The organism is Nostoc sp. ChiVER01, assembly GCF_034531155.1.
In the GTDB taxonomy this organism is placed as follows: domain Bacteria; phylum Cyanobacteriota; class Cyanobacteriia; order Cyanobacteriales; family Nostocaceae; genus Nostoc.
In genome coordinates this window covers 1-40576 of the sequence record NZ_JAVRBS010000047.1, presented here as the reverse complement: position 1 = coordinate 40576, position 40576 = coordinate 1, and the positions used below count along the sequence as shown (strand labels likewise).

The following is a 40576-nucleotide window of genomic DNA, read 5'->3' as shown; positions in this document are numbered from 1 at the left end:
ATGTACAATGCCATTTACTCCCCTTTGATGAAGTTGGCTAAGGATGATATCCGTGTAGCGCAAAAGAAAACTGTTATCGCTGAAGAAAATAGTAAACTTGGGGAGAGTGAAGTAGAAGAATCCAAATCTTTTGATATTACATCAACCAAACCTATCGCAGTACTTGAAAGTTCAAAAATTGATACTCAGCCATTTCTACTACCTGCTGATAAACCATTACATCGGGAGAGCGAAGTAGAACAATCCAAATCTTTTGATATTACATCAACCAAAGCTATCGCAGGATTTGAAAGTTCAAAAATTAATACTCAACCATTGCTAATATCTGAAAATCAACCCTTACCTAAGTGGCAGCAAGTTGGTGGTAACTTCTCTGCGTTTTTGGAGCAATTGCCTAAATACTTAGGTAGTTTTTCCACTGAATACCAGATGCCAATTATTTGTTTTGCTACAATTATTACAGCGACTCTTACAATTAAGATAATTCTAGCTGTATTAGATGTAATAAATGACATTCCTCAGTTAAATCTAGTTTTTGAGTTGACTGGAATTGGTTATTTAATCTGGTTTGTTTTCCGATATCTATTCAAAGCTGCTACTCGGCAAGAATTAGCTGCACAAATTAGTTTTATCCAAAAAGAAATTGTCGAGGGACAAGATTAATAAGCTGTTATGTCTCCACATTTACTTTCTTTCATAGTGAAAGAAGGCACAAGGCAAACAAACATATCTCCACGCTATGTAAGAAGTTGCTCGGATTTTGAGATCAAATAGCTATGTTGGTTAGGCGTAGCCCGTCGTAGACATTGCGATCGCTTCTCTACGAACGCGAATAGCGTGTCGGAGACAGAGGTTGCGCCAACAAGATGCTCTGCATAGCTGGCTTTTGAGGAGGGGTACGCTCGCCATAGGCATCGTAAAAGCACCACAGTCGTAGTTACTCATGAAGTCTTGTCATGTGTGTAAGTCGTGCAAAATAAAAAAACTTTTTACTTAAAGTTTTGATAAAGTCAGCGTTTAATTACGTAGTTGAATTGATTTTTTCCAACCAAGTTGGTATGATAGCTTCAGTCAAAAACACAAATTTGTATTAAAAAATATGCCATAAATACTGTTGAATAATTCATAAAGTTTAAATGTTCATATCAAGGACTATTTAAGCATTATTAGTGAGGAAGTTGAGACATTTGCCAGCAATCCTATCTATGCGATCGCCATCTGTCAAGTCTCACTCACAACTGAGAATCTGCTTGAGAAGTTTCTCGCTATCAAGATTTTTGAAATAAGCTATTAGTAAATCCAAGGAGATAATTTATGTTAAAAACAAAGTTTTTTCAAAAACCATTAATGGTTATTCTAGGGTTAGCACTAGCTACTGTTTCTACCGCTCAACCCTCCAAAGCTGCTACCTTTACTTATCAGGGAGATACAACAAATGAACCGATTTGGCGGCGTGTAGCACCAGGAAATCCTCCCACTCTTATCAGTGGTGAAAAAGATGGAAATTTGGGAATGAGTGTACCTTACAGTGTATTTGATTTTACGGTCGATCAATCAGGTTTATATAATATAAGTGGTGAATCTGAACCTACACCACCTGCAAATAGAAAATGGGATATTTTCTTAACTTTATATCAGGATAGTTTCAATCCTACTGAACAATTAACCAATGTTCTTGTAGCAAATACCACTACTAATGGTAGTACTGTTACTTTCAACCGAGAACTCGTTACAGGACAGAAATACTTTTTAGTTACTACCGGTCGTCGAGTGAATGATTTTGGCCAGTTTAGCAACACAATCAGCGGTTCGGGTCAAATTACACCAATTCCTGAATCAGATTCAATACCTGCCATGTTAGTCACGGGTGGTATAACTTTACTACTGTATAAACGAAAAGTAGGTTTAAAAATACAGTATTTCTAAATCAACTGTAAGCATATCTCCAACTTTTTGAGTGGGGATATGCTTACAAAACAGGTATGACTGCTATAATGGCACTTATATAATCAGAATAATCTGTAAGAAAGCTAACTGCCTTTTGTATTGTTTAGTTAACTACTTGTTTCCAGAAAATAGAGGCGATCGCCTTTTGTGTAGAAATTGAATTTTTCCTATCGAATAAGACTAAGCACCTGCATCGAGATTGTAAAAAAAAGTAATTCTGAGAGCCAATCGGCACTGTAATGCTTTCAGCATTTAACGAATTTTGGCGACTGAGGTAGATATTCTTTCTTAACAAATTTATTTTGTTACCAACTATTTGGGACAATAGTAGTAATTATTACAATTCCTACAACTGAATGAGATTAGGTTTAATGGGAATCTTGATTTAGCTATTTATTTGTCAGCCGATCATAAAACTAAAATGAGTGTTTTCTTCTCAGATGAGGCGATCGCTAGGTTAATTCAGGAAGATGTTCCTTACTTAGATTTGACAACCTACGGACTTGGCATTGGCAAGCAACCTGGTGAAATCGAGTTTTCTACCCGTCACCCGATGACCATCTGCGCTACTGAAGAAGCAGCCAGAGTATTAAAATATTGTGGTGCCGAAGTTCATTATCAAATCGAAAGTGGTACAGTCTGCCAAGAAAAGCAATTAATTCTTCAAGCTAGTGGCACTGCTCAAGCTTTGCACAGTGGCTGGAGAGTTGCTTTAAATTTGATGGAATACGCCTCCGGCATTGCTTCGCGTACAAGAGTATTAGTAGATACTGCTTCATCAGTAAATCAGTCTGTTTCTATTGTGACTACTCGTAAATGTTTTCCAGGTACTAGGGCGCTTTCCATCAAAGCAGTTCTAGCTGGTGGGGGATTTTTTCATCGCTTAGGATTATCTGAAACAGTTCTGATCTTTAACCAACACTTGATATTCCTGGGAGGTATAGGTGGGTTAATTGAGCGCATGAATGAACTGCGACGACAGTTTCCAGAACAACATATTTGCCTTGAAGTAGATACACCAAAAGATGCTTGGATGGCTGCTCAAGCAGGTGTAGATTTAATTCAGTTTGATAAAATTCCCCTACCAGACCTTGAGCCTCTAGTTTTGAAATTGAAGCAGCAGTATCCAAACTTAAAACTAGCAGCAGCTGGTGGTATTACCTCTGAAAATATAAAGGATTATGCTAGCACTGGTGTAGATATTTTAGTGACAAGTTCAGCGTACTTTGGTAAACCATGCGATATTGCAGTCAAAATGACGATGGTACAGTAGGCATTTTTAATTTAGTTTGATATTTAAGATTGCAGTTGTTAAAACGCAGGAGTTGAGCCAGAAAGAACATTTTGCGAAGTTCTTAAGCAGTTGATGAAATTGAGCGATTAGCCATCTATCGCTCTATTCACTGCAATAAGAATCGTAGCATTTATTTAGTCTATTGGTTGTATAGCAACCGCCAGGTTGGTTAGGACACTAAACTCAGAACAGACTCCATCGCCGCTCGCAAGGTAGGGAAGTACTCCAGTTGCTTGCGGATACGACTTTTTAGCCAAGACTTTTCCCCGCTCAATTTTATTTAGATCAGGAGAGTAAGGTGGCAAGTACCAGACCTCGCAACCAGCAGCCTGCACCAATTGGTCAATGCGTCCACCTTTGTGAAAGGTGGCGTTGTCAATCACCAACTTCTGCCCTGGTTTTAATGCCGGAATCAGGCATACTTCCAACCACGTCTCAAAGACTTGGCGATTCTTGCTCCCTCAATCGTGAATGGTGCTAGTAACTGCTGGGCACACAACGCCGCAATCATATTAACTCGCCCGGTTCTGCGACCTGACTTGAAATCATAGAAGCGAAATCCAAGGGAGACTGTAGCCGTAACCATAGTCGTCGCGCTCATCCATGCCAGCCTCATCGGCATACACAATCAACTCAGGCTTAATAGTGGCTAACTGTTGGAGAAACTCCCACCGTTTGTCCTCATTCCGTTCGCTGTACCCATAGGTCTTTTTTTTCGCGTAAATCCGATTTTCTTCAGCCCTCGTGAGATGGTGCGATCGCTAGTATCACCATCCCACAGTTGGGCCATCTCCACCTGAGTTTTGTCTCCGTAGGTTTCTACGAATGCTCGAAACTTCTCCCAGTCAGTGATTTTGTGCCCATTGCCCTGATGCTTTCTGACTTTGGCATTAAAGTCACCCGTTTCCCTCCGACGCTGAAACCATGTATTGATGGTATTACGACTGATGTTGAAGAATTCACTGGCTTCGCAGCGCTTCATCCCATTGAGTTCAATCGCCTCTATCACTTTCCGTCGTAGGTCATAACTGTAAGCGTTTGCCATAGGAATGCAGAAATCAATCACTTCTCTATATATCCTACGTCCTAATTCAGATGGCGACTGCTATATATACGGAGTAGTCTAGTCGCTCTATGGTTTTGCTTTAACTATAATGTCGGAACAACTACAACCTTTCCCCATAACTCGGACAGTTTTCCAATTTACAGGTGAGTCTTACTTATCAAGAGTTTATTAACTTGATAATTACCTATTTATAAGGCAAATAACGACGAGCTTAGTTTTTATACAATATTAAGCTGAACTATTTTAAAAAGAAATAAAAATTAATTTTGTTCGTGTTTGATTACTATATTAGTTGGTATTTTACTCAATAAGTTGGTATTATCTTCATTAGATTACACAGATACACTTATCCATTTGGAAAAACGCAAATCTAACAAGAGGTTTGCGACTAACTTTGGCATCAGGATTTATTAGTTTTTAATAACTCATATTAAAAACTAGCTATTTAGTAGCGTTTGGTAAAGAGTTGAAAGTTTAACGATAGAAGCGGTTTGATTGTTATCTAACAGAATCTATTGTCAAATTGCTCAATTTTGGCGATGACGATACTAATTTTTGTTGAGCAAAACTATCTAATTGTCTCAATATTCAATAGTAAACGGAGAAGGATTTTATGCGTTTTACCCGCACGATACCCATTGCGTCTTTAATGCTATCTATACTGGTTTTATGGCAGCCTACTTTAGCTGACTCAAGAAGTAGTCTTCCCTCAAAAAAAGAAGAAAAAACACCCTCTGTCTGGGATAAAAATAAGTGTCTTGGAGGTTCTTCGCAAAGTTTTCGCTTGGGTGGAGAACTCAATAATCCAGCTACTTATAACTTGCAAAAACTGCGAAATTTACAAGATGCTTTAAAAAAACAAAATCCAGCATTAGTTACAGAAATCACTGTCAGCTTTCAAACCGGCTCGGGGCCACGAACAGAAACATACTATGGAATCCCCCTATGGGAATTAATTAATAATCCGAAAGCCGGAGGTGGTCTAAAACCTGGGAATTCTGGGGTGAATAGTAAAAACTCTTTTTTGAGGCAATATGTTCTAGTTGACGCCACAGATTGCTATGGTGCAGTCGTAGCTATTGGTGAAATTCAACCTAACTTTGAAGGGAAAACAGTGCTAGTTGCATTTGCAAAAAAAGGTAATGATGGTAAAATCGTGCCTTTAACAGAGGAAGGATTTGCTCGTTTAGTAGTTCCAGGTGACAAAGCTGGAGGTCGTTACGTTAGTAATGTGACAAATATCGTCATATTATCTGCTCCTCCTTCTCCTTTGAAACCAAAATATTTCTGACATAGAGACTAAGGTTGTCAATCTCAATAATATCAGCAATAACTTCTGGAGACATTTGCAAATCTATTGAGCATGACTGGCGTAAAACTTGCTTTACGCCCACCATATCTTCAATAATTAACAAAGCCCAATACGGTTTGGATAAGCTGTTGAGGCAGGGTAGGAAAAAGAGTTATTGAGCAATAATGCTTTCTCAAGAACTGCTCAATAACTGCTTGCCTCAACTGATAACTTTCTTAACCGAGGATTGTAAGTAACAAAGCCAACATTTGTCTATATAAAGTGATTGACATTTTTCCAACTAAGTTGGTAATGTGAAACTTGAAGATAAAATACTCAAAAACTTGAAGGTTCTAGGGAACAGATGAAAAAATATTTTTTGACAGGTTCTTTGGCAGCTTGTGCCTTTAGTGTTCTGATACCAAATCAAGCTTTTGCAGCTAATCTCAACTTATATGGAGCAGGTAGTTTAAGAAATGCACTAACGGAAGTAAGTCAAGACTTCACCCAAGAAACAGGAATAGGAACAAATACAGTATTTGGGCCATCAGGGATTAGAGAGCAAGCAATAGAAACAGAACTCCAACTGGGACAGCCTACTGCTGATGTCTTTGCTAGTGCAGATATTGGAAATCCCCAAAAACTCTACATTAAGGGGTTGAGCAGTCAGCCAGTGGAATTTACTCAAAACCAGATTGTAGCCGTGTTTTCCTCAAAGTATTCTCAGGCAAAAATTACACCAAATCAGGTGTTAGATTACTTATTAAATCCCAACATCAAGTTGGGAATTGCAACACCTATATTAGATCCTCTTGGAGACTACACTCAACAGATATTTACTCAAGCTAATTCAAAAAAACCTGGTAGTTTTGATACCCTCAATAATAAAGCCTTGCAATTAACAGGTGGAACGAACTCCCCAATAGTCCCATCAGGACAGGACAGCTTAGTATATTTTCTTGACAAAACTCAGCAAGCAGATGTTTTCCTAAGTTACTATACTGGCGCGATCGCATCGCAAAAAATTGATCCGAGTCTGCAAGTAGTTGGACTACCAGATTATTTGTCTGTTGCAGCACCATTCGGTTTAACAGTTATCAAAAATGCTGACCCGAATGCACAGAAACTAGCAGATTATATTTTGTCAGAGAAAGGACAGCAAGTTTTGCATAAGTATGGCTTTACTAGCCCCACCAAATCGGTACCCGAACCCAACTATGTTTGGGGACTATTACTAGCTGCGACTATGAGTTTAGCACTGAAAAAAAAATTGGCAGATCCAAAGCAAAAGATACAAGTTTAAAATCTTGGATAAACTGAATCAAAATTGCAGCGTTCAGAAAATGATTATTGGCAGCGGCAATCATTTGTATAGTCCTTACTACGAGTGAATCATTCTAGAAAAATGAATGACGATTAGCTTATGTACCAATAATTATCAGAATGTACCAAAATAATTAAGTAGACACATTACTAAAAACAGTTTTGAATGAATGTTCTGCCAAACTTTAACTGTCTATTATCAACTTTTTCAGCATCTTCTAATACCAGTATGATATCTAAGTTCTTCTGTAAGGGAGAAGATAACATCTCACTAAATGAGGATAATCCAACAATTTGATAATTGTTACTATTACTTAGTTCACAATTATCTTATAACTAAGGAGTATTAAAGTATGGAAGTTAGCGCTCGTAATTCCTTAAAAGGAACTATTAAGGAAATTCATCCAGGAGCAGTCAACTCTGAGGTAACATTAGAAATTGTGCCTGGGGTGGAAGTAACTGCAATTATTACCAAGGAATCGGTAGAGCATCTCCAACTTCAAGAGGGAAAACAAGCGATCGCTGTGATTAAAGCGTCAGATGTCATAATTGCTACAGAATAGCTCGATATGAGTAGATAAGTTGTGGCGATCCGCTTATGGAGCGATCGCTACAAGTATCCAACTATTTACAAATCTTCCGAGCAAGAACTGCTACCACACACCAAACAAGAAGGATCTCGATAAGAATGTCGTTTGGCAAATTCCGTTCGCATTAAGTCAATTGTTAGCAGTTGTGACAATAGGGGTTCATTAAACTTAGTAATCAGCTTTATTACCTCTAATGCACTAAGACAAGCTAGTGTCCCAGAAACAGCACCGAGAACCGCAAACCCACGCTGATCCCAATCCGGTTTTTCTGGAAACAAGCATGATAGACAAGGAGTGACACCAGGAATAATCGTCGTTAGGTAAGCTTCCATTCCGTCCATTGCAGCTTCCACCATTGGTTTTTGCCAGCGCACGCAAGCTTGATTGAGCAAGTTCCGTTCTGTGAAATTGTGAGCGCAATCAACAGCTATATCAGCAGATTGCACTAAAGAGTCTACATTCTCTTTTGTAACGTAATCATGAACTGCTTCCACCTGAATATCAGGATTAATAGCTTGCAGAGTTTCTCTGGCTTTGAATACTCTTGGCTTACCTACCCAATCATTTGTCATCAGAACCTGACGATTCATATCATCTAGGCGTAAGTCACCACCCCGAACTAGAATTAGCCGCCCAACACCTGCTACTGCCAAATAAAGTGCTGATGTACCGCCTAATCCACCTACACCTGTAACCAGAACCGTTGCAGACTTCAAGCGCTTTTGTCCTGCTTCTCCAAAATTGGGAAGCATCATTTGGCGGTGATAGCGTTCTAACTCACTGGGTGTTAAGTTCATCGCTTTTTAATTCTTTATCAGTCGTAAAATTTACCACCTAGTTGGTAGCAAGTATTGTACTTGTCTATACATTTTTCTAATTTAATACCTGTAAAGTTGGTATTTATTCCAGGCACTATTAAAAGAGCTATGTGCAAATATAGTGATGTCTAGGGCTACACCGGGAGCAAATGTGGTGCTGCTCTTTTCACCGAACCTCACAAAATCGCGTTGGTTGCTCCCAATAATCAACGACAGTATTAAAGTTGAGTGCGATCGCCGTGGCATCAATCCTCATCTGGATTGATGTAAAGCTGCGAAAGTTCCTGGCTTTACGAGATAGGATAGGGGCTTTCATCGACGGCAGGGTATTTTATTACTGGTAAGTGCCTAAAAAGTAACCACCCGCAAAAATAATTTGCGCTTGGCAAGCAAATTGGCAATTTCTGTGATAGTCTTTTTATATGGGGAATCAAGACAGCGAAAGCACAAAAACTCGTCAAAGAGAAATGATATAAACTCAAAGACCAGACTTTCGCCTTGGCAGATGCAATATTTAAATCCGCTACGGCTTTTTGAAACCAAGAGACAAAGCCAATGAAGCAGGATAGTGACCTCCGTAATAACTTGAAGTCGATTAGAACTCGCTTAGGCATGAGCCAACAAGATTTGGCTAACATCGCTAATGTGACTCGTCAAACTATTAGTGGTGTAGAGTCGGGACTATATGCTCCCTCTGTTGCCATAACACTTCGCTTGGCCAAAGCCCTTGGCTGTCAAGTTGAGGATCTATTCTGGTTAGAGCGGGATTTACCTGAAATTGAAGCCGTTCTTGCCAAACCTGTTTCTAATGGTCAGCAACTACGAGTTAGCATGGCTCGTGTGGGCGGACAATGGATAGCTTATCCCTTGATTGGTAAGGATGCTTTTCGCCAAGATATGATTCCGGCTGACGGTGAAAGTACAAGCCTTACAGGTACAAATAAGGTTCGAGTCCGTCTTTTAGACGATAATCTCGACACACTTCACAATACAGTTGTCATTGCTGGTTGTGCCCCTGTGATTTCACTATGGGCAAGAGCCACGGAACGCTGGCATCCCCAACTGCGAGTCCAATATAACTTTGCCAATAGCATGGCTGCATTGCACAGTCTATGCAGAGGTGAAGCCCACATCGCTGGGATGCATCTGTACGATCCTGAAACTGGTGAGTATAATACTCCCTTTGTTCGAGATGTTCTGGCTGGTAGGGAAGCAGTTCTGATTACCCTTGGTGTCTGGGAAGAGGGACTTTTGTTGAAGTCAGAGAACCCAATGGGAATTAGAACAGTTAGTGACTTAGTTGCCCTTGGAGCGACTATTGTTAACCGCGAAATCGGTTCTGGTAGTCGGATGCTTTTGGAACAAACACTCCAAAAGGAGCAGATACCGTTCGATGCTGTTCAGGGCTTTGACAATATACTCAAAACTCACCAAGATGTTGCCCAAGCTGTAGTCAGAGGAGTTGCCGATGCTGGTATGAGTACGGCATCTGTAGCTACCGCTTTTGGGCTGGGATTTATCCCTTTACATCAGTCACGATATGATTTGGTGATTCTCAAGGAATATTTAGAAGAAGCACCTGTACAGCAGTTGCTCAGTACTTTGGGACATCGAATGGTTCACTCCCAATTTGAAATTCTCGGCGGTTACGATATTAGCAAAATCGGGGAAGTTGTAGCGACTGTTTAGAGTGGATTGCAATGGTTGGTTGTGTGGTTAGAGGAAAATTTGGCATAAATTTAAATCCTGCTGCAATCACTCTTTAGGTATGAGCAACCTTCAGAAGATTACAACAACTGATGATGCTCAATTCGTAATTCGGATTTCAATTTGAGTTTCCGGCTTGGAATCTGTAGTAAAGACGCGATTCATCGCGTCTCTACAAATGGTCTATTTGTGGCTTTCTTTTTTCCAATTGGTATTGCTACCGCTAGAGAAATCATTTAAGTGAGTGGATGGTAATACTTGCAATATTCCTTGAGTAATAACTCTAAGTCAACGAAAACTGACTAAAACTTGAATATGTTCTTTATTCGGACTCTTTTTGCTGTAGAACGAGCACCTCCAATGACGTTCTACATAAGGTCGCTGCTGTAATTTTACAGCACAATCCCCTCATAAACCGACACACTCAACAAACAAACAATTGCAGGATAAATTATCATGTCCGACGACAAAATTAGACAAATTGCTTTTTACGGTAAAGGTGGTATTGGTAAATCTACCACTTCCCAAAACACCCTTGCTGCAATGGCAGAAGTGGGTAAACGCATCTTGATTGTCGGATGTGACCCGAAAGCTGACTCCACTCGTTTGATTTTACACTGTAAAGCTCAAACTACTGTGCTGCATTTAGCTGCTGAACGGGGCGCTGTGGAAGATATTGAACTCGAAGAAGTTGTAATCACAGGTTTCCGCAATATCAGATGTGTAGAATCAGGTGGGCCAGAACCTGGTGTAGGTTGCGCCGGTCGGGGTATCATCACAGCCATTAACTTCCTCGAAGAAAACGGCGCTTATTCAGATGTAGATTTCGTATCTTACGACGTATTGGGCGACGTTGTATGTGGTGGTTTTGCGATGCCAATTCGTGAAGGTAAAGCCCAAGAAATCTACATTGTTACCTCTGGTGAAATGATGGCAATGTTTGCAGCTAACAACATTGCTCGTGGGGTTCTCAAATATGCTCACACTGGTGGTGTACGTTTGGGTGGACTGATTTGTAACAGCCGGAAAACTGATCGCGAAGACGAACTGATTAGCACTCTTGCGGCTAGATTAAGTACTCAAATGATTCACTTCGTCCCCCGTGACAATATCGTGCAACACGCCGAATTGCGTCGGATGACTGTAAACGAATACGCACCCGATAGCAACCAAGCTAATGAATACCGCACACTAGCAGACAAGATTATCAACAATACAAATCTCGCCGTTCCCACACCAATCGAAATGGATGAGTTAGAAGATTTGTTGATTGAATTCGGTATCCTTGAAAGTGAGGAAAATGCTGCCAAACTAATTAGCCAAGCAGATGCTGCTAAGAAGCAAGAAGATGCTGAAGGTGAAGCACTAGAAGCACTGAAAAAAGGCAATGTAGAAATAGTTTCTGGTAGCGAGAAAAAGTAAGGTTCTCATTCAGACCCCAGTGCTAAATACAGAGTAAATATTAGGTGGGCTATTTTGGCCCACCCTCTGACCAATCCTTTAAAATGGAGGTAGTGGAATAGCCAATCTTAACTCTCTGCATTTGAATCACTGTGTTAACACTAATCTACCAAGGTGTACACGGCAAAATTAATACTTTAATAGTCTAGTTCGTGTTTTTGTTTTCTCCTTCTCTAACGTAGTTGGTGTTTATGTTCTAGGGGATGGGAAACTATTTTTCTCATTCCCTTTTATTCCATGCTTTAGATACACGGTTAATAAATGAAATATCAAAGCCTTTTGGAATTCACTTAACATCTAATAACTTCTACCTATTGTCACCAAACAAATGAATCCTACCCCAGAAAAAATCAACGATTCATTCAGTGAGTCAAATTCCGAAGATACTCCTCAGCAGCAGAAACTGCATAAAAAAAAGTCCTCCACACAATTACCCCAACCTGGAACTACTCAAGGAAGTTGTGCTTTTGATAGTGCGATGATTACCCTAGTACCAATCACTGATGCTGCTCATGTAGTTCACGGGCCAAGTGGCTGTGCTGCCAGTATTTGGGGAAGTTACAGCAGTCTCTCTTCTGGTTCGATGCTGTACAAAATACGTTTTACCAGCGACATCGATGAGAATGATATCATCTTCGGTGGAGCCAAAAAGCTGTACAAAGGCATTTTAGAATTAGCAAGACGCTACAAACCGACGGCGGTATTTGTTTACTCCACTTGCATCACTGCCTTGATTGGGGATGATATCGAGGGAGTTTGCAAAAATGCTACTGAAAAAACAGGAATACCCACTATCCCTGTACATTGCCCTGGCTTTATTGGGAACCAAAATTTGGGCAATCGTGTTGCTGGTGAAGCGTTGCTAGAACACGTTATTGGAACATCTGAACCAGACACTAGTACACCGTATGACATCAACCTAATTGGTGAACATAATATCGCAGGTGCAATATGGAATGTTCTACCGTTATTGGAGAAATTAGGTATCAGAGTTTTGGCAAAAATTACAGGCGATGCTGTCTACAAAGAAGTTTGCTATGCCCATCGTGCCAAACTTAATGTGCTGCTCTCCTCTAAAGCACTAATTAACATGGCAAAAGGGATGGAGAAAAAATATGGTATCCCCTATATTGAAGAGTCTATCTATGGTATAGAGTCAATCAACCAATGTTTAAGGAATATTACTGCAAAGTTAGGTAATTCTGATTTGCAGGAACGTACAGAAAAACTAATTGCAGAAGAAACTGTTGCAATAGATGAAAAACTCGCTCTGTATATTACCCAATTACAAGGTAAGCGCATTATCCTTTCTATTGGAAGTTTCAAGAGTTGGTTAATTATCTTTGCTGCTAAAAAATTGGGGATGGAAGTTATTCCTATTCTGACTAAGAATAATACTGATGAGGATCAAATTAGAGTCAAAAGTTTGCTAGGTCAAGATGGCATAATTCTAGAGCAAAATAATCCTGAAGAAATCCTACAGATAATTAACGAAAATAAAGCTGATATGTTAATTGCTGAGAAGCGCTATCAAGATACTTCTCTCACAGCTAGAATTCCATTCCTAGACGTTAATCAAGAACGCAACCATCCTTATGCAGGGTATATAGGAATTTTAGAAGTAGCACGAGAATTGTATGCCGCTTTTTACAACCCTGTGTGGGAGCAAGTATACCAGCCAGCCCCCTGGGAAGTAGGAGTAGAAGAAGCAGGAAATTCTCAACAGGAGGAAATCTAATGGCGATTATTAGCGTTACGAGTACATCAGTTGCAGTTAATCCCCTGAAGCAAAGCCAAACTGTGGGTGCAGTTTTAGCCTTTTTGGGATTGAAGGGAATCATGCCTTTATTACATGGTTCTCAAGGTTGTACTGCTTTGACTAAGGCAGTATTAGTACAACATTTCCGTCAGTCGATTCCTCTTTCCAGTACAGCAATGACCGAAGTTGCAACCATTTTGGGGGGCGAGGAAAGAGTTGAACAAGCAATCTTAACTTTGGTGCAGAGATCCAAACCGGAAATTATCGGTCTTTGTAGCACTGGGCTGGTGGAAACCAGAGGCGATGATATGGGACGCTTTGTGAAGGAGATTCGCCACCGTCACCCAGAACTGGATTATTTACCAATTGTGCTTGTCTCTACACCAGATTTCAAAGGTACATTACAGGATGGTTTTGCTGGGGCGGTTGAGAGTATAGTCAGGGAAATCCCTCAAAAAAGCTCTAAGCAAGATGCTTGTCCTACACAAATAACTATTTTGGCGAGTTCTGCCTTCACACCAGGTGATGTACAGGAAATTAAAGAGATTGTCACTTCTTTTGGACTTGTACCTATTGTTATACCTGACCTTTCTGGCTCATTAGATGGTCATATAGAAGATTCTTCTAGTGCCATTACAGCTAATGGTACAAATGCAGCACAATTACGCTCAATTGGCAGTTCTGTATTCACTTTGGCACTAGGTGATAGTATGCGGGGTGCGGCGCAAATTTTAGAGCAGAGATTCAATATACCTTACGAAGTATTTGGTGAATTGACGGGGCTAGCAGCAGTAGATAAATTTCTGCAAGCATTGGCGGATATCAGTGGTGTCAGAGTTCCGGAAAAATATCGCCGTCAACGCCGTCAGTTGCAATTTGTAATGTTGGAAAATCACTTTTACTTTGGTTGCAAGCGAGTTTCTTTGGCGCTAGAACCAGATTTACTTTGGTCAACAGTTGCTTTTTTGCGATCGCTAGGAGTTGAAATTCACGCAGCAGTGACAACAACACGCTTTCCTCTTTTGGAAAAACTTCCGATCAAGAGCGTCACTATCGGTGATTTGGAAGACTTTGAGCAATTGGCGGTTGGATCTGATTTGCTAATTACCAACTCTCATGGAGTAGCGATCGCTCAACGCTTAAAAATTCCTCTCTACCGTCAAGGGATTCCGATTTTTGACCGTTTAGATCATGGTCAGTTCACCAAGGTTGGCTACCGAGGTACTATGCAGCTTTTATTTGATATTGGAAACCTGTTTTTAGAGCAGGAGATAAAAGTTAAGCATTAAACAGAGGTAATTCTAATTTATTACCAATATTATTGGTAATAAGTAGCACAAGATACAATCTTGCCGATCAACTTTAGCTTTGATAGTTACTATCAAGTCGTATATTCCATCTGTGAATATACCAACCAATGCCAGTAACTAGGCACTAGCTTCTGCATTGACTCAAATTAAGTCTTCTTCATGAATCCAGCACAGCTAAAAAAAACAACTGCCAAAGCGAGTCGTGTTACAAAAAAACTTCGCCGCCGTTTTGATTCCACACAATCTGCGATGCCTGCGGTGGGTAAAGCGATCGCAGATTGTGCGCTCACTTGGTTCGAGGTCATTGGCTACACAGTTTTATTAGAGCCAGACATTACTCTAGGTAAGCACCAGATCGGACGGAGTAATTATAGTGATGTGGTTTTGTGTGAGCGCCTCCATAACGCTTTGCAGAAAATTAACCCGACAAAACCGGATGAAGCGATCGTTGCAGCTATCCATCAGATTACTTACATTCCGAGTTCCGACTTGCTGAAAAATAACCGTCGCTTTCACAAATTATTGACCAATGGTGTGGAAGTTGAATACCTGTATAACGAAGAAATAGTTCATGACTTTGTGTGGCTCATTGATACGTCTAATCTATTGAACAATGATTGGCTAGCTATTCATCCCTTGACTGTAGTTGAGGGGAGTTATACTCACTGTCCTGATGTAGTTGTCTTTATCAACGGTTTACCCTTGGCAGTTATTGTCTCGATTCAGCTAAGTGATGAACAAGCGACTTTCAAAGAAGGTTATCAGCGAATTCAGACCTACTGTCAACAAATACCAAAGCTGTTTGACTACAATACATTCCTAGTTATTACTTATGGAAATCGAGCACGAGTCGGTACATTAACCTCAGACTGGCAGGAGTTTTTACCCTGGTGCACCATTGATGGAGAAGATTTTCCTGCCAAGGGTGCAACTGAACTAGAAGTGCTGATTCAAGGTATTTTTGACAAGCGGCGTTTTCTAGAGCAAGTGTTGCACTTGATAGTGTTTGAGGGAAACGGAACCAACATTAGTAAAAAATTGCTTCGCCGACCTTTTTGTACTACACAGTACCTAAAAAAACCTTCGCGAAAAAGCTGGTAAATGGCGAGTTATCAAGTGATTAGTAGAAAAACTAACTCACAATTAAAAATTCCCAATTGCTACTTTCAACATGAAAGTTATAACTATGAACACAAGTTGGTATGAACAAGAACTAGTCAAAGAATTCAAAACGATCATTGCTCATTCTTTCCCACAAGTCAATGAATTGCTAAAACACTGTCATGTTAAACTCATTGAGTCTTATTGGGGAAGACCTCGTGTTCACTTTCTGCCATACTTCACAATTTATTGCCCTGACAATCTGATTGCTGCTGTTAAAGCCCAGATATCTATACTCAGAGAAGTCGCAGAATATGCAGGATTAGTTGAGGTTGTCTGCCTAAATGCTACACATCTGCTGCGAGATCCGATGTCGAAGGTAAAGCAGACAGATCCGCGTTTGTGGTTAGAACTGCAATGGCTTGCAACACAAAAACAAGAACATTTACTATGATTTTCCGACTTTGGGTGCAACTACAAAAGTGCTTGCTTGTTGCGCCATCTATCCAAAGATTGCGTGATGAAAACATGCAGGAGCATTGTTTTTTTTGACTAATAATTCCCAATCCCTAGTTATTTGCTATGAATAAATCCCCCCTTCCGGCAGATGATTTGCCTCCAACTGGATCACCTATACTTAACGAGTTATTCTACAGGCAATTAGAAGAAGCTACTTGCAGGCGATTTTATCAAGCCTGCGGGCCAATTATGCGAGTTTTACTATCAAATTGTCACTGGTATTTCAAGATAAATACTAGCCCTTTGATGTTACTCATTATCTGTTATGACATAGAAAGTTATCTGCATATAGTCGATGCTATTCCCCAGTTCATCAAAAAGCTGAAGCAGTTTTCCAATAAAGCCAAAATTCACCTTTTTTCACCAGATTATAAAGGACAACCTTGGGAAATCGAGATTGAAGAAACATCAGATGATGAAGCCTAGTCAAACAGGTAAATGACGAAAATTTGGTATTAACCAAGGCAGTAGTATTTTACTTTTTTTAGTGCTTACCCCTGATCATCTATTCCCCATTTAAATTGCATAATTAGGATACTTGATACAAATGATTCGTCTTTAATTCTCTCCCCTTTGCCTTTTGCTCCCCTGCCGTCTATTTGTATCACTTTTAAAGTGAAAAAGTATTAGTGGCTGCTCCCGTTCGATAGAGAGATTTAAACACACTCCCAAATTGTTAACGGTAGTGCAGATTTGTTGTCGTCAAAGTAAGTCTGTGATTGATTTTTTTGTACAAGCATTAGTGGCTGACTCTAATAATTATCTGTCTCACCTATCACTGCTTCCTAGACATTACACCTGAATCCTTACCCGAACTACTCAAGGTATTGTCGAGGTAATTAATCAGAAAATTCAGTTTTTTCTTCCAACAAATTGAACTGCAATAATGTATCTGCTGTTTTCTTAATCACATCAAACTCTATGCCTGATTTTTCCGAAATCTCTAATAGTGTTTGATTACCATCAGATAAGTTTAAAACCCACAACATAGCCATTTCATTCTTCTTTGGATCAATCTGCCCGCCTATAGCACTGTATAACCCTCGTTTACCTAACTGCGGTTCACATTTAGGGTTTTGATTTAAATATTTTTTATTATTCTCTATAATATTTAAAACCGACAAAATTTTTGATAAAGAATCAGCAAGATATTGAGGTTGTACAAGTTCTAAATTGTCGGCAGATGTATGATATTGAGGATAAGTACCATGAGGTGATCTCATGAAACAACCGACAGGAAGGTTAAAGCCTGGTGAACAAAACTGCCGTTCATCATAGCCATAAGGAGAGAACTCCATAATTTCATAATCTTGACCAGAATTTTTCAAGACATGAGTAACAGCTTTATCAATTTCGGCATTACCTTGACGACTTTTTTTGTAGTGAGACTTGCCCGGATCGCCTACACAGGTTACAACTAAACCATGTTTAATTTTGTCAACATTCGCTTCATTTAAAGCTAACCAAGTAATGGAACCAATGGTTCCAGGAAGTAACAGAAAACGATAGGAATAAGAGGGTGAAATTTGGCTGAGGTGCTTGGCTAAAAAGGTTACTAATGCTATACCTGAGAGATTATCATTACAAAGCGATGGGTGGCAGATATGACACGAAATTATAATTTCATCTGCTTTTTTTCCTCTAATGTAATACTCTCCGTAAGTTAAAGAGCCATTATCTAAAGAAGAATCGATGTAAACTTCATATTCTTCATCTTTTAGCTCCAATAATTGATTATGACTAAGACAAAAGCCCCAGTTCTCTTTGTAATAAGAAGTTCTATAGGGAATCCAATCAGGGCGATCTTCTAATGTAAAAAGATGTCCTTTTAAATCTTGCAATGACATCTTTTCATGAATATTGATGCTGTAATTAACTATATGGAGATTAGATTGATGAAAATTTATAATTTTTTCACCCTGTGAGTTCTTAATAAAGGCATCTCTGATATTCCATTCTTTGGGAATCGTCCAATCAAATACTTGAGTACCACTAGGAACCTCATGTATAACTAAAGGAATATGTTGTTGAATAATTTGTAGTGTTTTTCGTAAGCCATCGCCGGTAATACTACGACAAATAGGATAAAGTACCGACATTAACAGATACATCTCATTGCTAATATCTTCTATATTAATACTATTGTTTATATCAATATTGTTATACATTTTATTAAATCACTGTAAAATATGGGTTGTGTTGCAAAAAGTTATTCAGAATAAAAATTTTATATAAATAAAATTTATTTATACTATTCTGAATCCTTACAGTAGCTCGAATCTCCTTCGAGCTAAAAAACTATTTTGCGACAATAAAAAGCTTCTGCATATTTATTGGGTGAATTAGATTCAACTCCTCGCAGCCTTAAAATTGATAAAAAGGTTTCTTCTGTAAACCATTGTTTATTATTTTGCGACGGAAAGCTCTCAATAATATATTGAATTTTATTTTGGCAAATTTCTTTACTTAAATTAACGAAGAAGTTAGGATTTCCCATATCACCATCATATTTAGGTATTTCATATTCTAAAATTAAATTGTTTCTAAATGTATTCCAAGTAAATTCGGAAATTAAGCGATGATCTTGATGCAAATCTTGGCGATAATGAGTAAAAATTAAATCAGGACTGTATTCTCGTTTTAATTCCTCGAAAAAGTGTTTAATTTCAATTCCTATGAAAGGGAAAAATCCATCTTTAAATTGTTTAACTACTATATTTTTTATATGTGTATTTTTTAGAAATCTATTAGCGCTGTTATAAGCTTCCTCTTCTCTTTGTAAGTTTGAACTAAATACAACCCAATAAAACATAATATTTGGGTAAGTTTCTACCAATTTTAATATCGTACCTCCGCAACCAATTTCTATGTCATCACAATGTGCTCCTAAACATAAAACTTTATAGTCGAAGTTTTTTTTATCCTCGAAAGTAAATTTTAGCATATTGCTGATTTTTGTTTTTTAGAGAATAATTTATTTGAGATAGTTATTTTAAATAATAGTTACAGTAGATATCCTTACTAAATATCTACTATAAAATATATTGGTATTTAACTATTAGCCAAACTAATTGGTATCGAATCATTAGTAAATTGATAATTTCGGCTATATTCCAAGTATTTTGCCTTCCTTTCAAGAAGATTCCATACTGCCCAAGGAGCATTACCTTGGCAATACATATCATCTAACTGCTGCTGCTCTTTGAAGGTATCCATGCACGCCCAAAAACCGTTGTATTTATAAGCTACTAGTTCTTTTATTTTAATTAGTCTTTGAAATGGTTCAAGTACTAATTCTTCGCCGGATTCAATATATTTAAAAATGTCTTTGTTAAATACAAAGAAACCGCCATTTATCCTAATACCAGCTTGCTGCACACTTTGGATATCATTGACTAGACCATTTTCTTGTGTTGAAACTAAATGGAAACTTTGCGATGGTTTGACACACAGGAAGCTGGCTATTTTCTTATGTCTATAAAAATCTTCAATTAAGTCAGGTAGGTGTAAATCTGTTAATCCGTCGCTATAATTGGCTAAAAAGACCTCTTCCCCGTCTAAGTATTTTTCAACTGCTTTGAACCTTTGACCTATATTTGAAGTCAAGCCTGTATCAACAAAAGTAATATTCCAATCTTCAATATCACTATTTACCAATTGAATTTTTCTGCCTCCCTCCTGTAAAGTAAAATCGTTTGAAACACACTCATCATAATTGAGAAAATAATTTTTGATCACATCTGCTTTGTAACCAAGACACAAAATAAAATCTTTGTGTCCATAATGAGCATAGTATTTCATCACATGCCACAATATTGGTCTGTAGCCAATATGAACCATTGGTTTAGGAATATTGCTAGATAATTCTCTTAATCTTGTTCCTAAACCACCGCAAAATAAAACTACTTTCATCGTAATATCCTTTGGTATTGATAAATCAGATTAAATTCAAGTTGCTTTCTTGCTCAAGAATAGACATTGACTTCAGGAATCGGGACGACAAATTTTCCACCCCAATCACGTACATAGGACATCTGGGACATTATTTCATTTTTCAGATTCCAAGGTAAAATCAACAGGTAATCTGGCTTAGTTTCTTGAATCTTATTTGGATGGAAGATTGGGATATGAGTACCTGGTAAAAATTTACCTTGTTTGAAGGGATTTCGGTCTACAGTGTAACTAAGGAAATCTTCTCTAATTGCACAATAATTCAAGAGAGTGTTACCTTTACCAGGAGCGCCGTAACCAACGATTGATTTTTTTTGCCGTTTAGCTGCAATCAAAAATTCCAAAAGTTGAAACTTGGTTTCTTTGACTTTTTCAGCAAAATAAAAATAACTTTCTATGTTACTAAATCCTGCTATTTCTTCTCTTGCCCTTAATTCTTTTACCTGCTGAGTGATAGATTTAGAACTATCGTCTACATGGCAAGCATAAATTCTCAGAGAACCACCATGTGTAGACAGCTCTTCTACATCAAAGATATTTAAATTGTGAGTAGCAAAAATCTTCTCTACTGTGAGTAAGGATAAGTAAGAAAAGTGTTCGTGATAAATAGTATCAAATTGGTTTCCCTCTATTAGTCGCATTAAATGGGGAAACTCCATAGTAATGACACCTTCAGGCTTAAGTAAAATTTTACAACCTGCGACAAAATCGTTGATATCAGGTACATGAGCAAGCACATTGTTACCGATTAATAAATCTGCTTGCTTACCATTAGCAGCTAATTCATCTGCTGTGTTTTGTCCAAAGAATTTGACAGTTGTAGAAATGCCTTTTGCGATCGCTACCTCAGCGACATTAGCTGCTGGTTCTATACCCAGGACAGGTATTTCTTTTGCTACAAAATATTGCAATAAGTAACCATCGTTACTAGCTATTTCTACTACTTGGCTTGAGGAGTTAAGTCTAAAGCGATCTGTTACTTTTTCGGTATAATTTTTTGCGTGTTGTAGCCAAGAATCAGAGTAAGACGAAAAGTAGGCATAGTGGCTGAAGATATCTTGGGGACTAACATATTCTTGAAGTTGAACTAAAAAACAGCGATCGCACACGTAGACATGCAGTGGATAAAAGGGTTCCATTTGGTTTAGCTGTTCAGCTGTCACGTAACTTTCACACAATGGTGACATTCCCAAATCTACAAAGGTGTGCTTTAACTTTGTCCCACAGAATCGACAGCCACAAAGATTCACATTTGTACCATTTTGTACAGAGGGTTGCAAAGTTGTCGTAGTCATTTGTTAGCTCCCACACTGTTATATGTAACTTAATAGAGGTATATGAAAACCCTTACACCCTCACGTCTGCTTAGACGGGGGTAGAGTCTAAAACAGATTCAAACGAAGGCCAGCTTGTATCTTTCTCAGAAATTTCACTTACAGGTAAAGGCCATTCAATCTCAAAAGCTGGATCGTCATAGGGCAAGCCACACTGGTAATCTGGCGCATAGAATTCACTCATCTGATAGACAACTTCAGCCGCATCAGTTAGCGTCTGATAACCATGAGCAAACATCTCAGGCACATATAAAGCTCTACGGTTTTCGGCTGATAGCTCAACACCAAGATGTAACTTGTATGTAGGAGATTCAGGGCGCAAGTCGATGATTACATCATAAATAGCGCCATGAGTACAACGAACCAACTTTACCTCGGTTGCTGGAGTAACTTGATAATGCATACCCCGCAGAGTACCCTTTTTGTGGTTGAAGGCTAGATTGCATTGTGCAATTGTTGGCTTTAAACCGTGAGCCAAAAACTCCTGGGCGCAGAAAGTACGAGCAAAGAAGCCACGAGGATCTTGCCGTTGCTCTATGTCAATAACGAATGCACCTTTGAGTGCAGTTTCTGTGAATAGCATGACTGATCCCAGAAGAAATTTTGATCTATTTGCTGAGTACGAATCAGATATTCCAGCTGTTTCAAACGAGTGAATCCTTTAAATAAAAAAGTGGATTCTGACATATCAATAGCAGTAAACACATCGAACAACTGCTGCGTGCCTTTAACTGCATTCCACTCACACTTAAATCCCGGTAGCCTGGTGTTAATCTTCTCAAAAGAAACCCGATAGCTGCGGTTATCAGCACTAGTGTCACCAAAAGAAAGCTGGCATCCAGTAAAAACTTCAGCTACTATCTGGGCAATTTCTTTGACTTTATAGTTGCTAGCGGTGTCACCCACATTGAAAATTTGGTTGTGAATAATGTCGCGCGAGGCTTCTAGCGTACATACAATTGCTTTACAAATGTCTAGCAAATGAACTAGTGGCCGCCAAGGAGTACCGTCGCTTGTCATCTTAATTTCTTTAGTCGTCCATGCCAGCCCAGACAGGTTGTTTAACACAATATCAAAGCGCATTCTGGGAGATGCGCCATAGGCGGTGGCATTCCGCAAAAAGGTAGGAGAGAAACTATCGTCAGCTAACAACTTAACATCTCGCTCTACCAAGGTTTTACATTCAGCGTATGCCGTTTGGGGGTTGACAGAAGACTCCTCCGTAACGTATTCATCAGTACCAACGCCATAAACACTGCACGAAGACGTATAGATAAAGCGACGCACACCGGCTGCTTTAGCTAGTTGAGCAAGTTGAACTGAGCCTTGATGGTTAATTTCATAAGTCACATCAGGACGTAACTGTCCGGCGGGATCGTTAGAGAGTTCAGCTAAATGAATGACTGCCTCAACACCTTGCAAATCTTCAACTGTGATGTGGCGGATATCTTTATTAAGAGTTTTGGCTGTGAGTTCGGTACCGTTGTACAGCCAACCAACTTTATAGAATCCTGTGTCAACCCCAATAACTTCATGACCATGTTCTATCAAGATTGGGGCTAATAAAGAACCGATATAGCCTTCAGTTCCAGTTACCAGTATTTTCATAGATTAGATGTCAAATCCTGATAGATATAGCTTGGTTTTGTAAAAAACCTTTGTTAACTTAATTACAAAACCATTTCCTCAAGACGAGCTATCTCGCACGAAGAACCGCTTACAAAACTGTCTCGATTGTGCCTAATGTTGTGGTACTAGCACAATTCCTTTACATAAATTCCAGTCTGTAATAAATGTGTTTGCGATCGCGTCTAAGAAAATGTATGACTTAATGTATAACTTATCTTATTTAAGTTTTTCCTACTTTTCCTACTTTTCCTACTTTTGTTACATTTTAACAGTAATTAAAATCACAAAAAACTCGCAACCATTACTCTCTCTAAAGATAAATAAGCCATAAGGGGGAAGAAAACTTTAAATTAAGTTAGGTAATTTTAAAAACCAGTAACAAAAATAATATGAATAATACGTGTTCTTACACTAATTACACTTTTTTCTGAGCTACTTTTATTTTCTATACTATTCAAAATAATTTTATTAAAGTCAAACTTTAAAGTAAAATTATTACAAACTTAAAGGATAAACAATTAATTCCTGATATGCTTCCTTAAGTTAATAACTGGAGATTCAAAACAGGTTTATGGCACGACGTTCGTTGAAAGCATCTACTGTAGGTATTGAAAAAGCAAAAAGGGCTTTTAAAATCAGAGAGTGGACGCAAGAGTATTTAGCTAGTGAGGTAGGACTTGAAACTCGCCAGTCAATCTGGAAGTTTTTCACAGGCAAACCGATAGACCGACAGAATTTCATGGAGATTTGCTTCCAACTTGGTTTAGATTGGCAAGACATTGCTCAACTACCCGATCAGAAGTTACTGACAGAAGGCAACCAAGGATGGCAAAACTGCCAGGATGTGGAAAGCTTAGTGCAAATGTTGCGATCGCGTCTAAGTAATAAAATTCAATCCCAATGTGCTACTACGCGATTATTAGATATTGCTCAACCAATTCAATTAGAAAAAATTTATGTCAGCACGAATATTCTGAATAATATTACAAGTCGAAGATGGTTAGATATCCTTGATCTACAAGAGTTAATTCCAGAAGAGTTAAACTGTTCTGGTTTAAATCAAGTTGATCAAGAACGATTATCTGCAATACAGGCAGTTATTACCTATCCTAAACTAATGGTACTAGGTAAACCAGGATCTGGTAAAACCACATTTTTACAGCATATTGCCATTCAATGCAATCAAGGCAAATTACTATCAGACCGGATACCTATTTTTATTCGTTTGAAAAACTTTGCTGAGGATGCAAAAAAAACCGGGACTCATAGTTTATTTAACTATATTCGTCAAGAGCTTGCGGACTGCGGTGCTTCAGATCAAGAAATCCAAACATTACTGGTTGATGGTAGAATGTTAATTCTGCTGGATGGCTTAGATGAAATTCCAGAAGATAATAATGTTAAAATCATCAGTGAAATAGATACTTTTACTGAAAAGTATTATAGAAATCAGTCTATTATTACATGTCGGATTGGTTATCAATATTATCAATTTGAGGGATTTAGCGATGTTGAAATTGCTGATTTTGACTCTTCCCAGATTGAGGCTTTTGTCCAAAATTGGTTTGTCAACGTTAGCAAAAATTCCCTAGAAAAAGGAAAAGCTTTAGCTTGTGAGTTCGTGCAAAAATTACAGTTGTTGGAGAATCAACAAATTCGAGAAATAGCCGTAAGGCCACTTTTGCTTAACCTAATTTGTTGTGTATTTCAAGCCCGCTCAGACTTTCCAGTTAGAAGGGTTGAACTTTATAAGCAAGGGTTAGACATTTTGCTCAATCGCTGGGATAAAGTGAGGAACATTAAACGAAATGAAATTTATGTTCATTTGTCTTTACCTCATAAGCTTGAACTGTTGAGTCAAATTGCTGCTATTACTTTTAAGCAAGGTAATTACTTTTTCACACAAAGTAATGTCCAGCAATACATTACCGACTATCTCATGAAGCAAACTGAGCCAGAGGTACTGCAACTCAGCAGTGAAGCAGTGCTAAAATTGCTTGAGACAGATGGACTACTGATAGAGCAAGCACGAGGGATTTACTCATTCTCGCATATAGCATTTCAGCAGTATTTAACAGCAAAAAATATTGTTACTAGTCCCAATCCACAAATATTAGAAAAAAAAATAATTGAGTTGGTTAGCCATTTGAGTGAAGCACGTTGGCACAAAATCTTTTTATTAACTGCTGGCATCTTGGATAATCCCACTTGTCTGTTGCAATTAATGAAGCAACATATTGATCAGCTTGTCAGCTTTGATAAGCAATTGCAAAAGTTCTTCAACTGGCTCAACCATAAGTCTCTTTCAGTTCAGTCTACCCACAAAAGAGTAAGTGTTCGTGCCTTTTATTTGACACTAGAACTTCTCGACGACCTGAACTTGACTAACGACTTAGCTTTTTCTCTTGGTATCGATCTCAGGTTTACTAGCAATCTTACTCCTGATTTAGCTCTAGATATAGCTCTCCAGTTTGCCCTTCGTTTAAGCCTTGCTCTTCCTTACGAGCAGACTTTAGATCGAGTTTTGGCTTTAAGGTTTGCTCTCCCTGATAACGGAACTGTTGCTTGTAACCCTGAGTTACAGCATTCTTTGCAAAAACTCAAAGAGCAATTACCGACTCCATTTCAAGGCAGAGAAAAGTTAAAAGAATGGTGGAGTGCTAACGGTCAGACTTGGGCTAATGAATTGAGACTGGTGATAGTTCGGTCTCGCAATATTGGTCATCAGTGGCAATTTAGCGAGCAGCATAAAGAAATACTCAAGCAGTACTACACTGCCAACTATTTATTGGTAGATTGCCTCAAGAGTACTTGTAAAGTAACTCCCACCGTAACAGAGGATATTTTGGTAACGTTATTGTTACCCGCCCCTAAAATATTCATGAAATACAACATATAGCGGTTTATGAATCACAGTAAGTAGATCGGCGTAAATAATTATTGTTGCAATAAGGTAGGGAGCAGGGAGAGAAAGAGTTTGAGCCTTATTTACTTCTATTTACATAGTTTGGTTTTATTGCACTGACTTACTAACAGTTTTGGAACTATCCCTTTCAAGACAAGTATATGTCAATACTTTTCGGTACTTTTCGGTTAAGGGGGAAAGGGGAAAGGGAAAGGGTTTGAATTTACCTTTCCCCTTTGCCCTTTAACCTTTCCCCAGACCAAAAGAGAGATTATTGAGTTTATCCGAAAAGTATTGAAGTATATGTAGTATAAAATTTTTTGTAGCATTTCGTCTTTAGGTTGAAATTGAAGGCTGAATCTATCTATTCAAGCGCAAATTTTTGAACTGACTCAGCAACGCCAGTTGCTGAGTCAGAATATTTTTACCCAAATGTCTGACCAAATGGATACAAAACTAGACTGAAACTATACGTTAATTTATACATTTTCGTAAACGCGATCGCAAACGCACTTCTGACAAACTTTAATTATTACAAGACTGTTAACTAATAGCGATTGTGGTGGTACTAACGCAAGAATATGCTGCAAATGCGTTACTGAGCTAAGTGTGTGTGTTTCCCTTTTTAAGTAAACTCGACGTAGTGTTTCAGCAGCAATGAAATAAACTTGCAGTGAATTGTCGGGGGTAATTTGCAAAATTTGACTTCAACACCTTCTGGCTTCTGTGCTGAACCACTTGTCAAAGGCGAGGTAGTCACAGTAAAAGGTAAGTTTTTCTTTATTAAAGATAAAAAGTTTTTTCTTAAAGGAGTTAGTTACGGCCCATTCTCCATTGGTAGCCACGGTGAGTCGTTTCCAGAAAAATCAGTTGTGGAAAAAGATTTCGCTATGATGGCAGAAATGGGGGCTAACTGCCTGCGTACCTATACTGTTCCACCTGATTGGCTTTTGGATCTAGCTGCAATCTATGGTCTTAGGCTGTTAATTGGTATACCTTGGTCTCAGCATATCGCCTTCCTCGACTCTTCTGCTGTGAAAGGAGAAATCCGTAACTGCATTACTCAAGGAGTTAAAGTTTGCCGGGATCATCCCGCCACCTTTGCCTATTTGGTGGGCAATGAGATTCCTCCAGATATTGTCCGATGGCATGGAGCAAAACCAGTTCGGGCTTTTATTAAAGAGTTAATGGAGGTAGCAAAATTTAGTGATCCCGGAGGTTTAGTAAGTTATGCTAATTATCCTTGTACTGAGTATTTAAATATTGACTTTACTGATTTCTCCTGCTTTAACGTTTACTTGCATCGAGAACAAGATTTTCGCCGCTACCTCTCTCGGCTTCATAACCTTGCCGAGGATAAACCTCTAGTACTGAGTGAGTTTGGCGTTGACTCGATGCGTGAAGGAACCCAAGCCCAAGCCGAAATTCTCTCTCAAAAGCTGTCATCTAGTTTTGAGATGGGAGCAGCAGGAACGATCATCTTTTCTTGGACGGATGAGTGGTTTACCGGCGGATATGCCATACAGGACTGGGCTTTTGGTGTAGTTGATGCCGAACGGATCGAGAAACCAGCTTTCCATACGGTACAGCAGTATTACACAGCGCCTTTGCCGCCACTGCTACCTGAGTATCCTAAAGTTTCAGTGATTGTATGTGCTTACAATGCTGAACGCACGATGGACAGTTGTTTAGCTTCTCTCAAAGAACTAAACTATCCCAACTATGAAGTCATTGTAGTTAATGATGGATCGAGCGATCGCACTCTCGAAATTACTCAGCGTTACGACTATGTACGCCTAATTAGTCAAGAAAACAAGGGATTAAGTGTCGCCCGCAATGTTGGGATGGTTGCCGCAACTGGCGAAATTGTCGCCTATACCGATTCTGATTGTATGGCAGATCCAGACTGGCTCACCTACCTGGTTGCCAAGTTTCTCTCCTCTGATGTCGCTGCTGTAGGCGGGCCAAACTTATCTCCCCCGGAGGACTCTCTCGTTCCCGCTTGCGTTGCTGTCTCTCCCGGTGTACCTACCCACATACTTTTGAATGATGAGGTAGCCGAACATATTGCTGGTTGCAACATGGCTTTTCGTCGGGAGGTTCTACAAGAAATTAACGGCTTTAACCCGATATTTCGCACTGCTGGTGATGATGTCGATATCTGCTGGCGGCTGCAAGATAAAGGTTACATCATTGGTTTTAGCCCGGCTGCAATCGTATGGCATTTTCGCCGTAACACAGTAGCTGCCTATCTCAAACAGCAGCAAGGCTATGGAAAGGCAGAAGCACTCGTTTATTTTCAGCATCCCTACCGCTTTAACCTTCTGGGGCAGCCCTCTTGGTTGGGGAGAATCTACGGAGATTTATCTACATTTCTTCGTATTGGTCAACCAGTTATCTATTCTGGGGTGTTTGGTCGGGGTCTGTTTCAAACCTTGTACGAGCCTTCCTCATCTCTCATTTCTTACCTTCCACTAACACTAGAGTGGAATGTCGCAGCTTTGATCCTATTTGTGTCTGCGCTTTTATCTGGCGATCGCCCGTGGTTGAGTGCAGCAATGTTCCTTATTTCTTTTACCTGGTGTGTAGCTGGTGCTATACAAGCGCGGATTGATTCTCGTTTCCTCAAAAGAAGGGCACGGTTGCTTGTGGCGCTACTGATTTATCTGGGGCCGCTTGTACGTAGTATAGAGCGCTACAAATGGCGGATCAAAGAACTCAAGAAAGCCGAGCCGATAAAGCTTGATGAACTGTAAATAAAAATGGAAGCCTCTAAAAAAATGACTCAAACACTAACTCAAGCAGATTTAATTCAGTTTGATTCGCCAGCCCACAAAGTAAATATTTCCTGGCGTGATCGCGCTTATGAGTTGTCCTATTGGACAGAAGCAGGAATAGAGAAGGAGAACTTGCTGCAAAAGGTAATGGATTTACTCTTGCCTTGCAAGTATTTCATTGCAATGGATCAAGGCTGGAGCGACTGGGATTTAGAAATTTACCAGGGGATTTGGTCAAAAGTTCAGCTGAAAGTATGTACTGAAAATCATGGGGGTAACAAAAGAGTTTTGAGAGTGCGGTGTGCCTTGAGAATGTCACAGTTAGCCATTATGGCTATGATTGCCTATTGCCTGTTCACAATTGTGGCGATCGTTCTGGGAATGCCAGAAGTAGCAACAGTCACAATTGCAGTAAGTATACTCAACGCCACCGTCATCTTATATCAGAACTTTCAGTTGGGACGTATTCTCTACCAAGTACTGGAGATTATTGCCAAAAGAGTGTACTTACTACCAATACAAGCCACGGGTAATAAGTCTGCCCCGCAAAGTGCAATATTACAGCCATAATGACTACCGCAAAGTTCGCTATAGATTTGAAGATATATCGGCGGTTGCTGCTTCAAGTAAAACCCTACTGGTTTCACATTGTGGGTACTTTTGTGCTTGACTTGCTGTCAACTCCCCTCGCCTTGCTTACCCCACTGCCGTTAAAGATTGTTGTTGACAACGTTATCGGCTCTCAACCGCTCCCTAGCTTCTTGGATGCACTCCTCCCAGCGACCTTGACGCGTTCCAAAACTACTTTACTGATATTCGCTGCCAGCTTCGTGATATTCATTGCCTTACTGCGTCCACTCCTTGGGCTGGCAAGTTCGTTACTGCGAACGTATACAAGTGAAAAGATGGTTTTGGACTTCCGGGCCCGCCTTTTGCATCACGCTCAATGCGTTTCACTTTCTTACCATGATTCCGTAGGCACATTCGACTCTACATACCGCATCCAATACGATGCTCCTGCCATTCAATGGACAACGATTGATGGCATTGTACCGTTATTTATTACAGGTTTGTGGCTCGTTGGCATGTTCTATGTCACTGCCCTGATTGACTGGCAGCTAGCTCTGATTGCACTGTTAGTTTCACCCTTTTTGTTTTTAGTGACGCGGATCTCAAGTGGTAGCTTACGTACTCAGTGGCTTGACTATCAAAAGTTTGAAAGTTTGGCAATGTCAGTTGTCCAGGAGGTATTGGGAGCCGTTCGTGTTGTCAAGGCTTTTGGTCGGGAGGAGCGCGAACGAGAACGCTTTGTCAGCAACTTTAGCAAAGCCATTTGGATACGTATGCGCGTCGTCGCCATCCAAAATTTTGTCAGTTCCCTGATCAATGTGATAACTGCTGTAGGGTATGCTGTCATCCTTTACATGGGTGTACGACACGTCCAAACAGGTATTTTAACTTTAGGTGAGCTACTTGTAGTAGAGGCATATATTATACAGCTATATGGGCCCTTGCAATCTATCGGTAATCAAGTCACAGGGCTACAGCGATCGCTAGCTAGTGCCGAGCGAGCTTTCTTGCTTCTCGATCAAGCACCAGATGTAGTTGAGAGCAAACAGGCTCAACCGATTTCTCGTGCTTCAGGCGCTGTCAGCTTCCATAATGTTTCCTTTGCCTTTGACAACCACCAAGTTTTGCAGGGTATCTCCTTTGAAATTCCTGCTGGAACTCATTTAGGTATTGCTGGCAGAACAGGCGCGGGTAAGACAACCCTGGTAAACCTGCTGATGCGGTTCTTCGATCCTACCAATGGAGAGATTTTGCTTGATGGCGTTGACTTACGCGACTACAAATTAGCCGATCTCCGCAACCAGTTTGCGATCGTTTTACAGGAGCCTGTACTGTTTTCGACTAGTATTGCCGAGAATATTGCATACGCTAAACCTGATGCGAGCGATCGCGAAATTATTGCCGCAGCCAAAGCAGCCAACGCCCACGATTTCATCTCCAAACTACCGCAAGGTTACGAAACTCAAGTCGGCGAACGCGGTATGTGCCTCTCAGGTGGCGAACGTCAGCGAATTTCCCTGGCCCGTGCCTTCCTCAAAGATGCCCCCATCTTGATCCTTGACGAACCCACCAGTTCCGTCGATACCAAAACCGAAACTGCAATTATGGAAGCAATGGAACGTCTTGTATACGGACGTACCACCTTTATGATTGCCCACCGCCTGAGTACCCTAGAGATTTGCGATTTGCGGATGGAAATCGAAGACGGACGACTCATCAATTTAATAGCTGCATAATCGTGAGTGTTGAGTCAATCAATTTTGGATTTTAAATTTTGGATTTTAGATTAGGAAAATATTTCAATCTAAAATCGGCAATCCAAAATCTAAAATTCTTCTGCCTCCTTACATTACTAGTACAGGTCGGCGGAAATAAACCACCCATTCCAAATGAATAAAACACTTACACTGTATTCATTTTTAATTTTTAATTTTTAATTCCGCCTTGCGGTACTAGGTAGCTACATGTCTTCACAACTTCGCATCATCGTCACAGGACTCGTCGGCTTGTATCCAGTCGGTGGGGTAGCGTGGGATTATCTCCAGTACGTCATCGGGCTGGCGCGGTTGGGGCATGACGTATACTATCACGAAGACACTTGGAGTTGGCCATATCATCCCCTCGAAAAAACCTATACCTCAGACGCTAGCTACTCAACGCAATACATTCAAGATTTCTGGGAGCAGTACGCGCCAGAACTAAAAAAGCGGTGGCATTACTTGCACTTGCATTCAACCAGCTTCGGCATGAACCGAGCAGAATTCGACGAAGTAGCACGGACAGCTGATGTATTTCTAAATGTTAGTGGAGCGTGCATAATTCCCGATCGCCTCTCGTCGCGGTGCGTGAAAATCTTCCTCGACACCGATCCTGGCTACAACCAACTCATGCTTAGTGAGCGCTTTGCTTGGTCAGAGAACGTTGAGCGATGGTGCGATTCAGTAGCAGCCCACGACCGACACTTTACCTATGCAGAGAACATCCACAACGCAGATTGCCTCATCCCCAAGGTAGATTTTGCATGGCAAACAACGCGGATGCCAGTTGTAATGGACTTGTGGGAGCGTGTCGCCTGCGTTCCACCGCCCCAAATGGGAGCGTGGACGACGATCATGACTTGGAACGCCTTCAAAGGAAAGTTAGTTTACAAAGGTATAGAGTATAACAGCAAAGGCAGTGAGTTTGAGAAATTGCTGACTTTGCCTCAACGCACAAGTGTACCTCTCTCTGTGGCAGTAGGTGGTGTGAAAGCTCCCTTAATGGAGATAGCAAGTGCAGGGTGGAAAGTAGTGGATGGGCCTAGCGCAACATTAACTCCAGAAAGTTATCAGAAATTTATCGCTAACTCACGAGGTGAACTTTCCCCAGCTAAACACGTATACGTAGCGATGGCTAGTGGTTGGTTTAGTTGCCGTTCTGCTTGCTACTTGGCTGCTGCTCGTCCTGTAGTTGTTCAAGATACTGGCTTTAGTACCATCTTGCCTGTAGGAGAGGGGATTTTGACATTCACGACACAGGAAGAAGCGATCGCAGCTATCCATGAAGTCGAGGCAAATTATACATGGCACACAAAAGCGGCACGTAACATTGCCCACGAGTATTTCGACTCGAATTTAATACTCAGTCAACTACTTAATGCAGCGCTATCTTGAGGAGGTCGTCATGACTAACCTACCTTTTAACATTACCAGCACCCCAACCAATTCCGATCCGGTCAATCGCCTGCGGATTATTGTGCTTGGCTACATCGTGCGCGGCCCTATAGGTGGCATGGCTTGGAGCGATTTGCACTACCTTTTAGGTCTTGCCAGCTTGGGACACGATGTCTACTTCGTTGAGGATAGCGACGACTACCCCTCTTGCTATGACCCAGTTAGAGGTGTGATGGATACAGATCCAACCTACGGGTTGGAATTTGCAACGCGCATTTTTGCCAAAGTCGGACTAGGCGATCGCTGGGCGTATTACGATGCTCACACATCATCTTGGTATGGCCCCTGCGCTCACAATATCCTAAGCGTCTGTGCTACCGCCGATGTCGTTTTGAACTTTTCCGGTGTGAATCCTCTGCGCCCTTGGCTGATGGAGATCCCAGCACGGGCATTTATCGATAAAGATCCAGTTTTTACCCAGATTCGACACTTAACCGATCCCGCAGCTCTAAATTTAGCCAAGCAACATACAGCTTTCTTAACCTTTGGAGAAAATATTGAGTGCAATCTCTCCACCATCCCTAATGATGGACTACCTTGGCAAGCTACGCGCCATCCCATCTTTTTAGATGCTTGGCCTGCCACATCAGGAGTCGAGGAAGGGAAGTTTACCACTGTCATGCTCTGGGACAGTTACCCAGCCCGTGAATACAATGGGCAACACTACGGTATGAAGTCTGACTCTTTTCAGCCTTACTTAGATTTACCCCAGAAAACCGAATCTATATTTGAGTTAGCGGTAGGTAGCCCAACAGCACCGCGATCGCTACTTGCTAATCAAGGCTGGATACTACAAGATCCCCACGAGACGACACTAGACACTTGGACTTATCAGCGCTACATTCAACAGTCCAAAGCAGAGTTCACCGTAGCCAAACATGGCTACGCAATTAGCCACTGCGGTTGGTTTAGTGAGCGGAGTGCTGCTTACCTCGCCAGTGGACGCCCTGTACTCGTCCAAGAAACTGGTTTTTCGGAGTGGTTGCAGACAGGAAATGGCATTATTCCATTTAAAACGCTTGTTGAAGCACTGGCGGGAATCGAAGAAATTAACAGCCGCTACAAGTTTCACTGTCAAGCAGCTAGAGAAATTGCCGAAGAGTACTTTGATGCCCGTAAAGTGCTAACCCAACTCCTCGATCGCATAATTTAAGGAGGAAGATTTCAGATGAGTAATTCTGTTCCCCCTACAATCAGCGTCATTATATGCACGTATAACAGACACTCAAACCTACAAAAGGCAATTGATTCTGTTTTGAAGCAAGACGAGCAAGACTTTGAACTCATCATTATTGATGATGGTAGTGATGAACCAGTAGAGATACATCATCATACGTCTATACGTTTAATCCGAACTGAGCATCATGGTATAGGATCTGCCCGTTCTGAAGGATTAAATGCTGCTAGGGGTACATTCGTCGCCTACTGTGATGATGATGACGAATGGAAACCGAATCATCTAAGTATACTTTTGCAGTACTTGAGAGAAAACCCAGATATCAGCCTCGTGTACGGTGATTCTGAATGGGTGCAAGCAGGCGTGTCACCGTCCCCAGTCGCTTACTCATTTGTGTATGACGGCACACTTCTGGGTTATGGAAATTACATCTTTGCTACTGATGTCATGCACCGAAGAAGTGCGGCACTTGAAGTAGGGGGTTTTGACTCATCATTACAAGCCTATGAAGATTGGGATTTGTGGTTGCGAATGAGTCAGGTGCATTTACTCCGGCATATTCCAGTGGCGATCGCATCTCATCACTGGCATCAAAATTGCGTGTCAGCAGGAAATTGCTGGCAAGAATGGGAAAAAGTCTATTGGAATCACCAGCACAGATTAGCCAAAGCGGGGGCTGCTGCTCAACATGATTTAATACCTGACGCTGCCGAAATTGCTGCTTTTGATCCCAGTACTTGGCAGCCAGGACGGAAGGAATTAATCTGGCACTCGATACTACGTCCAAATGAAGGTTATGGTTCTGTGGGGCGACAACTGCTGAAAGCTGTTGCCAATCAAGGTGTTGATATTACAATTGCACCAACAAAAAACCAAGCGCCAAAAGGCTTTGAAAACTTTTTTAAACCTCTGGATCGCTGGAGTAGAATTGGCTTTTACTATCACTATGCTGTTTGTCCCAGCGTTCTGCAATGCGATCGCATCGTCAATTATTGCATGTGGGAATCTACTTTAGTTCCCAAAGATTTTGTTGAGGAAATCAACAAATCTGTAACATTACAATATGTCCCTTGCCAGCAGAACGTAGAGAGCTTTTTGGAATGTGGTGTCCGCGTTCCGATTAAAGTTCTGCACCACGGAGTTGATCCACAACAGTTTCCTTTACTGAATCGCTGTCACTCAGAAATTTTCACTTTTGGAACGTTCGGTGACTTCAGCCCTAGAAAAGGAATAGATGTGTTAGTGCGTGCATTTCAAGACGAATTTTCTCCTCAAGAATCAGTGCGCTTACTGATGAAGAGTTCGGCAAAAGCGGCGGCTTATGAAGTAAATGATCCCCGCATAAAATTCATTTCCGGCTTTATGAATCAAGAGGCGTTATTAAAGTTTTTACAAGAGCTTGATGTATTCATTCTCCCGTCCCGTGGAGAGGGATTTGGTCTTTGTGGTTTAGAGGCAATGTCTACAGGTTTACCATTGATCGCGACAAACTGGAGTGGCCCTTCTGAATACCTCGATCCTGAAGATAGCTTTTTACTAAAGTATCATCTGGTAGATGCACAAGGCATAGAATCAAATCGTGTTCGCTACTTTGGTTTGTGGGCAGAACCTGATTATGAACACCTCCGCTATCTAATGCGGTGGGTGTACGAACATCCAAATGAGGCTGCTGTGGCGGGGCAAAAAGCAGCACGGCGAGTTCATTCAAACTGGACGTGGGAGCGTATTGCAAAACAAATGTGTGCTGATTTTGACCAAGTTGCTAGTTGATAATATGGTTAACTTTGAAGATAAAACGAACCGCAAAGTACGCGAATTTCTCAAAGAAATAAGAGTTTGAGAGATTTACATAAGTCTTACATATTTAATTACTTAGTATAAAAATGTCTAAAGAAAAAGTGACTGTTGCAATTCCTACATACAATCGGGCGGGGTTACTTCAGGGCTGTATCGAAAGTGTGTTAGCCCAAGACTATGCAGATTTAAGGTTGTTGGTTTTAGATAATGCCTCCGATGACGATACTGAGATGGTTGTGCGATCGCTTGCAAAAGAAGACCAGCGAATTACATATATCAGGCACGAAACAAACATTGGTTTCGCCAGAAATTGGAACCGCATCATTGAAGTGAATCAGAGTCCATATCTAACCATAGTGCCGGACGACGATTTGATTCTCCCTGGTTTTATCCGTGAATCTGTCCAAGCTTTGGATGAACATCCCAGCGCTGGGTTTTCTCTAGCGTTGCCTAAATTTATGGATGACAATGGCACGATCCTGCCTCAAAAACAAGACGTTGGAGATATGCCCGATGGCTTAATCAACGGCTTGGAGTATATCGACTTATGTATTGCCTGGCGCGGTTGTTCTATTTATACTGCTACTACAATGATGCGGGCTGCTGCACTTTTTGAAGTCGGCTCGTTTGATAGTCCACACTCCTGGAACACGATTGACTCAAACCTATCCTTTAGGCTAGCGGCGCGTTTTGACATTGTTTTCTTGAATAAGGAACTTGCCCAAATTCGCGCTCATCCAGGACAGATATCAGATAACCCTTGGCAGAAGTTTGCGGTACTAGCAGAGTCCATCGATGCGATCGCTTACCTTCTCCAATCTGAGCGGGCTGCTGATGCAACCTATCGTCAGCAACTAGCAGAGCGCTTGCTAGCTTTGAATGCCAGAAAAAGTGAGTCGATACACCACCTTGTACCGCACCTCTATTGGAGTTGGGCAGAACGATTAGAACTAGCAGTAGAAGACATAGCTGCACTGATTCCCCCAGGAAATAGTTTCATTCTAGTTGACCAAAATCAGTGGGGACAGCCATTAGCAGATCGCCATGCTATACCTTTCCTGGAACGAGATGGACAGTATTGGGGGCCACCAACAGACGACGAGATGGCTATTTCGGAACTAGAGCGATCGCGTTCCTTTGGAGCTAGCTTCATCGTTTTTGGATGGCCAGCCTTTTGGTGGCTGTATCACTATGACGCGCTGCATCGCTATCTGCGCTCCAATTTTCGCTGTGTACTAAAAAATAGCCGCCTCGTCGCCTTCGATTTACGGCAGTATTAGCTGTCCTCACTTGTCGTTAACTGCAAACTCACACTGGGACAAGTTTCATGATCTGGAAATATGAAAAAAATAAGTTCAAGATTGCAGGTCGATGGCTAGCCTGGTCAGGAGTTTTGGCTATCGCCGGTGTGGGTGGTTTGACATACTTTTTAGTTCTCAATCAACCTCGTGAGCCAATAGCAGTAAGCTTACTCACCGTGGAGCGAGGTAATGTTGAAACCACAATCAATGAGACTGGTACTGTTGAGTTAGAAGAACAACGGATCTTGAAATCGCCAAAAGAGGGTGCAGTGGAACGAGTAATGGTAAAACCTGGTGACAGGGTAAAGCTTGGTCAAGTGCTGCTCACCCTGCGCTACCCTGAGCGAAAAATTGCTCTTACTAATCAGCAGTTGCAAATTCAACAAGAGCAACTCAACCTAGCACGTACTCGCCAGAAAATTGTTGAAGCCCAAGAACGATTAACAGCTGAGGAACAACAACTCCAGAGGCTTGCTCCCCTAGTGCGTGAAGGAGCTATTGCCCAACAACAAGCCCAAGCGCAGGAAGATACAGTGCGCGTTGCTCGGTCTAGTTTGCGAGATACTCAAGCAGAGGCACGTACAACGGCTCTCAAAATTCAGAGTTTGCAATTGGAGCGTCAACTTATTCAGCAGCAACTCCAGGATAATATTGTAACTGCACCATTGAACGGCGTAGTCTTGGGTGTGAATGTAGAGGATGGTGATGGAGTAGAGTTGCGTACCAACCTGCTTACCTTGGGCGATCCCAGCAAAGTATTAGTGAAACTCCAGCTTTCTACTCTCAACGCTGCTCAAGTTCAAGTTAACCAACTTGCCCGCGTTAATGCGATCGGGCCTAATGCCAAAACATTCACTGGACATGTACAAAGCCTGTATCCTCAAGCACTCACATCTGAAGCTCAGAAACCAGAGGGAGGCGGTCAAAATCAATCAGATCAACCAACTGTACCCGCAACCATTCGGCTTGATACCCCTACTCGTACACTGCTCCCTGGTAGCAGGGTAAATGTCGAGGTTGTGTTGCAGCAACGGCAGAACGTAGTAGTTTTGAAGACGGATGCTATTGTGCGATCGCAACCACATCCCTTTGTGTGGGTTCGGGATAGCCAAAATCAAGCCCAAAAACGCACCATTAATCTGGGATTGGAAGGGTTAATGACTGTAGAAGTAACCTCTGGTTTGCAACCTGGCGAACAGGTCATACTACCGCCTGTTGAGTCGCAACTCAAGCCAGGGCTGCCAGTTAAGGCAAGTGAAAAGTAACGGCACGACTATTATGGCTCTTTCAGCTTTTGACTTATTAAATATTACCTTTCACTCCTTAGGTAGGAACCCCTTGCGTTCTGCTTTGACTATTCTGGGGGTATTTATGGGTGTGGCTGCTGTCAGCGCTACGCTTCAGGTTCGTACTATTAGCCGGGCTGCGATCGCCCAACAATTGGCAAAACGAGGCGCACCTCAAGTTTCAGTTTATCCAAACTGGGATTCTGGTGGTCAAAGTACCTCATTCAAATTGGAAGACATGGAATTCTTACGACAGCGAATGGTGGGCTTACAGGCGATCAGTTCTTTTAATTGGGCTGGTTCTACCCCAACTGTTTTTCGGGACAAGGAGTTTACTCCATCCATGTCACCTGTTTCCCAAGATTTTTTGCTAACTTCAGGGAAATCATTGGTATCGGGACGGTTTTTCACATCTGAAGATTTTGCCAACTACCGTCCGGTGATAGTAATCGATCAATTGCTGGCAGAACAGCTTTTCCAAAAGCAGGAACCTGTGGGGCAGCTGATTTATGCTGGGCAAAGACCTTATATCGTCGTCGGGGTGGTAGCGACTAGTTTAAATGAAGATGCGCCCCCGGCGGGTCAACTGTATGTGCCGATGTCTATTTACAATGCTTTGACGGGTAGCCGCGACATTGGGAGCATCCAAATGCGCCCTTATTCACTTGAAGATGTGGAAGAGTTAAGCCACCAAGCAGAAGAATTGCTACTACAAAGATTTCCAGGTTACAAATTTAAATTTTGGAATAATGTATCAGATATCATACAGCAGCAGAAAACTCTAGAGATGGCTTCTCAAGGTCTAACAGCAGTAGGAGCGATCGCGCTATTAGTTGGCGGTGTTGGAATTGCAAATATTATGATTGCCTCAGTAACTGAACGAACTGCTGAAATAGGTTTGAGACGGGCGGTGGGTGCAACCCAACGAGAAATCATGCTGCAATTTATTCTAGAGGCGATGCTTTTAAGTTTAATAGGAGGGACAGCAGGGTTGGGAGTGGTGCATGGATTGACAGTTGTGGTTACTGATACCTTTAGTTTGCCCTATGAGTTTGATAGCAAAATTGCAGTGCTAGCACTGGGGTCAGCGCTAGTGGTAGGGGTGGGAGCTAGTTTGCTTCCCGCGGTGCGGGCCAGCCAAATCGACCCAGTAAAAGCCCTACGTTTAGAATAGACCTTCCCTATTACGGTTGGGGAGTAAGACTCAAAACCTCTCCCCTCTTAGGCTACGGTGTACACACAAGTCGAATTACCCCCCTCAATCCCCCCGATGTATTGGGGGGAAGCCGAAAATCTAGTTCCCTCCCCTTTACAAGGGGAGGGTTAGGGTGGGGTAAAAACCAGCCTTTTAAACTACTTCAGACTTGTGTGTACACCGTAGCCCCTCTTAGGGGAGGGTTTGGAGAGAGGTCATAAACTTATTTTTACAAAAGTGAGATGACTTCATTTTTTTGCACAATATCTCACTAATTCTGTAACTTTTTAAGCTCTGCATCTGTAAACGGATTCTTCCCTGCGCGTAAATCTTTCACCCAGCGCTGCCGTTGTGCTTTACTATCTTTATCGTCAGTCTGGGCGATGTATGCTTCAAAGTCTTCAATTGCCCCTTGGGTGTCACCTATCAGCGCTCTAGCCAAGCCACGACTATCACGAATGTTGCCATCTTCAGGTGCAAGTGTAATGGCTTGTTCACAGGCTGGTAAAACATCGGCGGCTTGTTTTTGCAGACTCCCATCCCAGCATAGTGTATTCCAAGAATCAGCAGGAATTTCGACTTTTGGATCGAGCTTGAGAGCTTTGGTATAAGCTGCTAGCGCTTCCTTAAACTTTTTCTCTTCTGAGCGACTGTTCCCTTCATCAAGTAAGCGTTCAACCTTGCCTTTGTTGACAAATTCTTTTACTCTCACCTGGGAATCAAACTTTAATTTATTATCCCACTGCTGTGCCTTGCTAAACTTTTCCACAGCGCCATTAATATCATCAACTCGCGCTAACTTCTCGCCTTGGATGACTAACACTGTTGCCCCTTGCGCTAACTGCGATGGAGTTTGGCATGATTGCAACTCTTCTAACACTTCTGGATGGGCAACCAGGTAATTATTGAGCAAATTGCAACCACTAAGTAATAAATCATTGAAATCCAAATCCCATAAAATCATGGTCTTGTCATCACTGCCAGAAGCCAGTGTCTTGCCATCGGGGCTGAAGACTACACTATAGACCCCACTGCTATGCCCAGTCAGGGTTTTTATGGCTTTACCTGTGCTGACATCCCAGAGTTTGATCGTCTTGTCACCACTGCCAGAAGCCAGTGTCTTGCCATCGGGGCTGAAGACTACGCTATAGACCCAACTGCTATGCCCAGTCAGGGTTTTGATGGCTTTGCCTGTGCTGATATCCCAGAGTTTGATCGTCCTGTCATCACTGCCAGAAGCCAGTGTCTTGCCATCG

General features: G+C 41.1%; 35 protein-coding genes and 2 pseudogenes. 24 read left to right on the top strand and 13 right to left on the bottom strand.

Annotated elements, in window-relative coordinates; translation table 11 throughout:
- Positions 1 to 663: CAAD domain-containing protein (locus RMY00_RS34525; RefSeq protein ID WP_322651864.1), on the top strand; the 663-nt coding region annotated here is incomplete at its 5' end.
- Between the two features lie 120 nt (positions 664 to 783).
- Here RMY00_RS34525 and RMY00_RS34520 read toward each other — a convergent pair.
- Complete coding sequence (locus RMY00_RS34520; RefSeq protein ID WP_322651863.1) at positions 784 to 945, bottom strand: hypothetical protein; 162 nt, start codon at positions 943 to 945, stop codon at positions 784 to 786.
- A gap of 369 nt (positions 946 to 1314) precedes the next feature.
- On the opposite strand from RMY00_RS34520, the gene RMY00_RS34515 reads away from it, so the two are divergent.
- The gene (locus RMY00_RS34515) at positions 1315 to 1926 is read left to right on the top strand and encodes a PEP-CTERM sorting domain-containing protein (RefSeq protein ID WP_322651862.1); all 612 of its coding nucleotides are present in this window, start codon (positions 1315 to 1317) and stop codon (positions 1924 to 1926) included.
- Between the two features lie 442 nt (positions 1927 to 2368).
- On the top strand, positions 2369 to 3220 hold the full coding sequence (gene modD, locus RMY00_RS34510; RefSeq protein WP_322651861.1) for a ModD protein: 852 nt from the start codon (positions 2369 to 2371) through the stop codon (positions 3218 to 3220).
- A gap of 155 nt (positions 3221 to 3375) precedes the next feature.
- Here modD and RMY00_RS34505 read toward each other — a convergent pair whose 3' ends face one another.
- The 3 genes from RMY00_RS34505 to RMY00_RS34495 are packed head-to-tail and all read right to left on the bottom strand — an operon-like array spanning position 3376 to position 4286.
- Positions 3376 to 3669, bottom strand: a complete 294-nt coding sequence (locus tag RMY00_RS34505; RefSeq protein WP_322651860.1) for a transposase — start codon at positions 3667 to 3669, stop codon at positions 3376 to 3378.
- Positions 3654 to 3842, bottom strand: a complete 189-nt coding sequence (locus RMY00_RS34500; RefSeq protein ID WP_322651859.1) for a hypothetical protein — start codon at positions 3840 to 3842, stop codon at positions 3654 to 3656. The genes RMY00_RS34505 and RMY00_RS34500 overlap by 16 nt, the downstream gene beginning before the upstream one ends.
- Positions 3843 to 3890: 48 nt before the next feature.
- Entirely contained in the window at positions 3891 to 4286 is a 396-nt protein-coding gene (locus RMY00_RS34495) for an IS630 transposase-related protein (RefSeq protein ID WP_322651858.1), read from the bottom strand.
- A 634-nt stretch (positions 4287 to 4920) separates the two neighbouring features.
- On the opposite strand from RMY00_RS34495, the gene RMY00_RS34490 reads away from it, so the two are divergent.
- The 3 genes from RMY00_RS34490 to RMY00_RS34480 all read left to right on the top strand — a co-directional run bounded on the left by RMY00_RS34490 (position 4921) and on the right by RMY00_RS34480 (position 7484).
- Positions 4921 to 5598 (top strand): hypothetical protein, encoded by a 678-nt coding sequence (locus RMY00_RS34490; RefSeq protein WP_322651857.1) that lies wholly within the window; start codon positions 4921 to 4923, stop codon positions 5596 to 5598.
- A 364-nt stretch (positions 5599 to 5962) separates the two neighbouring features.
- On the top strand, positions 5963 to 6901 hold the full coding sequence (gene modA / locus RMY00_RS34485; protein WP_322651856.1) for a molybdate ABC transporter substrate-binding protein: 939 nt from the start codon (positions 5963 to 5965) through the stop codon (positions 6899 to 6901).
- 373 nt (positions 6902 to 7274) lie between these two features.
- Complete coding sequence (locus RMY00_RS34480; protein ID WP_094352046.1) at positions 7275 to 7484, top strand: TOBE domain-containing protein; 210 nt, start codon at positions 7275 to 7277, stop codon at positions 7482 to 7484.
- 65 nt (positions 7485 to 7549) lie between these two features.
- On the opposite strand, the gene RMY00_RS34475 is transcribed toward RMY00_RS34480, so the two are convergent.
- Both RMY00_RS34475 and RMY00_RS34470 read right to left on the bottom strand, forming a co-directional pair.
- On the bottom strand, positions 7550 to 8308 hold the full coding sequence (locus tag RMY00_RS34475; protein WP_322651855.1) for a HesA/MoeB/ThiF family protein: 759 nt from the start codon (positions 8306 to 8308) through the stop codon (positions 7550 to 7552).
- Positions 8309 to 8495: 187 nt separating this feature from the next.
- A complete protein-coding gene (locus RMY00_RS34470; RefSeq protein WP_322651854.1) occupies positions 8496 to 8645 on the bottom strand; it encodes a hypothetical protein in 150 nt (49 codons plus the stop codon).
- Positions 8646 to 8884: 239 nt separating this feature from the next.
- Between RMY00_RS34470 and RMY00_RS34465 the strand changes: the two genes are divergently transcribed.
- The 8 genes and pseudogenes from RMY00_RS34465 to RMY00_RS34430 form a co-directional block, all read left to right on the top strand.
- On the top strand, positions 8885 to 10018 hold the full coding sequence (locus RMY00_RS34465; RefSeq protein ID WP_322651853.1) for a substrate-binding domain-containing protein: 1134 nt from the start codon (positions 8885 to 8887) through the stop codon (positions 10016 to 10018).
- A gap of 474 nt (positions 10019 to 10492) precedes the next feature.
- On the top strand, positions 10493 to 11458 hold the full coding sequence (gene nifH, locus RMY00_RS34460; RefSeq protein WP_322651852.1) for a nitrogenase iron protein: 966 nt from the start codon (positions 10493 to 10495) through the stop codon (positions 11456 to 11458).
- A 367-nt stretch (positions 11459 to 11825) separates the two neighbouring features.
- Positions 11826 to 13235: a nitrogenase iron-molybdenum cofactor biosynthesis protein NifE gene (nifE, locus tag RMY00_RS34455; RefSeq protein WP_322651851.1), complete on the top strand. Its 1410-nt coding sequence runs from the start codon at positions 11826 to 11828 to the stop codon at positions 13233 to 13235.
- Entirely contained in the window at positions 13235 to 14545 is a 1311-nt protein-coding gene (gene nifN / locus RMY00_RS34450; RefSeq protein ID WP_322651850.1) for a nitrogenase iron-molybdenum cofactor biosynthesis protein NifN, read from the top strand. Before nifE ends, nifN begins: the two co-directional genes overlap by 1 nt.
- A gap of 180 nt (positions 14546 to 14725) precedes the next feature.
- Positions 14726 to 15667, top strand: coding sequence for a type I restriction endonuclease (locus RMY00_RS34445; RefSeq protein WP_322651849.1), 942 nt, complete (start codon positions 14726 to 14728; stop codon positions 15665 to 15667).
- Positions 15668 to 15752: 85 nt separating this feature from the next.
- Positions 15753 to 16121 (top strand): hypothetical protein, encoded by a 369-nt coding sequence (locus RMY00_RS34440; protein ID WP_322651848.1) that lies wholly within the window; start codon positions 15753 to 15755, stop codon positions 16119 to 16121.
- Positions 16122 to 16249: 128 nt separating this feature from the next.
- Positions 16250 to 16612 (top strand): hypothetical protein, encoded by a 363-nt coding sequence (locus RMY00_RS34435; protein ID WP_322651847.1) that lies wholly within the window; start codon positions 16250 to 16252, stop codon positions 16610 to 16612.
- 193 nt (positions 16613 to 16805) lie between these two features.
- A pseudogene (locus RMY00_RS34430) lies at positions 16806 to 16988 on the top strand (IS66 family transposase); the annotation flags it as partial.
- 37 nt (positions 16989 to 17025) lie between these two features.
- Here the strand turns inward: RMY00_RS34430 and RMY00_RS34425 are convergent.
- The 6 genes from RMY00_RS34425 to RMY00_RS34400 all read right to left on the bottom strand — a co-directional run bounded on the left by RMY00_RS34425 (position 17026) and on the right by RMY00_RS34400 (position 23079).
- Positions 17026 to 18354, bottom strand: a complete 1329-nt coding sequence (locus tag RMY00_RS34425) for a DUF4910 domain-containing protein (protein ID WP_322651846.1) — start codon at positions 18352 to 18354, stop codon at positions 17026 to 17028.
- A gap of 122 nt (positions 18355 to 18476) precedes the next feature.
- The gene (locus RMY00_RS34420; RefSeq protein ID WP_322651845.1) at positions 18477 to 19130 is read right to left on the bottom strand and encodes a PIG-L deacetylase family protein; all 654 of its coding nucleotides are present in this window, start codon (positions 19128 to 19130) and stop codon (positions 18477 to 18479) included.
- Positions 19131 to 19237: 107 nt separating this feature from the next.
- Entirely contained in the window at positions 19238 to 20098 is an 861-nt protein-coding gene (locus RMY00_RS34415; RefSeq protein ID WP_322651844.1) for a glucose-1-phosphate cytidylyltransferase, read from the bottom strand.
- A 53-nt stretch (positions 20099 to 20151) separates the two neighbouring features.
- Positions 20152 to 21432 (bottom strand): class I SAM-dependent methyltransferase, encoded by a 1281-nt coding sequence (locus RMY00_RS34410; protein WP_322651843.1) that lies wholly within the window; start codon positions 21430 to 21432, stop codon positions 20152 to 20154.
- Between the two features lie 70 nt (positions 21433 to 21502).
- Positions 21503 to 22054: a dTDP-4-dehydrorhamnose 3,5-epimerase gene (rfbC, locus tag RMY00_RS34405; protein WP_322651842.1), complete on the bottom strand. Its 552-nt coding sequence runs from the start codon at positions 22052 to 22054 to the stop codon at positions 21503 to 21505.
- A complete protein-coding gene (locus RMY00_RS34400; protein ID WP_322651841.1) occupies positions 22006 to 23079 on the bottom strand; it encodes an SDR family oxidoreductase in 1074 nt (357 codons plus the stop codon). The genes rfbC and RMY00_RS34400 overlap by 49 nt, the downstream gene beginning before the upstream one ends.
- Before the next feature lie 592 nt (positions 23080 to 23671).
- Here RMY00_RS34400 and RMY00_RS34395 point away from each other — a divergent pair.
- From RMY00_RS34395 to RMY00_RS34350, 10 genes are all read left to right on the top strand, one after another.
- Positions 23672 to 25999: an NACHT domain-containing NTPase gene (locus tag RMY00_RS34395; protein WP_322651840.1), complete on the top strand. Its 2328-nt coding sequence runs from the start codon at positions 23672 to 23674 to the stop codon at positions 25997 to 25999.
- 707 nt (positions 26000 to 26706) lie between these two features.
- Positions 26707 to 28761: a glycosyltransferase gene (locus RMY00_RS34390; RefSeq protein WP_322651839.1), complete on the top strand. Its 2055-nt coding sequence runs from the start codon at positions 26707 to 26709 to the stop codon at positions 28759 to 28761.
- Positions 28762 to 28785: 24 nt separating this feature from the next.
- The gene (locus tag RMY00_RS34385; protein ID WP_322651838.1) at positions 28786 to 29352 is read left to right on the top strand and encodes a hypothetical protein; all 567 of its coding nucleotides are present in this window, start codon (positions 28786 to 28788) and stop codon (positions 29350 to 29352) included.
- Entirely contained in the window at positions 29352 to 31088 is a 1737-nt protein-coding gene (locus tag RMY00_RS34380; RefSeq protein ID WP_322651837.1) for an ABC transporter ATP-binding protein, read from the top strand. The genes RMY00_RS34385 and RMY00_RS34380 overlap by 1 nt, the downstream gene beginning before the upstream one ends.
- A 228-nt stretch (positions 31089 to 31316) precedes the next feature.
- Positions 31317 to 32504, top strand: coding sequence for a hypothetical protein (locus RMY00_RS34375; RefSeq protein WP_322651836.1), 1188 nt, complete (start codon positions 31317 to 31319; stop codon positions 32502 to 32504).
- A gap of 10 nt (positions 32505 to 32514) precedes the next feature.
- Positions 32515 to 33717, top strand: coding sequence for a hypothetical protein (locus RMY00_RS34370; RefSeq protein WP_322651835.1), 1203 nt, complete (start codon positions 32515 to 32517; stop codon positions 33715 to 33717).
- Positions 33718 to 33732: 15 nt separating this feature from the next.
- Entirely contained in the window at positions 33733 to 35511 is a 1779-nt protein-coding gene (locus RMY00_RS34365; RefSeq protein ID WP_322651834.1) for a glycosyltransferase, read from the top strand.
- A gap of 113 nt (positions 35512 to 35624) precedes the next feature.
- Positions 35625 to 36818, top strand: a complete 1194-nt coding sequence (locus RMY00_RS34360) for a glycosyltransferase (protein ID WP_322651833.1) — start codon at positions 35625 to 35627, stop codon at positions 36816 to 36818.
- Between the two features lie 47 nt (positions 36819 to 36865).
- Positions 36866 to 38104, top strand: coding sequence for an efflux RND transporter periplasmic adaptor subunit (locus RMY00_RS34355; protein WP_322651832.1), 1239 nt, complete (start codon positions 36866 to 36868; stop codon positions 38102 to 38104).
- Between the two features lie 13 nt (positions 38105 to 38117).
- Positions 38118 to 39299, top strand: a complete 1182-nt coding sequence (locus tag RMY00_RS34350; RefSeq protein WP_322651831.1) for an ABC transporter permease — start codon at positions 38118 to 38120, stop codon at positions 39297 to 39299.
- Between the two features lie 292 nt (positions 39300 to 39591).
- Here the strand turns inward: RMY00_RS34350 and RMY00_RS34345 are convergent.
- Positions 39592 to 40576 (bottom strand): annotated as a pseudogene (locus RMY00_RS34345) (ribosome assembly protein 4); the annotation flags it as partial.

Coding starts and splice junctions, on each gene's coding strand:
- RMY00_RS34520 (WP_322651863.1), bottom strand. CDS start 945: ATGAGTAACTACGACTGTGGTGCTTTTACGATGCCTATGGCGAGCGTA.
- RMY00_RS34515 (WP_322651862.1), top strand. CDS start 1,315: ATGTTAAAAACAAAGTTTTTTCAAAAACCATTAATGGTTATTCTAGGG.
- modD (WP_322651861.1), top strand. CDS start 2,369: ATGAGTGTTTTCTTCTCAGATGAGGCGATCGCTAGGTTAATTCAGGAA.
- RMY00_RS34500 (WP_322651859.1), bottom strand. CDS start 3,842: ATGAGCGCGACGACTATGGTTACGGCTACAGTCTCCCTTGGATTTCGC.
- RMY00_RS34495 (WP_322651858.1), bottom strand. CDS start 4,286: ATGGCAAACGCTTACAGTTATGACCTACGACGGAAAGTGATAGAGGCG.
- RMY00_RS34490 (WP_322651857.1), top strand. CDS start 4,921: ATGCGTTTTACCCGCACGATACCCATTGCGTCTTTAATGCTATCTATA.
- modA (WP_322651856.1), top strand. CDS start 5,963: ATGAAAAAATATTTTTTGACAGGTTCTTTGGCAGCTTGTGCCTTTAGT.
- RMY00_RS34480 (WP_094352046.1), top strand. CDS start 7,275: ATGGAAGTTAGCGCTCGTAATTCCTTAAAAGGAACTATTAAGGAAATT.
- RMY00_RS34475 (WP_322651855.1), bottom strand. CDS start 8,308: ATGAACTTAACACCCAGTGAGTTAGAACGCTATCACCGCCAAATGATG.
- RMY00_RS34470 (WP_322651854.1), bottom strand. CDS start 8,645: ATGAAAGCCCCTATCCTATCTCGTAAAGCCAGGAACTTTCGCAGCTTT.
- RMY00_RS34465 (WP_322651853.1), top strand. CDS start 8,885: ATGAAGCAGGATAGTGACCTCCGTAATAACTTGAAGTCGATTAGAACT.
- nifH (WP_322651852.1), top strand. CDS start 10,493: ATGTCCGACGACAAAATTAGACAAATTGCTTTTTACGGTAAAGGTGGT.
- nifE (WP_322651851.1), top strand. CDS start 11,826: ATGAATCCTACCCCAGAAAAAATCAACGATTCATTCAGTGAGTCAAAT.
- nifN (WP_322651850.1), top strand. CDS start 13,235: ATGGCGATTATTAGCGTTACGAGTACATCAGTTGCAGTTAATCCCCTG.
- RMY00_RS34445 (WP_322651849.1), top strand. CDS start 14,726: ATGAATCCAGCACAGCTAAAAAAAACAACTGCCAAAGCGAGTCGTGTT.
- RMY00_RS34440 (WP_322651848.1), top strand. CDS start 15,753: ATGAACACAAGTTGGTATGAACAAGAACTAGTCAAAGAATTCAAAACG.
- RMY00_RS34435 (WP_322651847.1), top strand. CDS start 16,250: ATGAATAAATCCCCCCTTCCGGCAGATGATTTGCCTCCAACTGGATCA.
- RMY00_RS34425 (WP_322651846.1), bottom strand. CDS start 18,354: ATGTATAACAATATTGATATAAACAATAGTATTAATATAGAAGATATT.
- RMY00_RS34420 (WP_322651845.1), bottom strand. CDS start 19,130: ATGCTAAAATTTACTTTCGAGGATAAAAAAAACTTCGACTATAAAGTT.
- RMY00_RS34415 (WP_322651844.1), bottom strand. CDS start 20,098: ATGAAAGTAGTTTTATTTTGCGGTGGTTTAGGAACAAGATTAAGAGAA.
- RMY00_RS34410 (WP_322651843.1), bottom strand. CDS start 21,432: ATGACTACGACAACTTTGCAACCCTCTGTACAAAATGGTACAAATGTG.
- rfbC (WP_322651842.1), bottom strand. CDS start 22,054: ATGCTATTCACAGAAACTGCACTCAAAGGTGCATTCGTTATTGACATA.
- RMY00_RS34400 (WP_322651841.1), bottom strand. CDS start 23,079: ATGAAAATACTGGTAACTGGAACTGAAGGCTATATCGGTTCTTTATTA.
- RMY00_RS34395 (WP_322651840.1), top strand. CDS start 23,672: ATGGCACGACGTTCGTTGAAAGCATCTACTGTAGGTATTGAAAAAGCA.
- RMY00_RS34385 (WP_322651838.1), top strand. CDS start 28,786: ATGACTCAAACACTAACTCAAGCAGATTTAATTCAGTTTGATTCGCCA.
- RMY00_RS34380 (WP_322651837.1), top strand. CDS start 29,352: ATGACTACCGCAAAGTTCGCTATAGATTTGAAGATATATCGGCGGTTG.
- RMY00_RS34375 (WP_322651836.1), top strand. CDS start 31,317: ATGTCTTCACAACTTCGCATCATCGTCACAGGACTCGTCGGCTTGTAT.
- RMY00_RS34370 (WP_322651835.1), top strand. CDS start 32,515: ATGACTAACCTACCTTTTAACATTACCAGCACCCCAACCAATTCCGAT.
- RMY00_RS34365 (WP_322651834.1), top strand. CDS start 33,733: ATGAGTAATTCTGTTCCCCCTACAATCAGCGTCATTATATGCACGTAT.
- RMY00_RS34360 (WP_322651833.1), top strand. CDS start 35,625: ATGTCTAAAGAAAAAGTGACTGTTGCAATTCCTACATACAATCGGGCG.
- RMY00_RS34355 (WP_322651832.1), top strand. CDS start 36,866: ATGATCTGGAAATATGAAAAAAATAAGTTCAAGATTGCAGGTCGATGG.
- RMY00_RS34350 (WP_322651831.1), top strand. CDS start 38,118: ATGGCTCTTTCAGCTTTTGACTTATTAAATATTACCTTTCACTCCTTA.